Below are 48,287 nucleotides of genomic sequence, written 5' to 3' on the forward strand. Positions count from 1 at the left end.
ACTGTAGAGATAGCCAGTCTCAGTTCTTTAATGAACTACGCTACCTGGGTCATGACACCTTAAGGTGCTTTCCAGCTTTAAGCTACTGTCGCTCAAATTTAAACATCTGTATTCGACTAAAGAAGTGATTTGAGTGTAAAAAGCCCAGATAGCTTTGACGAGGAAAACGTTACCGGAATAATCCGAGATATCCAACTTATGTTTGTATTTGTCCTCGACAAAAACCGAAAGCCACTTGACCCCACTCACCCAGCACGAGCAAGACGCTTGCTGGTCAAAGGGAAAGCCTCAGTGTTTCGCCGTTATCCGTTTACAATCATTCTCCATGACAGGCTCAAAGAAAATTCCCAAACTCAGCTTTTTCGACTCAAAATCGATCCGGGAGCTAAAACAACGGGACTAGCTATTCTCCAAGGTTCCGTAGTTGTTTGGGCGGCGGAGCTTTCTCACAGAGGGTTTGCAATTCGGGATGCATTGACCACTCGTCGCCAATTACGCAGGTCGAGGCGTAACCGTAAAACCAGATACCGTGCGGCACGGTTCGATAACCGTCGCCGTCAATCAGGTTGGTTACCGCCCTCCCTTAACAGTCGAGTAGAAAACACCTTGACCTGGGTGCGGCGATTGATCAAGGTTTGCCCAATAACCGCCATCAGCCAAGAGCTAGTAAAGTTCGATTTGTCCAAGATGCAAAATCCTGAGATATCAGGAGTGATGTATCAACAAGGCTCTTTGGCTGGCTACGAAGTCCGTGAGTATCTGCTCACCAAGTTGGCTCGGCGCTGTGTTTACTGTGGTGCAAAGGATACTCGGTTAGAGGTCGAACACGTTGTACCTCGGTCACTTGGCGGTAGTAACCGTGTGAGCAACTTAACCCTGGCTTGCCACCCCTGCAACCAAAGCAAGAGTAATCAAGATATCAAAGATTTCTTGTCAGGCAAACCTGATGTCCTCAAGCGGGTTCTAGCTCAAATCAAAAAGCCGTTGGTAGATGCCGCCGCCGTTAATACAACCCGATGGGCTTTGTTTGAACGACTTAAGGGCCAAGGGCTACCCGTAGAAACAGGCACCGGAGGGCAAACTAAATTCAATCGCACTCGCTTGGGCTTAGATAAAACCCACTATGGAGATGCTGTAGCTGTGGGGAGTTCAACACCAGAGCAGGTCATAGTCAAAGTGAATAAACCTTTGATGATTAAAGCCACAGGTTACGGCCATAGGCGGATGTGTAACATCACCAAGTTTGGCTTTCCCCAAGTCAATAAAAAAGGTGAATTAGCTGTCCGAAAAAGGGTAAAGGTTGTTCACGGGTTTCAAACTGGGGACATGGTGAGAGCTGTTGTTAGGTCAGGCAAAAATGTAGGTACTCATGTTGGGCGTGTTACGGTTCGAGCGACTGGGCAGTTTGATATTTCTACAGCTAAAAGCAAGCTTCAGATTATCAACCACAAGTACTGCCAACCTATTCACCGACAGGATGGATACAGTTATGCCTAGTTTTCCACCTTTGTCCACAGAATCACCGATTAGAGGCAACGCGATCGCACCGTTCGTCGTCAGTGCTATTCTTGCCATTAGCACGGTGGTAAACCTGGATCACAGCGATGGATGGAGAGTCTGATATGCTTGCCCCAACTATCCACCTTAATTGTGCGATCGCGACTCTATGGATTACCCTCTCCCATCCGCCTTACCGAAGCCAGAAGCGAAAAAGCTGAGTTTTACCACCAAATTCACCTATGGCTTAGGTGAGTTATCAGCAGCAATTCCCGGCAACATTTTATCATTTTTCTTCTTATTTTTTCTTACCAATGTCGCTGGACTTAATGCCAGTACAGCAGGTAGTGTCCTGCTGATTAGCAAAGCCTGGGATGCGATTAATGATCCGATGATTGGCTGGCTTAGTGATCACACCCGTTCACCGTGGGGACGACGATATCCATGGATTGTTTGTGGGGCAGTTCCTTTGGGAGTATTTTTTGTGTTGCTGTGGATTGTGCCAACGTTTAGTAACGATGGAACGTTGAATCAGCAAGCCTTATTAGGTTACTACGGCATTGTGGGGGTGCTATTTTATGCTGCGTTTACATCAGTGCTACTGCCCCTATCTGCCCTAGTCCCAGAACTGACTCAAGATTATCACGAACGTACTAGCTTGATCAGTTTTAAATCGGCATTTTCTGTTGGCGGCGCGATTTTGGCATTAGTTTTAGCTCAAGTTATCTTTTCCATGGTTGAACACCCTAGCCAAAAATATTTAGTGTTAGGAATTGTTTGTGCCACTTGCGCTGTTGTGTCCGTCTACGTCAGTGTTTTAGGTACTCGTAAGATTGTTCTCAAGGCTCAAGAACCAGAGACATTGAATGCGCCTGTCCCTCCATCGTTACCCTGGCGATCACAGATTGGCTATATCTTCACCAATCGCCCCTTCTTGTGTGTCATGGGCATTTATCTTTGCTCCTGGTTAGGCGTACAGATAACTGCCGCGATTTTGCCTTACTTTGTGATTAACTGGATGGGATTACCTGATCACCATTTTACCCAAGTCGCGATCGCGGTGCAAGGAACGGCACTGACGATGATGTTTATGTGGAGTTTCGTGAGTAAACGAGTGGGTAAAAAAGCGGTTTATTTAATCGGGATGCCGTTGTTAATTTTGGCAGAATCTGGATTATTTTTCCTCCAACCCGGTCAAGTTGGTTTATTATATGGTCTGGCTGTACTGGCTGGGTTTGGCATTGCCACAGCTTATCTGATTCCCTGGTCAATGTTACCTGATGTGGTTGATCTTGATGAACTTAACAGCGGACAACGGCGGGAGGGAATTTTCTATGGCTTCATGGTATTGTTTCAGAAAATGGGTTTTGCGATCGCACTCTTTTTAGTGGGGAAAATACTCGACTGGGCAGGGTTTATTCCTAGTGTGGCGGGAGAACCCAATCCTGTGCAACCGGAGTCGGCTTTGTTCGCCATCCGGATGATTATTGGTCCTTTACCCACGCTGATATTAATTTGCGGTTTGGTTTTCACCTATTTTTATCCGATTACTCGTGAGGTTCATGTCCAAATTCTCCATCAACTCTGGGAGCGTAATCATCAGTCATGAGTCAATGTTAGGGGCGGGTTTAGCCACTTTCGTCTTGCTGGTTACCAATAACTGAGGAATAAAAGCCGCCCTTATTTATAAGTCATTAGTCATCATTTATAATGGAAAACACAGCAGAATATATTTGCGCCTACTGTGGCGAATCCAACGTCACGTTTATTGACATTAGCGCTGGCTCTCAGCAATCTTACGTTGAGGATTGCCAGGTTTGTTGTCAACCGAATATTTTATATGTCCAGATTGATGAAGACACCCTCGACCTAGAAATTGATACGGACGTGGAAAGTTAACGGCTCTGTCTGTCATTATTCACGCTCTTTGGGGGAATTTGGTTTTATGTAGGGGCGGGTTTCACGACTATCTTTTTGGTTGCATCCAGATGCGACTAAACCCGCCCGGACGTTCCTAGATTTCGAGACGTTCCGTGAAAAGTCAGACTTGTATAGCAACCGCCATAGCGGTTAGGACAAATCATTTAGTAGAGACGTTGCATGCAACGTCTCTACAACAGTTCGTTTGTCTTAATAGATGTGTCTACTGCTATATCAGTGGTGACTCTTGAACCCCTGTTCCAGGAAAGCCCTGAGTTAGCCGTTGACTCTAGAGAAGAAGACGCAGGATTTGTTAAGTTTTTTGGTCGTTTGGCAAAAAAACTCAGTTTATAGGGGAAACTTTTCCTGAGAGAGATTAAAAGGGTATTGAACCATGCCGTATCCCAAAGTTCGCCCGGTTTGGAGTTTTCTGCTTCTCTTGTTGGCAGGAATGTTCGCTCCTTCCTCTACCTATGCTCAATCCATTACTCCAGCAGCAGATGGCACGGGGACGATGGTAACACCGGATGGAAACCGCTTCGATATCCACGGTGGCACGTTTTCGGGAGATGGGGCAAATCTGTTCCACAGTTTTGAGCAGTTTGGCTTAGATTCGGGTCAGATTGCCAACTTTTTATCAGATCCTACGATTCAGCATATTATCGGGCGAGTTGTTGGCGGTGATCCCTCCCAGATTAATGGTTTAATTCAGGTGATGGGGGGTAACTCTAATTTAGTGTTAATGAATCCGGCGGGCTGGATGCTGGGTTCAGAGGCTCAAATTAATGTTCCGGCGGCGTTTACACTGACAACGGCGACTGGTGTGGGGTTTGAGAACGGGTATTGGTTCAATGGGTTTGGTGAGAATGACTACTCGAATTTAATCGGTACACCGAGTCAGTTTGCGTTTGATTCGATGCAACCGGGAAGTATTATTAATGCTGGCAATTTGGAGGTGTTGGAAGGTCAAACGTTAACGCTGCTGGGTGGTACTGTGGTCAATACGGGAGAAATCCGGGCGCCAGGAGGAACCATTACGATCGCGGCTGTACCGGGGAAAAACCGAGTCCGGATTCGTCAGTCGGGACATTTGTTGAGTTTGGAGATTGAAGCGCCTCGGACAGTGGATGGACAAGCGTTACAGTTTACCGCGCGGGATTTACCGGATTTGCTGACGGTTGGGGCGACGGGTATGGAGACGGGATTGACGGTAGATGCGGATGGTACGGTGCAGTTAGGGGATTCTGGGACAAGGATACCAACAACTGCAGGAAGTGCGATGCCTACGGCGGGCTTCGCCTACGCCTCGGGTACGTTGGATGTCTCTAATTCAGGTGTGGGCAAAGTTGGCGGTGAGGTGAATATTTTAGGTCAGCGGGTTGGTTTATTTGGGGCTACGGTGAATGCTTCGGGTACGAACGGTGGTGGATTGGTGAGAGTCGGAGGGGATTATCAAGGTCAGGGTACTATACCTAATGCTCTACGGACGGTTGTTAGTGCAGATTCGAGGATTAATGCGGATGCACTGGTTGAGGGGAATGGGGGACAGGTGATTGTTTGGGCGGATGAAGCTACTGGATTTAATGGCAGGATTAGCGCTGGTGGGGGGAGTGATTCTGGGAATGGTGGCTTTGTTGAGGTGTCGGGAAAAGACGCATTAGCCTTCAGTGGTCATGTTGATGTGTCGGCGGCAAATGGTCAAGATGGGACAATCTTACTCGACCCTAGAGATATCATTATTGAGCCAGATGATGGGGTGGCTGATGATAATAGTCAGATTTCTCCTGGCGTAGATGAACAAATTCTCTTTAATGATGGTGGGAATGCGGTTGATTTTCAAATTGATGACACGGCGTTGACAGCTTTGACGGGTAATATTCTCCTACAAGCACAGCAAGATATTATTGCCCAGGCTGGGACAAATTTGAATTTTACGAATCAGACATTTGGTGAGACGATTAGCTTTGAGGCAGGTCGAGATATTCAGATTAATTCACGCCTAACTACAGCAGGCGGTTCTGTCGAGTTAACCGCGACGACTGGCACGATTGTGTTTGATAGTATTGATACCAGTGTGAATACGGGGAATGCTGGTTCTGTAATATTGCAAGCATCGGGGAATATCACGACGATAGAGAATTTTATTGTGGATCTAGTCGATCCAAATAATATCCCAGTTGTTACTGACAAAGCGGACGCCAGTATAAATGCATCCGTAAGTGTTTATGGCAACGGCAATGGGGGTGAGATTTCCCTGATTAGTACGAATGGTTCTATTAATACGAGTTCTGGAGACATTTTATCGGTGACTCCTGACGGTACGGGAGGTGCAGTGGAGTTACAAGCTGGGGGGGACGTTACGGTTAAGTCTATCGGTAGTTACGTTAATCCAACAGGGAATGCTGGATCGATAACCCTGCAAGCGGGAGGTAATATCACCACCACAGGTCGTTTGGGTCGAAACGGTGAGGGGACACTGATTTCTAGTACAAAAACGGGTAATGGGGGTCAAATTTCTTTAACCAGTACCACAGGTTCTATTGATACCCGTTCAGGAGAAATACGAGCTTTTGCAATAACTGGCAACGGGGGTGCGATCGCACTTTCGGCTGCTGATGAGATTAACACGGCTGAAATTAATGCCAGTGCGACGTCTGGAGATGGAGGGACTATCTCTTTTTCGGGTGCGAGTATTAATACGACAGAGATTGATGCCAGTTCGGTTTCAGGAAATGGGGGAACTGTCTCTTTTTCTGCTGCTGGTGATATTAATACGACAGAGATTGATGCGAGTGCGACGTCTGGAGATGGAGGGACGATTACTTTTTCGGGTGCGAGTGATATTAATACGGAACAGATAGATGCCAGTTCGGTTTCGGGAAATGGGGGAACTGTCTCTTTTTCCGGTTTTGTTGATATTGCTGATGAGACTGATACGGGACAGATGACGCTCTCACTTTCTAGTCCTGATCAGATTAATACGGAACAGATAGATGCGAGTTCGGTTTCAGGAAATGGGGGAACTGTCTCTTTTTCTAGTGTTGGTGAGATTAACACGGCACAGATAGATGCCAGTTCGGTTTCAGGAAATGGGGGAACTGTCTCTTTTTCTAGTGCTGATGATATTACTGTTGATACTGATACGGGACAGATAACGCTCTCATTTTCACTTTCTGGTGTTAGTGAGATTGACACGGAAAAGATTGATGCGAGTTCGGTTTCGGGAAATGGGGGAACTGTCTCTTTTTCTGGTGCTGGTGAGATTAGCACGGCACAGATTGATACCAGTTCGGTAAGCAGTGGGAGTGCTGGTAACGGTGGAAACGTAACCCTTGATGCTCAAGGAAATGTTCAAGTTACCTCTATCAATGCTCAAGGTGGGGACAGCGGCACAGGGGGTGATGTTGACATTACCGCCAACGGATTTTTCCGCGCCACAGGCACGTTTACCGATCAGAATGATATAGATGCCAGCATTTCTACTGCTGGTGGGAGTACAGGAGGTCAGGTCATCATTCGACATGGAGGTGGTGTTGGTATTTCCTTTGATGTAGGAAATGCCTCTTTAAACGGAACTGCTGGAGCTATTACTACTGGCACTGATAATTCAATTGTGCCACTACAGTCTTTTTCAGGTTCTTATAGCCAGGGGACTCCGCCAAGCGATATTCAGATCATTGCTCAAAATAACTCTTTTGTTGTCTCGCCGCTACCTTCTTTGATTTTGCCACCACAGTCTTTACCGAATATTTTAAGCCAAGGTATTTCTCCTAGTGATATTGAGTTTGTTACTCAAGATAACTCTTTGATTTCACCTCAATATAACTCTTTTATATCTGGCAATTGTCCTCCTGACTGTAATCTTGAAATCAGCAATCTGAGGGCGAATAATCCTCTCCCAGAGTTGGTTTTTGAGCTAGAGGAATTGTTCACCAGTGAGTTTGAGCAGTATCTAGGACGGTCTGGAACTCCAATTAAAACACTAGAGGATGCTCAGGATGAACTTCGAGCGATTGAGGAGCAAACAGGAGTTCGGTCAGCACTTATCTATGCGTTCTTCCTCCCATCAAATGCTTCTCTTTTTGACCCAATCAATTCAGAAGAACCAGATGCAAACGTACTTTGGGAATTGCCTCAGTTAGGACAGGTGAGGAATAACATTGGTCGGCGTCAGTTTCTACGTGATCAAGGACAGCTTGATTCTGAACTGCATCTTGTGCTGGTGACTTCTAGCGGACAAGCGATTTGGCGACGGCTGCCAGATGCTACATATGAAAAAGTCAGTCGAGAAGCTAATCGATTCTACCGAAAAATTAAAAATCGAAAAAACTTTTCTTCTGAGGCTGATGACTATGCTAAACAGTTCTATCAATGGCTAGTTGCTCCTTTGGAAAAGTACTTACAAGCCAGAAGCATTGACAATCTCGTGTTCCTGATGGACGAGAAGTTGCGCTCAATTCCTGTCGCTGCCCTACAGGATGAGCAGGGGTTGCTCTTAGAGAGATATAGTGTTGGTCTAATGCCCAGCTTAAGTCTCACCAGTACTTCCTACGTGGATATCAAGAAAGCTCAAGTCCTTGCGATGGGAGCTGCTGAATTTCTTAACAAAGACCAAAACCCTTTACCAGCAGTACCAGTAGAGTTGGAGGTGGTTGCAGAGCGATTATGGCCTGGGACTGGCAAAGATTTCCTCAACGATAAATTTAACGAGGCAAACCTCCAAGAGCAAATTTCATCGGGAAAGTTTAGCATCATCCATTTAGCTACTCATGCTCACTTTGAGCCTGGTTCTCTTAGTAACTCCTTTATCCAGTTGTGGGGAAACGAGCAACTACGCCTTGACCAACTTGAGGCACTAAAACTGAAGGGCGTGCCTGTTGAGCTATTAGTTTTGAGTGCCTGTCGCACAAGTGTGGGCAATCGACAATCAGAATTAGGATTTGCCGGTTTAGCGACGGAATCTGGTTCAAAATCTGCTTTGGGAAGTCTCTGGTCTGTTGATGATGAGGGAACACTGGTTCTTATGGCAGCTTTTTACGAGCAATTGAAAAAAACACCTATTAAAGCAGAAGCTCTACGGCTGGCTCAACTAGCCATGAGCAGAGGGGACGTGAGAATAGAGGGACAGCAGTTAATAACACCCAGGGGCAACATCCCCTTACCCGCTGATTGGGAGACTTTAGAAGATGGGATGTTCGTTCATCCCTACTATTGGAGTGGTTTTACACTGATTGGAAATCCTTGGTAAGAGTGAAGATTAGACCTGAATGTCATGCTATTGATCTATAAAATGTCTATAGGTGTAAGTATCTGAGGTTGCCGTTCATTGCTATCATCCAACATTTCATTGCTATTATCTAACATTTGCTTAATTTCTTCTAATTTATCCTGCACTTCATTTAAACCGTATTGATCTTGGGAGGCATTTAGCAGTTCGATTGCCATTTCATAACTCGCTTCAGCGTGCAAATTCAACCCTGATAACCCATAAACATCACCCAACAGCATATAGCTCAGTGGAGCTTGACTTCCTTGAGCAACAGATTTTTCGAGCGTTTCAATAGCATTAAGTAGTAAGTTTTCTTTCTTGTAAAGATAAGCTATATTCATAGATCTTTCTTCTACTGCTGAGTTTTGATTAATCGTTGTTACCTGATCTTGCACTCTCTTGATACTTTCTGGATCGAGTACCTCGAATCCTAAATGACCGCCAGCATCGTTGCGAGAGGATGCACCGTTACTAGCTTCAACAGTTACTAAATACCTTCTTCCCCATTCCAAAGGTGGCTCATCTTCAGGATAATCAATCTCTGTTGAAGTAACCGTCCTCTGCCACAACAACTCTCCATTCTCGTCCTCTATTCCTACCGTGTAACTTGCGGCTCCTTCTACTTCATTCCATTGTAGAGTCGGCTTGTCTGTGAGCAAATAGGTCATGCGAGGACTAATTACGTAAGGGATCTGCGGATTATTTCCTCCAGGTCTATTACTATTAAAACCAGTCCGAATGATTCGGCGACTACCAGGGCAATGTTCTGTTACTGACTCTGTTTTACCAGAATAATATAGTGGCATGAGATTACCGGTATCGCCACAGATTAGCTCAACCTCTGCTCCTCTACCTACTCGTAGCTCATCTCCACGTCCAACTTCCTCCCCAAAACGTATTGGACGGAAATTAGTCTCGCCTCTCGGTTTAAGCTCTACTCGACCATTAGGATTCTTAATCACAACACGGCTGGCAACGGCAGCAGGCATTGTAATAATAGCAGTAGTAAAAGATATAACAAAAGCACCTATAAAAAGCTTGGTGTGTTTCATAATTTTCCTCGTGAGGGTAAACGCATTTCCTTGTCTTGATCAATCTACTTCTGTTAGAGTACTGGCGCTATTGCTGGGCATCAACTCGTTCCAGTGCAATATTTAACCAGATAAAGTCCTCTGGTAGTGCAGCCTCGTTGTGTTCTTTACAGCTTTCCCATTCAACGAGCGCCTCTTTACTCTTTGTTTGTTTTTCTAGTTCTTCTATTACCATGGCTAGTAAACAGTGAGCAGGAGCCTTATCATCGGCAATTTTAATGGCTCTCTGAAGGTCAACTTTCGCTCTCTCCAACTGACCAAGTTTTAATTTTAGCCAGCCGAGGTTTTTGTATAAGGCATATTTCAAATCAACATTATTTTCATCTATTTTGCGTGATCGAAGCTGCTGCAATACACCAGCAGCAGCAATATATTTTTGATCAAGAATGTAAAGACGTGCCAAGTTGTTATACGCCTCATTTTTTCCTCCCATCGCTGCTATCTGATACTGAGTACGAGCAAGCTCATAATTCTCTAAATCTTCGTATAGTAGACCTAAAAAGAAATAAGTTTCTTCATCATCTGGGTTGAAAGCTAGCGCTCGTTTAAAATCAGACTCAGCCTTGGCTACATTAATTGGCTTGTATCCTTTGTTCTGATAGTATTCTTCGCTCTGATTGCATTCTTTGTTCTGATAGTATTCCTTGCATCCCTGTTCACGAAAATAAACAGCAATCCGAGGAAGTGACGATAAATGAATTATCCAGATAGTAAGCGCTAATATCAATGCAATAAATGTCATCGTCTCTTGATGAAAATACTTATGAATCTTGAAATTTTTCAGTACTCCTTCTAAGATTTCTTGTCCGCGCAACACTTGATTTAGTGCCTCTCCACCAAGGACTAGGCTTAATATACTCGATCCAATAATCGCCGCAGCTCCGAATGTACTTGGACCCCCTGCCCAGAACCGTGGGACAATATCGGCTACAAAAGTAAGAAATGCTGCTAAGCAAACAATGGTACAAAACCCCCACAATCTATCATGTTGATCCCAAGGATGAACGAGAAACCACCACCACCCTTGAGTTTTTGGTTTTAGAATTTCGCGCCACTCTGCCAAATCTACTGTTGTAGTAATTTTGTTTTCTTGCTTCTTTAATTGCTGATCTAATTTACGAATTTCATCTAGTGTATCTGTAGCAATATCATATTTTTCAACTAATAGCAGAGCAAGCTGATCACGTACAGATAACACATTCATTATAGTATTTCTAAACTGAAAATATTCGGGAGTTTTTTGTTCTGGAATCTTTGGGTTCCCTCGGAAAATTTTACTGAAACACCTTAATCTAAAAAACTGAGCAATGAAAGCAAGCCAGAAATTATTTCTAGGATGCACATAGGAATTGTTTTTCAACTCCTGAAGTTTTTCTTTGTATTCTTTTACAATTTTTTCTATAGAGTTGTCGGGATTATCTGTCATTTTTCTCGTTACTTGCTTAAGCAAATTAATCACTTAAATTCCTGGTAGACAAAAAGGGTAAACTCCTTTATAAATAGCTAAAACCTATACCTCACACTAAAGTACAAACCTGAATCCTGGAAATTATCCCCCCGGTCATCAATACTCACTAAAGGTAAACCATAGTCAACACGCAGTTCGAGTCCAGGTATTGGTTCTGGAAACCAAATCAATCCTAAACCTAAACCTGCTAAAAATTGCTCTGATGGTAACTCATTTGGATTATCGGGATGATTCCAGATAACCCCGGTATCAAAAAAAGGAGCCAGCAGCAAAGACGGGTTATTCAACTCATCTCGATCCAGAGTAATTCTATCTTCAATTGATAAGCGAAACCCATTATCCCCAGAACGCACATTCTGCCGATAACCTCGCACCGATTGACCCCCACCCATTACAAACTGTTGAGCTGGTAATAAACTACCCGGTGTCAATTGTAATTCAGCTTGAACAACCAACAAGTGATTCCCACCGATTCGCTGCACCCGTTGCACTTGACCCAACCAACTCAAGAACTGTCCATCTGGAACCTCCCCCTCATTTGTCGTCGCATCAAATAAACCCGTCCCAAAACTAAACTGTGAACCCAAAAACCACGCCCCCCGCGATGAACGAAGCAGATACTCTTGTCCAAACTGAATCACACTCGTGCGACTGACCCCATCCTCATCCGGACCAATGCCAAAGGGAATTCCTAAAGAATCAAAAATAAACGTCTGACCTTCTTGGAAGGTAAAACCCAAGGATAAGGCAAACTCTTCACGAGGCTTGCGTATCAACGGTTGACGATAAACTATTTCATATAGATCCGTTTCTCCTCGAATATCAAAGTCATCAAACTCTGACTGAATAATATCATTTCTATTGGGTGCTATTCTCAGTCTAAGTGTACCGTTCATTGAATTGAGCGGCAGTTGATAGCCCAAATCCAGCACATCAGCGCCCAATGTCGCCGAACGGTAAAAGGAAATTTTATCTCCAACAACCGCTAAGTTACGATGGCTTAACTCAACGCCCAATCGTTCAGAACCAACACTCGGCGGTGAAAAGTTATCAGCACGTACACTACCCTCAAAGGCATTTGCTTTAGTGAAGCGAACATCGAGATTAGTTTGCCCTGTTTCCCCGGTTTCTACTAAGCTGGCTTCTATACCCCCGATAATGGGATCGTCACGTAGTAATCTCAGTTGGTCTTCCAGTTCAGCCGTATTCAGGGGAGTCCCTGCACCCAATTGAATGCGATCGCGAATATAAGATGCCCATCGTCCTGTTACTTCAACTTTTTGAACCTTTGTCTTTTCTTCTTGATTTTCACTCTCCGTAATCTGGCTGCTTCCACTCTCCTCCGCATCAATTATTTCAAAAATCTGAATCTGATCTAAACTTCCCTCAATCGCACAAATTTCCACAACCCCATTCTCAAAGCTGGAAACTTCTGCTTGAGAATTAATGTAACCCTTTGTGAGATAAAGGTCAGTAATAGCTCCGGCAATGTTATTCGGTAAATTTTCCAGAACGTTGTTCAGATCATCAAACTCGTCTCGTTGGGTGTATTTTTCCGGTGCTGTCAGCAAGAATCTTACCGTGACATATCGCTTCTCCAAAGGTTTAGTTACTTCCTTAACCGCATCCATTAGTTCCTCACGACTAAACACTGTATTGCCAATCACCTTAATCGTCAGCGCTGCTATATGTTCGACTGGAAACGCGATCGCAGAATGTTGCTGGTGAAACTCATGGGTATCCGGACAAGCTGAAGCCCCTGGCGAAGATGCTTCTGCTTCAATGTTTTGAGCCGATACCTGCCCAACTTGACCGATTAGGCTCTCCCCTAACCCAGTCGCTGATTTGAAAACATGATCAGGATTAGCAGTAACCCCTAACCAACTCCCTGTCATCATCCAAACTAGGGGGAGCATCAGCAGACAACCCTGTAAGCCTAAAGACACAGCCATCCTAGTTATAAGTAAAAATTACTCATTCTTTCACATCCATTCTCATACCTGAGATAGAGATCTCGGCATAGCTTTAGCTTTTTTTATCATTTCGTCGCCGATAAACACCTGTAACGGCTCCTATCCCGCCCTTGAAGGCGTCAAACTGCACCCCTCATCCTTTATATTTGTTGATTTTCCCTGGATGTACAAAAATCACTAACGCTAGCATAAGGAGTCAACTGCTCCTGAAACGCCAAAATTCAACAGTAGCATTGATTACAGATGCCCCTCATTGGTGAAGGATGTGCTTATGGTTATCAATACAACACTCCGCTCTCATAAACCCCTAGGTGGACTTTACACCAAAACTGGGGAACATGCTTTGGTTTTCCCATTGAAGCATACACAAGTGCTGGCGAAGGTGGCGGGTAATTTATCCCGCGTCGAGGTGACGCAAACCTTTGAAAATTCCTTCGCGGAACCCTTAGAAGCCATTTATATCTTCCCTTTGCCAGATGCGGCGGTTGTCGATGAGATGGAAATTAAACTGGGCGATCGCGTGATTAAAGGGGGGATTAAAAAACGGGAAGAGGCGCAACTGATTTATGAACAAGCACGCCAAGAAGGACGAACCGCAGGATTATTAGAACAAGAACGTGATAACATTTTTACCCAATCCTTGGCAAATATTAAACCCGGAGAACGGATTGACGTAACGATTCGCTATACCGATACCCTAAAATTTAGCGGCGGTGAGTGCGAATTTGTCTTTCCGATGGTGGTAGCACCCCGCTTTTGTCCAGGGATTCCTATTGATGAGAGTGGGGATAGCGATCGCGTGGCGGATGCGTCACGGATTATGCCAACGATTATCCCACCTAGCACCCGATCTGGACATGATATTCGGATCACGGTGGAAATTGACGCCGGGGTTCCCATTTCCCACATCAATTCTCCCTCGCACCAGATTAGAGTGGAACATGAGGGGACATTGGTGCGCGTACTCCTGGGGGAAGAGGACACTATTCCCAACAAAGATCTGATTTTACGCTATCAAGTATCCGGCGATCGCACTCAGGCGACGGTACTGACTCAATCGGATACACGCGGCGGTCATTTTGCCTTATATTTGATTCCGGCTTTGGATTATTCCCACAATGAAATTGTACCCAAAGATGTCGTTTTTCTCATTGATACTTCAGGGTCTCAAAAAGGTGACCCCTTCCGCAAATCCCAAGAACTCATGCGCCGCTTGATCCAGGGATTGAATCCTAATGATACGTTTACGATTATTGATTTTTCCGATATCACGACGCAATTGTCTGCCAAACCCTTAGCCAATACGCCGCAAAATCGGATCAAAGCCCTTACTTACATCAATCAATTACAGGCAAATGGCGGCACCTATTTACTCAATGGAATTCGCGCTGTCTTGAATTTCCCCGCCGCACCCGAAGGACGTTTACGCAGTATTGTATTACTTACCGATGGTTATATTGGCAATGAAGCAGAAATTCTGGCAGAAGTGCAACAGTATCTCAAACCGGGAAATCGTTTGTATAGTTTTGGCGTTGGCAGTTCACCCAATCGGTTTCTTTTAAATCGCATTGCTGAATTAGGGCGAGGAACATCGCGGATTGTGCGTCAGGATGAATCAACTCAGGAGGTAACCGAAGAATTCTTGTGCCACATCAATAATCCAGTTCTGACGAATATAAATGTTGAGTGGGAAGGAATGGGAGAAGCGATTATCTATCCGACAACTCCCCCAGATTTGTTTACCCAGCAACCGTTAGTTTTATTTGGGCGCATTTCTCCGATTAATCAGGAACAGGCGGGTATTCTCACAATTACCGGCACAGCTACAGGGGGTAAGCGTTATCACAAGGAATTTCACCTGAGATTTGATCCACAAGGGAATTGTGCGATCGCGCAGTTGTGGGGGCGGGCGCGAATCAAAGATCTGATGAATCAAATGTGGCACTGTGAAAAGAAGAAACAGGTTGAGGCAATTATACAGACAGCTTTGACTTATCAGATTTTAGCACCCTATACGGCGTTTGTTGCCGTCAGTGAACAAGTCCGAAGTGATCCGCAAGGTAAGGGAATCTGTGTCTGTGTACCCGTTGAAATGCCAGAAGGGGTATCTTATGAAGGGATTTTTGATCAATCTCCCCTGCGTTTTTTGGGACTCAAATTCAGGCGATCGCGAGGCGATTCTGGCATTTCTCCCTCAATCACAGCTAATGGCTCATCCTCTAGTCTTGCAGGTAATTCTACCTCGGATCAAATACTACTTACCTGTACGGATAACGTTGATATCACCTCCGCCGATTCTCCCCTGGTTCAGGATGAAACTATTGCCACAGTGCAACTCCTCAGCGTTACTGGATTAGAAAACTCTGTCGCTGCTCTACTCCTGCAACACCTGCAACAAATCATTTTACCACCGGGATACTCTGGTGAACTTGTCTTTGAGGTTCCGGTGCGTAAGGGGCGTGTGGTGCGGGTATTATGGGATGAGGAGGCTTCTACTCTCACCGAAGCCGTTGTTATTGATTTAATTAAGCGATCGCTCTTAAGTTGGCGAGTACCCCAATGGCTGATGGATACTGTGCGTTTAACTTTATGGATTCAAACCGACAATTAATAGGTGTAACTATGTAGAGATGTAGCGGGCTACGTCTCTACAGAAAGTAGAAATGGAATTTAAACATTAAATATTTACAGTTGCTCTTGTACCCAAACCCGAAACGCCTTCATGGTTTTGTTTCTGCCTAAACGCCGACATTGACCAATATATTTAGGAATTGCTTCAATGAGTGAAAATTTAGGAAAATTAGGGCTAAAATTAGACGGGCTATACTTGCCATCTCGCAGCAGGTTAATTTGTAATCCTCCCTTTTCAAACCGCCACAATTCAGGTACTCCCAATGCTTCATAGATACTCGGATGAGTGCGAGACGTGACATCAATCTCTAATGCTAAATCCGGAGGCGGATCTAGAGTTAAGTCAATTCGGTTTTTTCCTCGAACGGCTGCCTCATTTTGAATATAGAAACAATTATCAGGTTCTATTGCCTTAGTCATCACCTCATTTTTGAATGTCGTCGAACCCAAGGTGCAAAATTCAATATCTAATTCTTCAAGAAGTGCTTTGATTAAATCACTAACGAGTTCTTTTCTGCTTTCATTTTCAGGTAAAGGGGTCATAATTTCCAGGGTTCCATTGTCATACGCCACTCTAGCGGCACGATGCTCGCCTAAATCCTCTAAAATTGTCTCAAATTCCTGCCAGGTTATATTTGAGAGCAATATCCGTTGTCCTGGTGGTACAGTGATCCGATTCAGTTCTAATAACATGGTCTAACTCCGTTAATTCTTAATTTTTCCGGGTTTTCTTTTACCGTTTTTACATCAACCATAGGCTTACCAATGACCAATGACTAATGACCAATGACGATCCTCGCCCCTCCTGCTTAAATGGAAAAGAGTTATCCCCATCAACATAATGGCTGTTCATCAAGACTATATTCAACTTGCCACCGATAAAAATGGCGATATGCATGACTTGACTGATAAAGTCAATGCCATTGTCAAAAACTCTGGTATCGAGACGGGAATGGTTCATGTCTTTAATATTGGTAGTACCGCCGCCATTGGCACAATCGAGTTTGAACCTGGGTTGGAACGGGATTTACCGGAACTGTTAAATAAACTGATTCCACCCAGTCAGGACTACGGACATGAGCAAACCTGGCACGATGGTAACGGACATTCTCACCTGCAAGCCACTTGGCTGGGACCCTCTATCACCGTACCCCTCAGGAATGGCAGGTTAGAATTAGGCACCTGGCAGCAAATCTTTCATTTAGAATGCGATGTGAAACCCCGTCGCCGTAAAATTCTGGTGACGATTTATGGAGAATAATTGGCTCTTGTGTACTTATTCTCGTGATGAAGCGGCTTTTGATTCTGCCTCTTCTAGCTCGATAATCAAATCTATGAGATGTCTAGCATAACGAAGGGAATCTGTCAAGCCTCGATCCGTGACTGGATAGCTATAGCGAGCAAAATTTTCATGAGGGTGTTGCCAACGTAACCATAACCGTCTGTCAATCATCTTCGTGCTAATTAACCAATCTCGGTAGCGGATTGGTTTTATTGGCAAGCCGGTGTTGGGATTGTCTGAGTTCACTGGCTTTCTTAGGAGTGTTGAATTAAATTTACGGTTTAACAGAGCATAAAGAAAGTTGACTAGACGGGTTGAAGTCGCTGCATATCACTCAATAGAGCTAATAATCCTTGGAATAATTTGATGCCATCAGTACTGCCTAACAAGGGGTCAGATGCGCGTTCTGGATGAGGCATCATCCCCAATATTTTACCCGTGCGATCGCAAATTCCGGCAATGTTGTTCACGGAACCGTTAGGGTTGCTGGTTTCGTCGATTTCACCCAGGGAACTGGCGTAACGAAATACAATCTGATTCCCATCTTCGAGCGCTTTCAGGGTGTCTGTGTCGGCATAGTAACGTCCTTCGCCGTGAGCAACGGGCAGTGTGATAATTTCACCTGTGGAATAGGCGCAAGTCCAGGGCAGATCCGTGCGTTCTATTTTCAGGGGGACGCGATCGCAAATAAAATGGAGATCTCGATTCCGGACTAATGCTCCGGGCAATAACCCCGTTTCGGTTAAGACTTGAAAGCCGTTGCAGATACCCAGAACAAACTTCCCCTGGTTAGCGTGGGTAATAACATGGGGCATAATTGGCGAAAACTGAGCGATCGCGCCGCAACGTAGGTAGTCGCCATAACTAAAGCCACCGGGTAACACAACGACATCTAAGTCAGAAATATCCGTTTCTTCATGCCAAACCATCCGGGTAGGACAGTTTAGCAAATCCTGGGTTACATAAGCAACATCGCGATCGCAGTTTGAGCCAGGAAAAACTACAATTCCAAATTTCATGTTGATGCCCCTACCTGTACCTGTACTTCATCCAAATCAAATCGATAATTTTCAATCACCGGATTCGCCAAGAGTTGATCACAGATGCGATCAAGTTGCTCCCTGGCTTGATTTTCATTAGCCGCCGTCAGCATTAACTCAATATACTTGCCGATGCGTACCTGTTTAACCTTTGCGATGCCAAGTTGCCCAATCCCGGACTCAACTGCCACGCCAGCCGGATCTAATACAGAAGGTCGCAGTGTAACATAAATTCGAGCCTGATACTGATGATTCACGAGCATCCCCCAATTGTGCAGATTACCTTCTTTAAGTTTGAACGACTAATTCTGAATAGTCCACGTCATTTTCCCTCGATTAACCCGTAAATCTATGAAAGCCCAACGCACCCGTTCTCAAGAGCGAATTTTAAATTTGCTCAAAACCTTAAATCGTGCTGTCTCTGCCCAAGATATTTATATCGAGTTACGTAATCGGGAGCAAGGTATGGGTCTAGCGACAGTTTACCGCTCTCTCGATGCCTTGAAACTCGAAGGAGTGGTACAAATGCGGACTCTAGCCACTGGCGAATCCCTCTACAGTTTATTGCAGGATCAACACCATCTCACCTGTCTCAACTGCGGGCGATCAATTCCCATCGAGGAATGTCCTGTCCACAATTTAGAGACCCAGTTACAAGATAACCACCACTTTCAAATTTACTATCATACCCTAGAGTTTTTCGGACTCTGTGAGGATTGCCAAATGGTTGAAGCTGATCAAAACCGTCCTTAATCCGACTGCCAAGATAATCCAGACGCGGTAACAGCACATCTGGAACATGAGCAAAGAAACAGGGCTACTTGATTATTTGTCTTTTTGGCTGTGTGATCCGCAAGTTGAGTCTAAACTCGAGTATTCAACTGCCTCTGAGACGCTAATCTTGTGATCTGGAGGATTAGCTTCCGCAGATCCAAAGCCAATTCTTGGTTAACGACGTGAAGGAACTTGAAGCCAATCTCCTTACCGGCTTGAGAGAGAGTCTCAAAGTAAGACTGATTCACCTCCAGCAACGTTGTCTGTTCCCGTACCGCGCAAGTTGTTGGGTATGTACCACCGTCTATCAGCCCCAGAACTCCCACCAGCCGACTCGGACCATAAACGGCAAGGTGTTCGTATTTGCCAGATCGGTAAATCGTGGTGCGAACAGCACCGCGAACTGTGATCAAGCAACTATCTGCCGGAGAACCTTCTGTGTAGAGAATATGACCTCGTGGCAGATTCCACAACCGCATGGGTGCGAGAAACTCTTCCAATTCCGCAAGCGTGAAGATGCGAAATAGTGGAAGTGACTGTAGCCTTGAGTGATCTAACGTTAAGGGGGAGGTAGGGGCATCAATTTGCCCTTTGTTCTCTTGTACCCCAGAATCAGGCAATGTTCCTGCTTCCCCAGCCGTGAGCGTAGCGACGATTTGTGCCGTTTTTAACCGAATGCGATCGCAGATTTTTAGTCGCAGGCATTTCATGATGTTCAATGCTGAGGATCTGAGACTAGATCGCAGCATTTCCAACTGCAAATTACTCAAAAAATAGCCCGATGTCCGCTCAAGCGTTAGGGCATAAGTCAAGCTCAAACCGCGATCCATAACAGAGATTTCCCCAATGACATCGCCAGAGCCAACTGTTTCTATATCCACGCGATCGTTCCCTGGCACATCAGCGTATAACTTGACTCGCCCCTCGCTGAGCAAATACATCCCAGCGGCTACCTCGCCCTGGCGAAAAAGCATGGTGTTGGCTTCGACACAGAAGGGTTCCGCAAACAACAGAATGTCCTCCAAATCCCCTAATGTCAAGCTCTGGAACAGGGGCAAGGAGCTTAAAAACTCTTCTTTTTGTTTCAAGTTCACGTTCATGATTAAGACACAACGGTAAGGTTTAGATGTCGAGTTCGGCGATTTTCACCTGCCGATAGTCGCCCTCGGAGGTGACGTAGAGAACCGAGTACTCCGGCACTTCAGTCCAATTGGTGATATCCTTCGACAATGGTTCGGAAGCAACGATTACAGAATTAGCGTTCTTGGCGCTACCGACTAACTTCCACTCATTCTCATGCCAGCCGTAGTCTTGACCCAAGGTATACCAAAGGCTCATGTCTTTTAGCCCCAACTCCAACTCGTCTATTTTGTCGGCGTAGCAACCGAAGTCAAAGGTAAAGCGAGTGGCAACTAAGTCGTTACCGTCACAGATGAACAGGTTAACCCAAGAAGCTACCGCAATTCCTAGTTTTTTCCGAACCTGCTTGATAATCTTTAAGGTAGATTCCAAAGCTGGCAATATCTCGTCGAGTTCCAAATCCTTAGTTGGGTCTTCCATCTGTGACATCAATAGGGCATAGATCCATTCGCTGTCTGTTGTACCCTCGATCTTTTGGGCGATTTCCGGTTTGATGTACTCCAGCAAGTGAAATTTCATCTTATCCATGTCAGCCAAGTCGCCATTGTGAGCCATAGCCAGCTTGAACCCTTTATACTGAAATGGATGGACATTCTGTATATTTACCTTAGCGCTAGGATCGGAGATGACGCCGCGAACATGGGCAACCAGACAAGTTGGTCGCAGCTTTTGCGCTAGAACTTTCAGGTTACGGTCAAAGAAGGGAACCGAAACAGTTTTGTAAATGAAGGGAACCTCCGGATTGTGGGACGTTGGTTCCCATGCCGCCATACCAAACCCAGCCAGATTCAGTAATTTTAGCATTTGTGGGGCGTAGGTCTGTTTCATTAATGAACTGTCTGACTTGAATAACAAGTCATCAAGCAGTACAGACTCTCCTAAATACGCTACAACTCGACACATAGCAATTCAATATAGTGGTTTTCAAGTGTTATACTGACAATGGTTCCTCTACCAAAAGGAATCAGTGTTCTTAACGATGCCAAAGCGGTATCTTTAATGCAAGATAAGGATACGGCAATCATGAGCAACCGTGAGGCAAGTCTCTCTTTTATTCTTGAGAATCTCCCCACCCTACTTTTGACTATAGCGAGCCATAAGATACAACTAAATAGGGTGGTTTTCAAGTAATCTAGCTTTTGCGTAGAGACTAGACTGGATTCTCCATTATCTCCCCGCACGACGGAACCCTCCCGCTATCTTCTCCAACTCTTCCTCAGTCAGTTCTTCTTGACTTTTCTGTTGTCCTTCAATTGACGGCTGATTGTTTACGAGTTTTTCATGTTCTGGGTTCTGTTCGTTTGGATTTTGAGCTTTGTTTTCACTGGACATTATTTGTTCATCTTTTTTAGTAGTTGGTTTAACCGCAGTAGTCGGATATAGCCATTCTCAAGAGCGTGAGGTACACCCCAATGTAGGGGATCTAGGCTTGCACCCTCAGTCATGTACCTGCTCCTATGAGAAACGCTATAAAAGTAAAAATCACGATCATTAAGTTTTGTCAAATTCCGCGATCGCACTCAGGTGGAACGATTGTGTATTTTGATTAAACTTAACACAGTTACCTTTATTTATGTCCGACTCCTTAGCGCATCCCAATCAATTTTACAACGAACTGACCTTGTTTACCTAAGTAGGTGGACACAATTAAAGTTAACGGTTGAGATTAGGCAACAGGCAACACCTCGACTTCGCTCGGTGTGTCACAGGCAACAGGCAACAGTAAGGGTTCGAGGGCGATTGACAAAACTTAATTATCGTGCCGTTTTCTTTTGTCCGACTACTTACCCTGGTTTTGATCGGCTTGTCACCCCTGCAAGTTTAGCACCACAAATCAGAAATCGCCGTAATTTACATGATTGAGTGTATAATAAATCGATATAGCAATAAACTCGGACAATATAAATGTGTGGATTTGCCGGATTTATAGATGGAAACAATCACCAGCAATACAAACAATCAGAGCGTTTACAGATTCTAAACCAGATGGGAGAACGATTATATCGGCGCGGCATAGATGACAAGCAATTATTTGACTCAACGCCATTGTCATTTATTTTCAGACGGTTATCTATTGTCGATTTAGCTGGAGGGCAACAACCGATTTGGAATGAAGACAAAACTATGTTTGTTGCCGTCAATGGAGAAATCTACAACCATATAGAGTTGCGTTCAAACTTACGGAACACCCATCAATTTCGCACCTATTCTGATGCCGAAATTGTTTTGCACTTGTATGAAGAAATTGGAGTCAACGCACTCCATTTACTGAATGGTATGTTTGCTATTGCTTTATGGGATGCTCGACGACAACAGTTATTTTTAGCACGAGACCGCCTAGGAATAAAACCATTATATTACGCACAAATTGGCTCCCTACTCATTTTTAGCTCGACTTTAATGTCCCTCTTCGCCCATCCCGATGTACCAAGGCATCCTCAGTTCCAGGATTTAACTAATTTAAGCGTTACCACATCCTATGTGAGAGGAATTAACAGGTTAGCTGGTGGTCATTATTTGCTTTATGATGCTAACACAACCAACCTAATTATTCAGTCCTATTGGAATTTAGAAAATTATTGGGTCACCGAGCCTAACTCAGACTCACGCCAGCCTCAAGACTATATCAGAGAATATCGCGAGCTTTTTGTCGATAGTGTACAGAAACGTCTGATGAGTGATGTACCTGTAGGAGCCTTTTTGAGTGGAGGGTTGGACTCTGGAGCAGTTGTCGCTGTTGCCAATCAATTCCATAACCGATTACATTGCTTCAGCATCTTAGCCGATTACACGAGAGAAAATGGAGATATCCAAGCAGCGCGTCAGTTTTGCCAAAAGCTCAATCTACCGTTTCATCCGGTATATTTTGATTCGGAAAAGCTATTAGAACAAGTTCATTTTTCATTAGAAACTTTTGAATATTTTATTTGGATAATGGATGCGCCAAAATTTAATATGGATTGGTTTTTGAAGCACGAACTCCATCGTTATTGCCAAACCCTATTTCCTGACCTCAAAGTAATGCTTTTGGGACAGGGTGCTGATGAATTTGCTGGCGGATACTCTGCCCCTGAAGATAGCTCGACAAAGGACTGGCAAGACTATATCCAACAATTGAACGAAGAGGAGCAACAGACAAGTCAACTCAAACAACTAACTAGCCTTAATGATGGGTCATACCTGTTTGATAGAGGCATTAAATCTTATCCGCCTGATTGTACTTCGTTTCAGAAACAAATGTTACGAGAAGTTTATTATTTACAAGATTATAACCTTTGGCATGAAGATCGCAGCGCTATGAGTCAAAGTATTGAAGCTCGTGTTCCCTTTTTAGATCATCGTTTAGTCGAATATTTAGCTGCTGTTCCACCTCAACATCATGCCGCATTATTTTGGAATAAAATGATTATTCGAGAAATGGCTGGGCAATGGCTACCCCATGATTTTGTTTACCGCAAAAAATCATTCGGTGCCTCACATCAGACGGAGTGGGTTCTCATACAGTATAAAATTGTGCAAAGGATTTTTACGCAGTTTTGCGAGAAGTATTTAGCCAATTCTAGGAGTCTGTTCTCAGATGAGCAAATACTATCCTGGTTTGATCAAGCGAATGTAAATAGTGTCAAGGGTATTCAAGCTTTGGATAAGCTCTTAAATGCGATGGCAATGACAGTGTTCAAAACTATTTGCCTAACTGGGAAATCTCCTACTTCTATGGATTACTTGTATGGGTGTTCACCCCTAAAAACTCTGGATGATTTTTAACCGTCAAGGTGGTTATAAAAGTAGAGACGTTGCATGCAACGTCTCTACATCATTTCGGCTTCTGCTATCGCCAAGCCACCCCAAGGGCGTAATATTTTAGTACCACATTATGTCGTGCTCCCATGGTGTTTCAAGCCAAGGAGAGGTCAAAGCGGACGATAAACCCGATAGTTGATTTTGGGGAAAATGTTGTCGATTTCTTCGACTTTTTCCAACCAGCCGCTGTCGATTTTACCAATCTTGATATCCTCGTAGAGCTTATTAAACCGCATCAAGTGCGATCGCGTCCGCCGCACAGCGTATGGTACCATTGTTCCCGTCCGCATAATAAACGCCCAGTCCGACGACTGCGCCAGGAGTAACTCCCGCGCCGCCTGGTTAAGTGCTTTCCATTCCAGTTCATCAGCGGGTTCGCGACTTCCTAACTCAATCATCCGTTCCGCTGCTTTGTGCAGGTGAGGATAAATCCAAGCATTGGTTTCATTGAGCCAATATTCATGGAATCCCTTATACCCCCAGCTTGACTGAGAGGGCTTACAAACTTGCTGAGAGGGATTATCCCGCAAATAATCAGCCAAGTGGGTCATGTCGTAAGTACCCTGGTCATACCAAGACTTGCGGAACAGATAATCGATAAACCAAGGTCCCTCGTACCACCAATGACCAAAGAGTTCCGCATCATAGGGGGAAACAATAATCGGCGGACGCTGCATTATTCCCGCCAGATGACCCACCTGCTGTTCCCGGTTAAACATAAAGTTAGACGCATGTTCAGCCGCTTTTTCTCGCGCCCAATAGGGGTCATACAACGCTTTATCCCCTAATCCTAATCCGCGACCTGTAATCCGGTGATATTTAATTCCCGTATTTTTGCGCTGCCCATTGGGCATAATATAGGGCTTAATGTACTCGTATTCAGCTTCCCAGCCTAAATCCTTGTAAAATTCCCGATATTCGGGTGAACCCGGATACCCCACTTCCGAAGACCACACCTGCTGGGAGGACTCGTGATCCCGACCAAATGCGGCGACTCCTGTCTCCGTATAAATCGGAGCATAAGTGCCAAACCGGGGACGGGGACGGGCATACAAGATCCCGTGACCATCGGTGAGAAAATAGCGCAAGCCAGCATCGGCGAGTAATCGTTCCACCCCTTCGTAATACGCGCATTCAGGTAACCATATTCCTTTCGGGGGGCGCCCAAAGGTTTGCTCATAATGCTCACAAGCCACCTGAATTTGCGCCCAAACCGCTTGGGGATACATTTTCATCAGCGGAAAATAGCCGTGGGTGGCGCCGCAAGTGATGATTTCTAGGTTATTGCTGTCGAGAAATTGTTTAAATGCCGTTACTAGGTTACCGCCATAGTGATTCCAGGTTTGGCGAATCAGGCTGAACTCGTTAACGTAATGTTCAGCGAGGTAGCGGATATGACCATTTTGTTCGTTATGCTCGACTTCCTTTTGAACTAATTCTTCGAGTAGGGCTAGATGTTTGTCGTAGCGCTCTTGCAACAAAGGGTCTTGGAGCATTGACACCAAAGGAGGCGTCATGCTCATCGTGATTTTAAAGTCCACCCCATCCCGCTTTAATCCTTCAAAGACGTGCAGGAGGGGGACGTAAGTTTCGGTGATGGCTTCAAATAGCCATTCTTCTTCCAGAACGTAGTCACTTTCTGGATGCCGCACAAAAGGTAGATGGGCATGAAGGACGAGCGCAACGTAGCCGATAGCCATAGTGAATAGAAGTCGTGAATTGCTAGATAATGAAAAGTTTAGGATATCCTGGGAGGTTGAGAGTCTTTTAAGATTTTAGGACGAAAGGGACAGCAAATGGATAGATAAATATCACAAACCCTTTAGTTTTGCGGAAAATCTAAAATAGAGATTAAATTATAAGGAAGCAAAGACCCCCCAGCCCCTAGGCAGTCAATGCCAACGTTCTCCTAAAGCAAGCCCCGTTAAGAGTGCTAACACCAAATTGCAAGGTCGCTCATGAAAACTCTCCGGATGCGGAAGCCACACTACAGCTTCTGCTGTTTGTCGATGAGCGTCCCAGTTCCCGGAAACCTATCCATCGCATCCAGAACTATTTGGAGTCCCTGAAACGGGAGTATCCCTTTGAGCTGATGATTGTGGATGTGGGAGAACAGCCCTATTTAGCCGAACATTTCAAAATAGTCGCCACTCCAGCTCTGCTGAAGATTCATCCCCAACCGCGCCAAACCCTGGCGGGGACGAATTTGGTGGGACAATTAAAGAACTGTTGGTCACGCTGGCAACGCTGTATCGAAGACTACCAAACTGAGTTAAAAGAGGAGGTTGCTTCATCCACTAACGCGAGTATCTCCAGTGAGAATGGCTCATCCGCAAAACCTTCCATAGAATCATCCATCGAAGTGATTCAACTCACTGACGAAATTTTTCGCCTCAACCAAGAAAATGCCGCTCTGCGGGAGAATCTCTATTTCAAAGACCAAATTCTATCCATGTTAGCCCATGACCTCCGCAATCCTTTAACCGCCGCATCCATTGCCTTGGAGACTCTGGAATTAGGTCAAAACAACCCCATTCAATCTCTTGGTGCTGAATTAACCCCTACCCTGAAAGCCCGCTTATTTGAACAAGCACGCATCCAACTCCGTATCATCGATCGCATGATTACGGACATCCTACAAGCCGCTAAAGGCAGCAACGCCGATTTTTACGTTAAACCACGCCAACTGGCTTTAGGACCCCTGTGTCAAGAGATTCTCAACCAAATGCAGGAGTCATTCCAACTCAAATGGCAAATTGTGGAAACGGACATTCCCCAGGATTTACCCCCTGTCCATGCTGATAGTGAGTTGGTGCGTCAAGTCCTTGTTAATCTGCTAGACAATGCCAACAAATACACCCCAAAAGGGGGTAAAATTCAGGTTTCTATGCTGCACCGCACCACCCAGAAGGTTCAAGTCTCAGTCTGTGATACCGGTCCAGGTATCCCAGCCGAAAATTGCGATCGCATCTTTGAAAATCATTTCCGACTCAAACGCGATCAAGCCAAAGACGGGTACGGGATTGGTTTATCCTTGTGTCAACGCATAATCCGCGCCCATTACGGTCGCATCTGGGTTGATTCCCCCCCTAAAGGTGGTGGTTGTTTTCACTTTACCCTGCCAATTTATCGATAAACGTTAAAGCGATGTAGAGACCTAGCATGCTACGTCTCTTCGCTGGGGAAGCTTTTGTAGGGGCGGGTTTTACCATTAACCTTTGGTGTTACCCTGATATAACTAAACCCGCCCCGACCTAACCGTCCAATTATCACAAATAACGAATGACAAAGGACATAGAGCGAATGACAAAGGACAAATGACAAAGGACGAATGACATAAACAAATGACAAATGACCAAAATGCGAACGACCAAAATTGAAAGAGTACGCGGCGTCAACGATGTATTGCCCGATGATTACGCCATCACCAAACAGCTTGAAGATACCCTGCGCCAATGCTTCCAATCCTTTGGCTATCGTCCAATTGACGTGCCACTGATTGAATATACAGAACTGTATTTAAGGAAATCCGGAGAAGAAATCGCCCCCCGTCTCTATGACTTCATCTACCGCAACCGCCGCCTTTGCTTGCGCCCGGAATTTACCGCCTCGGTTGTCCGCGCTTATGTAGACAACCTGCAAGGCGTCCCCCACCCCATCCGCCTCTACTATGCGGGTTCAGCCTTCCGCTACGAACGCCCCCAGAAAGAACGCTACCGCCAGTTTAACCAGATGGGGATTGAATTGATTGGCGCGACTGGAGCGATGGCGGATGCCGAAATTATCGCGATCGCATCTCAAGGGTTAAATCACCTAGGATTAAGCGGGTATAGAGTTGTCCTGGGTCATATTGGTGTAATATCTAGGTTTCTGGATAACCTTCAGATCGAAAGTCGCCTGCGTAGCTTCCTGCTTGCCAATATGGAAATTTTACGCAAGGAAGGCAAATCAGCCGTCGAACAGCGTTTGTGTGATATCTATCCAGCATTTGCCCTCTATACCTCCAACCCCCAACTCAGCCTAGAACAAACGAACCCTGACACGGCTCACCCCCAACGCTTGAGTCAACTCTTTCAGGGAATGGAAGAATCCGACGCCCAAACCGCGATTCTGGATCTCCTAGACAGCATGAACATTGAACTGGCTGGTAATCGCGACGCCCAAGAAATCGTTGATCGCCTACTGACCAAAATAAAACGCCAAGATCAAACGGAGAGGGTAAGTAAGGCGCTAGAGTTTATGAGTCAACTGGGACAACTGGTAGGAGAACCGACTGAAGTCTTAAAAGAAGCCCAAACTCTCCTCTGTTCCCATGGTATTGATGATGCTGGACTTGAACAACTCCGTGAGATTATTAAAACATTGGAATTCTATAACCTAGACTCCAGTCAAATTAGTTTAGACTTAGGACTCAGCCGAGGATTGCAATACTATACAGGCATGATTTTTGAAATCTATCATGGCGTCGGTAAGCAGGAGCGACAACTCTGCGGCGGCGGTCGATATGATGATTTGGTGGCAACGCTTGGCGGACGCCAAGATACCCCAGCCACCGGCTTTTCCTACGGGATGGAACGGCTGAGATTAGCCCTAGAAGCCGAGGGCAAAGTTTGGCAAGTGCAGCGACAGGTGGATGTTTTGGTTGTTCCTGTCAGTCAAGATGATGCGGGTTATGCCATTAACGTTGCCCAAACATTGCGACATACTGGATTGGCAGTAGCCATGGAGCTTAGAGGTAAAAGTCTTTCCAGTAACTTTCAGTATGCCGACAAAAAAGGCATTCCTTACACCATTCTCGTAGGTTCAGAAGAACGTATAGCATCAAAAGTTGTACTTAAACAGATGGACTCTGGAGAACAGCAGCAGCTAACGGTAAGCGACGCCGCCAAGCATATTCATGATGAATTAAAACATAAGACATAAGACAATAGAATTCACTGTTTCCTGTTCACTGTTCACTGTTCACTGTTCACTGTTCCCTGTTCCCTGACCAATGACCAATCCCCAATCCCCAGTTCGCCTCGCTCTCCCCAGTAAAGGAGCCTTGGAACGCTCTACAACCAGCCTGCTTGCAGCATGTGGGATGAGTGTATTTAGACCGAGCGATCGCCAATATTTCGGCTCGATTCCTTCACTCCCTCAAATTAATGTACTTTTCCAACGGGCTGCTGATATTTTCACCAAAGTTGAAGAAGGTAGCGTTGACCTAGGAATTACTGGCTATGATGTCGTCTGTGAAGAAGGCGTGGGTCATGATAATGTCGTGGTTATTCATGACCGTTTGGGTTACGGTAAATGCGAACTGGTATTAGCTGTTCCTGAAAGTTGGGTGGATGTATCTTCGATTGAAGATTTAGCCGAACTCACGCTTCTATTTAAAGAAAAAGGTAAAACCCTGAGAATTGCCACAAAATATCCCAATATGACCAGAGATTGGTTGTATGAAAAGCTAATTGTCAACTTTTCCCTCGTCTCCGTCCAAGGAGCAATGGAAGCGGCACCCAGCATGGGTTATGCGGACATGATTGCCGATGTCACCAGTACCGGAACTACACTGCGAGAAAACCGATTGAAGCGTCTTACTGGTGGCACGCTTTTAAAGTCCCAAGCTTGTCTCATTGGCAATAAACGTCTCCTCCAAGAGAACCCCACGAAACTTGATACGACTAAAACGATCTTGGAATTAATTGAGGCAAATCTAAATGCCAAAAAATACGTCTCAATCACGGCTAATGTTCGGGGCAAATCAGCTGATGAGATTGGAGATTATTTGGTCAATCACAGCGAGTTGAGCGGTTTAACCGGGTTACGTGGACCGACGATTGCCAAGGTTTATTCCAAGGAAGAAAAGGATTGGTATGCTGTAACCATTGTCGTTGAGCAAAACATGTTACTTGCGGCTGTGAATCATCTAAGAAAGACGGGTGGGAGTGATATGACGATTACTTCACCCGACTATGTATTTGGTTCAAAATCTCAGAACTATCAGGTATTCTTGGAACGGTTAAAGGAAAATTAATAAATAGGGATATCCGATGAATATGATTGAAAAGCAAGATAGAACGGATCACTTGCGGCGATAAGGGTGCTGTTTTGGTCGGTGAACGGCAAAATGCATTGGCAAACTCAAGTTAATTTATGCCAGCTAAAGATTTATTTCATAATACAGTTAAAACAGCCCTCCAAAAAGATGGATGGACAATTACTGACGAGCATCTATTTATTCAAGTAGAGGATGTTGATTTTTACATAGACTTAACAGCAGAGAGAATTTTCGCGGCTGAGAAAACTGGTAAAAAAATAGCAGTAGAGATAAAATCATTTTTAGGAGCCTCAGACGTAACTGAATTTCACCTAGCTCTTGGTCAATGTCTCAATTACCGTTCAGCATTGAGGTTGATCGAACCTGATCGGACTTTGTATTTAGCCGTTCCGGTAGATGTTTACGATGAGTTTTTTAGTCGGAGGTTTATTCAAAGAATAATTGGCGAATATAAACTAAAATTACTAATTTTCAACCCGGCTCAAGAGGAGATTGTTATATGGAGAGACTGAATTACAAAGAAATCGTCCAAAGAATCCTTGAAAACCACGCAAAAAATTGCTCAAATAGTCAGACAGAAGTAAAGCTTATATTTGATACGGAGCGCGATCGCTATCAAGTTCTTAATCTTGGTTGGCAAGAACTAACGCGGATATTTGGTTGTATCATTTACGTAGAAATTAAAGATGGCAAAATTTGGATCGAACGCGATGGAACCGAAATCGGAGTGGCTAATGAATTAGTAGAAGCTGGAGTTCCTAAACAAGATATAGTTTTGGGTTTTAAAGCCCCATATAAACGAAAATTTACTGAGTTTGCTGCTAGTTGAAGCAAATAGGAGTCAGGAACTTCACGACAATTACGTCACCGGATTATGTATTTAGTTCCCAGTATCAGAACTATCAGCTATTCTTGGAACGGTTAAAGGAAAATTAATAAATAGGGTCTGCTGAATATACCTTTATACCCCTTTACCGCCAATTACCCACTAGAATATAGGGAGACCAATAATAAGGACTCTGATAGCTTTCTTTTTGCAATAAACTGATCTGAGCGCGGCGCAGGGCTTCGGCTTTGGTAATATTGGGTTGTGCTAGTTCTTGGTAAAATTGACTCATCAGCAAAGCGGTAGAATTATCATTAACATTGAATAAAGACGCGATCGCACTCCGCGCCCCCGCCCTGACTGAGATCCCAGCAATGCCTAACGTCGCCCGTTGATCCCCTGTGGCGGTTTGACAAGCACTCAGCACCAGTAATTCAATCCCATCGGGGCGATTTTCAGTGTGGGTTTGCAGGAATTGATTGAGTTGATTAACATTAATTGGTTGATCATAAGCGAGAATAAAGGTTTCATCTGGACTCGAACTAAATTGTCCATGAGTGGCTAAATGAACCACGCCAAAGGGTTGAGAATTAATTTGGTTTTGAAACGTTTGCCTGGTAAATGCTGAATTGAGTAAGATTTGGCTATGAGGAAGATTCGATTGAATTTGTGCTAATTCATCCTCAACATAAGGAAGGGCTTTAAACCCATGACGGGCTTCACTAAGTCCAGCCGTTAGTAGTTGGAATTGTTCGGATTGCCAGGATTCGCTTTTGGCAAATTGAAGACCCAGATTCAGGGCAATACTATAGGTTTCGATCAGGTATTGTTCTCCATCATACAGGGTTGCCATGGGAATTGTTCTGAACGCGCCATCTAAGACAAAGACTAAGGTTTCTAGTTGTTGGGTTTGGGTTAAGTCGTTTTCAATAGGGGCAATCAGCCAATCATAAACTAAACGAAATCGGGAATTAGCATCTAATCCAGTTTTGTATTCTTGGATATCGTCTTGGAGTTGTTCGATAGTGCGTTCAACTTCCGCTTTCGGAATAAATGTGGTGGTGTGGATGAGTTCCGATTGTTGGGGCAATTTGAGAATAATTTCAATCCGGTTTTCCAGGAGAATTGGATAGATAATTGCGGCATTCAAATTTTGTTCATCAATCGCCCGATCAATGGGTAAGGTGGTGGCGTCAGATAAGCGACAACGGAGGAAGTTTTCTAGTTCTGCCACTTGCAAGTCTTCGATGAGTTGACGGGCTTTTTTTAGGTTAGCTTGGCTGGGTTTTCGGCTAGTTTCATCCGGCTGGGAGAGGAGTAAATCTACGAGTTCACGATAGACGGGTTCGATATGATCACGAAAGGAGAATTGTAAGTCGGGATTATTGAGACTGATTAAATCACCACGCAAGGAATCCAGGCTAGTCACCGCTTCCGAATAAGCCGCGATCGCACCTTGTTTTTCCCCCTGTTTTTTTAACACTCGTCCCAGTTGCCATTGCCATTGATAGGCTAAGTCTTTGGCTTTGATGGCTTCACTCAAAATCAGCGCATTTTCGGTTAAGGTTTGGGCGGGTTTCCATTGTTGATTTTGTTCATAAAGACTGCCGAGATTTCCCATAGCGTGGGCTTGCGCTCGTTTATCGTTGAGATGTTTAGCTTGTTCAATGGCGGTGAATAAGAGTTTTTCAATGACGGAACTGTTGATCTGGGAATTTAATTTCAGATTGGTTTGCTTGGTGAGCGAAAGTAATTGGATCAGGCTTTGGGCGAAATTAATCTGAGCATAAATAGCCGTGCGATTTAGGGGTAATGCGTCAATTTGATCCTGGAGTTGGGGTAAGGTTTCGAGTTGAGCGTTTAGGGGAGGAGATGGAGCATTTTTGGCTAAATGGGGTGCAGTTTTTGCCAACCATTCCTGATAGTCAATTGCCAAGCTCAATTGATTCAGTTGTGCCTGGATACGGGTAGAGGGGGAAGGGGTAGTCGTTGCCGCTTGTTGATAGGCGGCGAGAGCGGCTGTAACCTTTTCGTTGGCGCGATTTCGGTCAATCGGGATTTGCAGGCGATCGTAGGCGTCTTTGGCACGTGTATAGGCGGCGCGGGCGGTGTTACCTAAACCGAGGAAAGCTTCGCCAGTTTCTTGGCGAGATTGTAATTGTTGAGCGAGAGTTAAACTGAGGTCTAAGAGGTGTTTGGATTGGTCTAAATAGTCATAGTTTTCTGTATCTTTGGGTTGGGTGAATAATTCATCTAGAGATTCAACCTGTCCGGCAATACGCAGCAGATTTCCCAGACTGCGTAATCCGATAGCTTTGAGTAGAGAATCGGGTTGGTTGGGTAAGGATGGATTAAGTTCAAGTAGAGTTCTCATGGCTTGACGATAACGTCCTATTTCTTGTAACGCAAGGCTTTGATAAATTTGACTTTGCGTGATCCCTGTTTGATGATTGAGTTGAGTATAAATAGCGGCTGATTCTTGCCAACTTTTCAGGGCGGCTTCTGGGTTGCCAATGGTAAGATGTAGACGACCTTGAATTGTCAGGGTTTGGGCGAGCAGGTTTAAGTGTTGTGAGGCGTTATCGGGATGGGATTGTAATAAATTCAGACTTTTAGTGATAGCGGCTTCGGCGTCTTGCCATTGTTGTAATTGTTGATAAGCTAAGGAAAGATTGGTCAATGCCATAGCTTGTTGCTGTACATCACCGATGGATTGGAAAGCAGTAGCGGCTTGTTGGAGGGACGTTATCGCCTGAGAAAATTGTCCATTTTCGTAGAGAGTTCGGCTTTGTTGTAAAAGTTGTGCGGGATTCGTTTCAGTTTGGGGAAATTGGGCAAAAGCTGGGATAGAGATAACAGTGGGGAAGAGGGCGGCGCTTAATAGTAATGTTAATAGGTTAGAGAACCCCTTAAAATAAAATTCTGAGAGTAACTTAAACCCCGTTGAAATAGGTTTAACATTGGGTTTCCGTAGGGGCGCACCGACGTGCGCCCTGTTCCCGACCTGCACCCTGTTCCCAACCTGCGCCCTGTTCCCAACCTGCGCCCTGTTCTCGACGTGCACCCTAGCCATGGTAATCTTGGTATCAAAAATAGTCATAACCTGTCACTCATTTAACTGGTTCGTAGCAATACGAGCGATCGCACAGCAAGGGGCGGTTGAAACCGCAGCTACACAAACCAAACCCGCCTGCGCGGGTTTCCACAGGGGTTTCCACAGGTTAGTCCTTGTCAAGCGGACGAAAGTTTCGTTTGGTTCCGCGATTTCCTTTTCAACAGGGCTTAAATTGACTATCTCCACTCCCTTGAGCTCCTAGAAGTTTCCGCTTCAGATGATTGGCTACGAATCGTACAAGTGGGTAAAAGCGTCATCGTAGTCGGTTCAGCCGTCAGCACCACTGTTCCATCGGCACGTTTGACCCAACCTTGGGCTTCGATAATCCGGTTTTGGCTGACATGAGTCGCTGGGGTAGAACTCACACTATCGCCTTGATCAAGAGTCACCCAATCGGGTACAGCCACAGCATTACTGACAAGGGCTTCATTAGGATTGGGAGGTAATCCCCCAGATCCAGTGTTATAAAACCGATTGGCATTAACTTCACCAGGTTGACAGTTTTGGGCGACTTCCGGTGGCGCAGGTTGTGTGGGTAAAGCCACTAATCCACTATTGGGGTCAACGGCTAATTCAGTGGTTTCGATAGTCCCCTGTAATCCCAATTCTGAGCTCGCGGTAATATCGCTTTTGGGAGTCAGTTTGGGGCGTTCTCTTAAACCAATAATGCGTTGAGCGGTGATATCAATATTACCGCCATTCCCTTCATAGGCATTGGCAGTAATATCATTGTCTTCATAAGCCGGACCAATAATGAAGCCGTCGGTCGCATTAATGGTAATGTTACCACCATTGCCACCGGCATTAGCTCGACCTGCAGTTGCAGATACTCGACTCTCGTGGCGCATCAGTAACAAATCCAGGTTCTGAAGCCGAATATTGCCACCCTCACCGGAAAAGGCTTCAGTTACAATATCTCCATCGTTCAGAAAGATAGTCGGGGTTGTTATTTCAATGTCACCCGCATCCCCTTGCAAACTTGATGTAGCGATCAAAGCATTCTGGATGATTGAAACTGAGTCATCAACATTAACCACAATCCTGCCGCCATTTCCTTGTCCTATGGTGGCGCTCAAAATACCAGCGTTATCGGCGATATACAGGGAGTCAGAGGCTAGGTTAATTTCGCCACCTTGACCGACAGCATTATCATTTACACTGCTATTGATCGAAGCGTTATTTATGAGCTGGATTTGATCATCAACTTGGACAATGATATCACCGGCGTTTCCTTGTCCATTAGTGCTAGTGTCTATGGAGGCGCTATCCGTTAGGAATAATGAACCAGTTTTGATCCGAATTTCACCCCCATTGCCGACAGCTTCAGGTAAAACATTACTGGAAATTCCGGCAAAGTTTTCCACATAAACGGCGTCATTCGTGTCTACAAAAATGTTGCCAGCATCTCCTTGTCCCCACGTATTAACAAATATGGAAGCGGTATTCATGAGGGAAAGCGAGTCAGCCGCTATGGTAATCTCACCCCCCTTACCGACAGCTTCAAGGAAAAGACTACTTGATATTGTGCTGGTATTTGCCAAAGAGACAGTGCCATCGGTAAATATTGATATATTCCCTGCCTCTCCTCGGACAATAGTGTCAGTACCAATACTAGAATTATCTAAGGAGAGTGAATCAGCGGTGATGGTAATGTTTCCACCTTTGCCCGATTCAACACTTGCTCCAATAGTGCTAAAATCGGAGAGCGAAATTTCACCCTGAGCCGTAATTTCTATATTTCCAGCATCTCCTTGCCCAACGGCTCTAGCGCTCACAAAAGCCACATTGGTTAAAGAAAGTGAGTCAGTTTCAATCGTAATGTTACCCCCCTTACCTGTCGCTGTAGAGTGGGATCTAGCGGAAATGACACCATCATTCAAATCTATCCGATCATCAGTCATCACAAACACACTGCCAGCATCTCCTGTTCCCAAAGTGCTACTACTTATAGTAGCACCATCAGTTAAAGAGAGTGATCGTGCTTGAACATAGATATTACCTCCCTTTCCTGAACCCGTCGTTGTACTGCCGATCAAACTATTTGCTGTAGAAATAGAGGCGCGAGTTTTCAGGATAATATCACCAGCAGAAAAAGAACCAAAGGTTTCGATATTTCCTGTCGTGATTTCGTTTTGAGCCTCAAGGTGAATAGAATTTGCCGAACCATAAAGAGAGAAGGTACTCAGAAAACCTCCAGTCGTGTCAATTCCTCCTTGGGTACTAATCATACTGATCCTGCCGCTATTACGGGACACACTAGACGTCTCGACTTCTCCTGTTGTAATCTGCTCAAGAGCCATCAATGTAATATCTCCACCATTTCCCTCACTTGAAGCAGAATTTAGTAATCCGGCTGTGGTGTCAATTTCCCCGTTGTTACTGGTAAAATTAATCTGACCACCCTGAAAAAAGCCAGAAATAGAAGAGATATCGGCGGTATAAATATTGCCATTAGCACTGAGGAAAATATTCCCCCCATTTCCCTCAGTTGAAGAAGAATTTAGTAATCCGGCGGTGGTGTCAATTTCCCCGTTTTTACTGGTAAAATCAATCTGACCACCATTAGAAAATAAAGAAACAGAGGAAATATCGGCGGTATAAATATTGCCGTTAGCACTGAGGAAAATATCTCCCCCATTTCCCCCAGTTGAAGCAGAATCTAGCAATCCGGCGGTGGTGTCAATTTCCCCGTTTTTACTGGTAAAATTAATCTGACCACTATTAGAAAATAAAGAAACAGAGGAGATATCGGCGGTATAAATATTGCCGTTAGCACTGAGGAAAATATTCCCTCCATTTCCCCTAGTTGAAGCAGAATCTAGCAAGCCGGCTGTGGTATCAATCCCACCGTTGTTACTGGTGAAATTAATCTGACCACTATTGGAGAAGCGAGAAAAAGACCGGATGGTTCCTGTCGTGATATTCTCTTGAGCAATGAACGTAACATCTCCGCCTTTGCCATCAGTGGAAGCCGAAGCAATAAACCCAGCACTCGTGTCAATGGCACCACTGTTACTGGTGAGACGAATTTGACCACTATCGGAGGAGAAGGAAGAAGCCAAAATATCGGCGGTATTAATCGTCCCATTAGCACTGAGAAAAATATTCCCCCCATTTCCCTCAATTGAAGAGGAGTCGAGCCATCCGGTTGTGGAATCAATTCTCCCATTATTGCTAGTAAGACTAATCTCACCACTATTGGAGAAGCGAGAAGAAGAGTTGATGTTTCCTGTTTGAATGTGATCGTGAGCAACGAATGTAATATCGCCACCTATTCCATCATTAGAAAAGGAAGCTATAGTTCCGGCGGTTGTATCAATCGCGCCATTATGGCTAATGAACCGAATCTGACCACTATTGGCAGAAAAAGAAAAAGACAAAATGTTTCCTGTCGTAATAGTATCTTGAGCGATAAGTTTTATCTCCCCTCCATCTCCACCAGAAATAGCCTGTAATTCTCCAGCAGAAACAATACCGCCTCTTGAGTCAATAATGATATCGCCAGCTTTTTCTGGACTATTAGTCCCATCACTATTCGTATTAATACCCAACCCAAAAAAGCCTTTCCCTGTAATTTCTATCTGTCCACCGGGTAAAGCCGGATTCGGCTGATACTGATTCGTCAGCAAAACCACGCCATCGACAACACCTGACTCAAACACGATATCGCCAATAGTGATATCCGCACTTGTCGCCACATCACTTAAACTGGGTTGGTTAGGGTCAAAAAATAAATTAGGGTCTAAAAAAACACTAAAACCGGTTATCCCAGGCATACCGATTTTATCTGGATCAACCCCCGCCCGCACATCAAGCGTTGGTTTTTCACGTCCATCAATTTGGATATCAGTTCCATCGGACAGAGTTATCGTATCTTGCAAATAATTCGTTTGATCTGTACCTGTAATTAAGACTGTACCAATATCAACTTTACCCCCCGCTAAAATATGCAGTGATGCACCGACATAAACATCAAAACTAACATCACCTCTAGCGCGAATAATCGGGTCATCGGGACTTGACCAACCTCCTAAACTACCATCAAGCTGTTCAATCCGAAAACTGCCGCCTGTGCTATAGTGAGCATCACCACCCACAGTATTCTCCGATCGCAAGACCAAATCTCCCTGAGCAAACAAGCCACTGTCGGGGTGATTCAGGGCAAAAATGTCCACATTTTGGTTTCCCTGCACCAGTAACTGACGCCTAGCCGCCGCGATAAACGGACTCGTTACCGTATCGCGCACCTTCACCGTATCCGTGGCGAATAAGCTTAAATCACCCCCCGCCAATAACTGACCCTGTAAATCCAGTGTCCCGGCTTGCACAGTGAAATCTTGTCCCACCGCCAAATTTCCTCGATTGATAATCGTTGATTGGGGAGAGGTTGACCCATACTGTAATCCCGGTGTCACATTAATCGTTAACAGTGGTGGTGCTTGGGGATTTGTCGCACTAAACTGAGTCCCATTTTCCCAGACTAAACTCTCTGCAGTGGACGCCACAAACGCCCCCCGGATATCGAGGGATGCATGAGGACCAAAAACAATCCCATTGGGATTAAGTAAAAACAAATTGGCATTTCCATTAACGCCCAGTGTTCCCAAAATATCTGAGATATCCGTTCCCGTTACCCGACTGAAAATCGTTTCAATTCCCGTAGGATTGGTGAAATAAACCTGCTGTCCTTCGCTGACATTAAAGTCTTGAAAACTGTGGAAGAGATTCGCGCCGCGAACCGCGCCGCCTTCAATTAAATCCACAATCTGTTGATTAATCCTAGCGTTAGGAGTAACGATGGAAGATTCATCCCCCAGAGTGCCATCGGATGTAATCTGGGCATGGGTGCTATTTCCCGCCAAGAGGACAAAACCCGCTAGTGCGAAAGAACTGCCTAGCTGTAACGTCCAACACCTCAGGCTTGTGCATAAACTTTTTCTAAACATGGCATTTCCCACCCGGCTGCTGCGCGATCGCCTGTTAATTGACAAACGTCTTATTTTTTTGTAAATTTACCTGAGAATCATATTACACCTTAATGTCGTGTTGAAGATCGAGCCATTCAATACATTAAGTCAAAAAATGTTATTTAATGTTATTTAATGTAAACAAAATTAACGGGATAAGAGGGCGATTCGACCCAAAGATCACAGTTCGTAGTGAGCGCTTTAGCGCTTCCCCGTTCGTAGTGAGCGCTTTAGCGCTTCCCGGCATTTAGTGATTTCCTACTGACTGGTTTAACCTCGATCTTCAGTCGGTGTAATCGAAATCAATACCCCTATGGCAAACGGGTAGCCTTCGAGACTAAACTCTTGCATAAAATTCCTAATCTCACCAGATAAGTTAATAAAGAAAACTCTTTCCTTTACCTGAGATGGTCAATCACCAAACCCATGAACTTCACCAGCAACTGCGCCAGTTAATCGCCCAGGCTTGCTCTCACCCACCCGATACGCCTGAACGCCAGCGAGACTTGACTAAGCTGATTCGAGCGATTATAAAATCGGGCAAACTTTGGAAAGACAATGACCCCAACTATGGAGATGCCTTACAAAAAACTTGGATCTACTTATGCAAAAATATTGACAAGTATGATCCGGAACGTGCTAGTGTTATTACCTGGCTCAATGAATATCTCAAGAAACGATTGCTCGATTTCAAACTCCAACGATCCCAGACTCAGAAACGGAAAATTACCGGCCATTCTAACTTGGGGCAAGACCCCGAACTATCCAGTAGCAATCCGATAGAAAACATCCCCGCTTCACCCGATATTCCACCAATTCTTGAAGAAACTAGAGAGTGGGCGCAAGCCGATTCTGATGGAGAGTTGCGTCGCATTCACATCAAGGGTCATCCGGAAATCACTTGCCAAGTGTTAATTTTACGACGTTTACCCCCAGAAACGCCTTGGAATACTTTGGCACAAGAATTTGGTGTTTCTGTGTCAACATTAAATGCTTTTTATCGCCGCAAATGTATGCCGCGCTTGCGTAAATTTGGCGAGTCGCAGGGATATTTGTAGAAGCGGCAGGGAAGCAGCCAGAATGATAATTGCTCAGATGATTTGACCATTGATATCCGTTTGCCGATAGTCATAGCACTTAATTTATGGGTGAACTCCGATTGACTGATCTGAGCCAAGCCTGACTTGAGTATAAATTGTTACATCATTTTACATTATCGCCGCCAGTTCAACAGTTTGACAAGTTAACCCGTTTACATTCTTACCATTCTACATTATAGCCATGACTTATACCCAGCCAAACATCGAAGAATTTTCCCTACCTTTGCCGATTACTCAGGTAGCCAAAAAGACAGCGCAACAGTTTGCCAGACAACAACAAACCCCCCCAAAGCAGGAACAAGTTTATCTCAATACCCTAGCCGTTTGTGCAGTCAATGATTACTTGCAAATGATGGGAATAGCTACAGACTTGACAGCGGGAGATAGCTGGAATCCCGTGATGCGCTTCTGTGTAGATGTCGCCGATTTAGACGTAACTGGAAAAGGACGCTTAGAATGTCGTCCCCTGAAAAAAGACCAGCAAATCTGTTCGATTCCCCCTGAAGTATCAGCCGAACGCATTGGCTATATCTTGGTGCAAATTGATGAATCCGTCGGAGAAGCTACATTGTTAGGCTTTACTCAAACTGTAGCCAATGAAGTCCATATCCACCAATTACAACCCATCGAAGATGTACTCACTCATCTGAGTCAAATTCAACAGCCTGAACCCATCAAACTCTCAGTCACATTAAGCCAATGGTTTGAAAATCTCTTTGAGGCGGGTTGGCAATCTCTGGATAGCCTGTTCGGTACAGAATCAGGCAATTTAGCCTGGGGATTCAGAAAGAATTCCGAGTTGACACAAGCATCGGTTAAGGGTGTCAAGCTAATCGATTTAGGAATGGAATTGGAATCTCAACCCTTGACGATGCTAGTGGGCTTAATCCAGGAAGCTGATGACAAGGTGGGTATCCGTATCCAGCTACACCCAGCGGCTGGGGAAACCTACTTACCCGCCAATCTCCAGTTGATTTTACACGCCCAATCCGGGAACATTATACAGGAGGTGCGATCGCGTACTCAAGATAACTACATTCAACTGAAACGCTTTAAAGTTCCTTATGGGAAAGGTTTCAGTATCCAAGTGGTGTTGGATGGTGTGAGCGTGACAGAAGAATTTAGCGTTTGAGTAAACAGATAAAGCTGAGATAGAGAGGTTAATTGCAGAGTCAGCCTCTAAACCTACAATTTCTCCGTTGTTACCTAGAGGGGCGGGTTTAGTTCAGTTATCGGTTTTGTCAAAAACGTTATCGGTAAAACCCGCCCCTACAACCCTTCTGCCTTAATTATTTCTGAGGGAAATGAGTAAGCTAGTTGTCTTAAATCTAGGACATGGTAACTTAAACGATGGTTTTCCTGTTGTTATCGCTCAACTGCGGGAAACTGATAATCCTCACCCGATACAATTGACGGGAAGCTTACCGCCAGCACCCGCAATTCTCGAACTTTACCGCCGTTGGCAATTACTATACGAGTTACTCTATGAATCCTTAGCGCAAGAAAATCCGGAACTCTATCAGAATCGAATGTGGCGTCACTCCTCAGTCATTGATGAAGACTTTGAAATTGATGATGGTGATGTTACCCAAGTTTCCGATGCCGATTTCAATAATGTCTGTCAGGAATTACAAAACCACATTAACACCTGGTTTAACGCGGATGAATTTAGAACCATCGACCAGAAATTACGACTTTATTTAGCTCACACCGATGAAATTCGTGTAATTATTGAAACGGAAGATAACCAACTGAGAAAAATTCCCTGGCATCTCTGGAGTTTTTTTCAGGATTATCCTCACGCCGAAATTGCTGTTAGTGCCATAAACTATGAAAAAAGCCAAACACCTGATAATTTGTCTGCTAAACGAGTTAGGATTTTAGCAATTCTCGGCAATAGCACGGGGATTGATGTTGAAGCGGATCGAAAGTTGCTCAAAGAATTGCCAGATGCAGAAATTTCATTTTTAGTTGAACCTAGCCGCCGAGAATTAAATGCCCAACTGTGGCATGAACGCGGCTGGGATATCTTGTTTTTTGCTGGACATAGTTCTAGCCAAGCTGATGGTGAAATTGGTCAATTATTTATCAACCAAAACGATAGTTTAACGATATCTCAGCTTAAACATGGTTTGAGTAAATCTATTGTTCGGGGTTTAAAGATCGCGATTTTTAACTCTTGTGATGGCTTGGGATTAGCACGGGAACTCGCTTCTTTACACATCCCGCAAATGATTGTCATGCGGGAACCTGTACCAGATCAAGTGGCACAGGACTTTTTAAAAGAGTTTCTGACGGCTTTTTCGAGAGGAGAATCCTTTTATTTAGCAGTACGTGAAGCCAGGGAAAAATTGCAGGGATTAGAGAATGATTTCCCCGGTGCGAGTTGGTTACCTTTGATTTGCCAAAATCCGGCGGCGATTCCTCCCAGTTGGCAGGATTGGCTGGACAACGGAAGTAGACAAAAGGACAAGAAAACCCGGAAACGAAGAAATCAGGGAAGCATTAAACCTGCGTTTATGACAAGTGTCGTGGTAACAGGTTTGGTTATCGTCACCCGGTATCTCGGACTACTACAACCTTGGGAGTTAAAAGCCTATGATTGTGTTATGCGATCGCGCCCTGATGAAGCACCCGATTCCCGTCTCTTGGTGGTAACAATTACAGACAAGGATTTGCAGTTACCGGAACAGGAAAATAGACGCGGTTCACTTTCTGATGAAGTGTTCTATAAACTGGTGCAGAAACTGGAAGCTTATCAACCCAGAGTTATTGGCTTGGATATTTTTCGTGATCCCCCCGATTATGAACCTAAACTGGCTCAATTAAAGGCTTATTTGCGTCAAGATGACCGTTTTTTTGCCATCTGTCATATCGGCATACCAGGAGATGACTATTCGAGTATTTCACCCCCAGCAGATATTCCCAGAGAACGACTAGGGTTTAGCAATGTTCTGCCGGATTCAGATCGTATTGTGCGTCGCCATCTTTTATCAATGGGGGTTCCGGCGACGTCTCCCTGTACAACACCCTACGCCCTTAGCTTTCAATTAGCGACTCATTATCTGAAAGCTGAAGGCATTACCCTTAAGTTGACTCAACCTGAAAGCTGGGTTCGTAGAAGCGCTAAAGCGCTTACTACAAGCTATCGCTTAAAAGCACCAGTGGGAGGGTATAAAAAAGCCGATACCTGGGGAAATCAAATCTTACTGAATTACCGTTCCTATCGTGCTGTTGACAAAATTGCCCCTATCGTTAGCCTAACCGATGTTCTCCAGGATAAGGTTCAACCCGAACTGGTGAAAAATCGGATTATTTTGATTGGGGCGCACCACTCCCAATCCCATGACTATTTTCTCACTCCTTATAGTCAAGATAATTCCCCGGCTCAACAAATTCCAGGGGTGATTCTCCACGCCCAAATGGTGAGTCAAATCCTCAGTGCGGTTTTAGATGGACGACCATTGTTAACCATCCTACCGCCTTGGGGAGATATCTTATGGATTTGGGGTTGGTCCGGTGTGGCAGGTATACTGGCTTGGCGGTTAAACTCACCCATCCATTTCGCGATCGCCAGCGCCATGGCTTTGGTTATTCTATATGGAGGATGTTATTACCTGTTTACCCAAGGCATTTGGATACCCCTGGTTCCCTCAGCCTTGGCGATAGTGGGTACAAGTGGCGGCGCGATCGTTTATTCTAGGAGAAAAGGGTAGAACAGTAGAATAATAGTCAATTTTTAAGACAATGCTGACCCAACAAAAATTATTTAATATACTACTACTACAGCGCGGGTTCAAATACCTACCAGTTAACATAAACCAAAAAGCCTCCTGCCTTCTGCCTCCTGCCTTCTGCCTTCTTGCACTAGGTTGGGCAATGAGTTTTGCTATGATTAGCTTAACGCCAATACAAGCACAGCCAATCCCAGGAGAAGGTTATGCACAACAACCCCCGCCAAATCCTGGGGATGATGCACCAGAGGGAACTGTTCCAGCCGGAAGTCGTGGTCCTTGTCCGGATATCCAGCAACCTCTTACGCCTTTGGTTTTAGTTACTCAAGAGTCGGCTGATTCAGACCAACAATTGCGCTGGGGATTTACGACTCAAGACTATCCTACGTTTTGGTTTTATGTGCCTTATGCGCCAGAGTCTATTCGTTCGGCTAAGTTTTCTCTGCAAACTCGACGGGGTGAGACAGTCTATGAAATGCCGTTATCCCTGACTGGAATACCGGGAGTTATTTCTATTGTGCTTCCGACGACAGCGGCGGCGTTGGACAAGGGTGAGTGGTATCGTTCGTTTTTGCATGTTGATGTGTATTGTACGCCGACAACTCCGGCACAAAAGGATTCGACGTTTGCTTGGGTGAAACGGAAAGATATTGATTCAAAGTTAGGGGAACTGTTGGGGGCGGCGACACGAGAGGAACAAGCGATACTTTATGTCCAAAATGGCTTTTCCTACGAGGCGCTGAATATGTTAGCTGGACGGGAGAACCAACAGGAGTGGGATAACCTGTTGCGCTTACTGGGGCTAGACGCGATTAGTTTTTAACATATAAGTAGGTGGACACAATTAAAGTGAAATAGGAATACTATAGTAACGTATCAGGGAAATAGAGAAGATAACAATTACGTTGTTAATCTTCTCTATCGTTAAAATTTCCTGATTGGTTAAATGAGTGAATCCGTATTTTAGCCTTTAGTTGGCTCGCGGATGTTTGGGGGATTCGTAGTAAACTGGAGAGCCTTGATCCTTAACGAAATGACAAGCCCAGTAAGAACGAATAAAGCTTTTCCAAATCGGCTCATTTGAGCAGCGATAATAATCGCCTAACATCGGCTTAATTGCCTCGGTTGCCGTTTTCAAGTGATAGTGGGGCATATTCAAGAAAATATGATGCGCCACATGAGTCCCGATATTATGATGAATGGGATTGATAAAGCCGTAATCCCGATCAATCGTTGATAATGCTCCTTTAAGGAAATACCAATCCTTTCCTCGATACCAGGGAATATCTGGTTCGGTATGATGCAGGAACGTGACCAAATCTAGCCACATTACAAACACCACATAAGGAACCAGGTAATACTTCACCAGAAATAGCCAACCGAACTGAAAAGTCAGTCCACCTAAAAAGGCAACCATTAATATCCAGAGGGTAGAACTGGTGACAATATCCCATTTTTCTGAGGGACGGAATAACGGACTGCTGGGCAAAAAGTGGGAACCTTTGCGATCAGACGATCGCTTAAATAGATAGAGGGGATAAGCTAGCAATGGTAAATTAAAGCGGAATAGCTTTTCATACCATGGCATCTGTTCATACTTACTCTGAGATACCGGATACCAACTTTCATCTGTTTCCAGACTACCAGTATTAGCATGATGGGTTCTGTGACTGATGCGCCACCCGTGGAAGGGTACCAGGATGGGAGTGTGAGACAGATGTCCAATCAGGTTATTCAGCCATTTAATCTTAGAGAAAGAGCCATGACCGCAGTCATGACCCACCACAAACAACGCCCAAAACATGGTTCCTTGGAGTAACCAGAAGATGGGGAAAAAGAACCAGGAATCCAGTTTATAGGCGATGGCATAAAATCCAGCGATTATGCCAATGTCTAGAAAGAAGTAACTTAGAGACTTCCAGACAGAGGGTTCAAAACAGTAGGCGGGAATTGCCGCTTTTAAGTCTTGGAGAGTAAAGGGTAACTCTTCTTTAGGAGTGGATGAGGCTGTAATCGTTGCCTGCTTGAGAACTGTGTTTGATTGCACGAAACTTCCAATTTAATTTTAAAACCTACATTAAGTCAACTACCTGCCACACACAATATGCCAGGTAAACCGGGTAAATATAGGCTTGAATTACACAAGCTTGATTGTAACCTTTTATGACCTTAGTTGTTCAAATAAATCTAAAATTAGTGGATCAGTTGTTTGTCAGTCAATAACTACGCGATCGCGCAAGCGGCTCATCCCATTAGCACCAAAATAGCATTTATGCCAGATGTTGCCTTTGCTCCCCATAGCAATATCTTATAGTATCAGTCAGTGCAAAACATAGTTGACACAATACTATAAATATGTATTCAGTAGTCAATCAGACGTAGCTCTAACACTATAACTAGATGTGTTGGTTTAAGCAACCTCAACCCAACTAAGCCAGCTTAGAAGCTAGGTTTTCCTCAAATCCAACCAATTGCCACACACATAAGGAAAATCTATCATCTTATGTACGAGAGAGTCAGCCTAGCGGATATCGTTGAGAATTGCAGGTTAAACGACATTGGAATCAAGGGATTGAAAAGCTTTAGGCAAAATGTGCGATCGCTCATCGCTGTAGGTTGGGTTGAGGAACGAAACCCAACATATCATGATTCATAACCAACCCAATTCTATAGCTATAACCCAGCGCATTCAGGAACCCTTGCTATTCCTTCATGTTCGTGCGATCGCGCCAAATCCTATCCGACGGAAAAGCGAGTGAGGTTATTAGAATTAGAGCCATACTTCTAGGTTATGATTGTTGAAAATCCCAACAATTACTTATAATCTAATGCTAAAGTTCTACTACAATCCAATCTCTGTTAATGCTCGCCGAGTTTGGGTGACATTACTGGAAAAACAAATTCCCTTTGAGCCAATTTTGGTGAATCTAGATGGAGATCACCTGAGTGAGAATTTTACCGCCATTAACCCGCTTCAGCGAATTCCTGTCGTCATCGATAATGGATTTCGGATTGTTGAATCGTTAGCCATTTTGGACTATTTAGAGGCAAAGTATCCAACGCCATCATTAATACCTAGTGAAATTGACGCGATCGCAACGGTTCGGATGGTAGAAATGATAGCCGTTAATGAACTTCAGCCGCTGATGATTCCTTTAACTAAACTCTTGGTTGGACTCAAAGTCAATCCTGATAAAATTGACAATGCTCTGCAACGCATAACGACTATTATTCAATTTTATGAAAATCTTTTGGCGGGACATATTTACTTTGTGAATAATCAAATCACCCTAGCGGATATCGTAGCTGGAACACTTGTCCCCTCCTTACCCCAATTAGGTTTATCTCTAGACACTTACCCATCCATAAAGCCATGGTTCCAGCAACTTGAGCAGCGAGAAAGTTGGCAACAGACATCTGTGAAACCTGAAATGATTGCAGCCGCTCTCCCGAATATGCGAGCCATTTTAGAGAAGCGATAATCCAGAGATCTAGACATCCGCCCGGAGCCCGGAGTTTGAACTCCGGGCTAAAAGCTAAAGTCCATTTTAATGGACTAAAACTCTTATCCAGTCAGCTTTAGCTGAATGCAAGCTTTGAGCCAGGGATTTGAATCCCTGGCTAATTGTTGCTACTGGTGCAAGATGTGAAAAGGTGGATTGGATATGAGACAATCATAGAGATGAGGCTTCCAGTTCTACAAGCTAGAATAAACAATAAAACTGCCTTTCCCGAAAAATGCTATGACTTACACCCCATCTAAACTTCTAACGTTCGACCAATTTATAGCAGAATATGGGGATAATCCCAGGTACGAACTTATTGATGGAGAACTACGAGACATGGAACCAACAGGTCCTCATGAAGAAGTTGCTGGGACTATTGCGGGTAGAATCTATGCCGAAATTATTGGTAATCAGTTAAACTGGTTAATTCCCAAAAGTTGTTTAATTAAACCACTCGCTGCTGAAGCGACAGCACTACGCCCTGATGTCATTGTTTTAGATAAAGCCGAACTCAGCAACGAACCGCTTTGGCAAAAAGAGCCAATTATTTGTAATGGCAAAACAATCAAACTCGTTGCCGAAGTTGTTAGCACAAACTGGCAAGATGACTATGCTAGAAAAGTCGAAGAGTATGCGGTTCTAGGCATTCCCGAATTCTGGATTGTAGACTTTCGCGGCTTAGGCGGTTGGCAATTCATTGGCAAGCCAAAACAACCCACTTTTACAGTATGCCAACTTATTAGGGGGACGTATCAGCAGCAAAAATATCGCTTGGGAGATACAATTACATCTTACCTTTTGCCCAACTTACAACTCAAACTCGACGATGTTATGCCCAATTAATTTTGTCAATGGATAATTAATAATTGATAATTGACAATTGATTAATTGGGTCTAAGACCTCTTCGTTTACGAAGAAATTAAAAAAAATTTTCCTTAATTTCAATCCTCTTCTTTTAAGGAGAGGTCATTATCCATTGATAATCCCACGCTGAAAGCGCGAGTGATTGCTGCTCTCAAATCAGGAGGTACTGAAGCATTTAAAGAGGCGGTCGATAACCCGGTGGTTAACGTTTTGGTAGGAATTATTGAGGGATGGATGCAAGCAGA

The 48,287-nt window shown here is 44.5% G+C and carries 35 protein-coding genes; 21 read left to right on the forward strand and 14 right to left on the reverse strand.

The window, feature by feature from the left end:
- Window positions 1-198 precede the first annotated feature (198 nt).
- The 6 genes from iscB (at window position 199) to RIM23_RS06075 (ending at window position 8,665) form a co-directional block, all read left to right on the forward strand.
- A complete protein-coding gene (iscB, locus tag RIM23_RS06050; RefSeq protein ID WP_446365407.1) occupies window positions 199-1,497 on the forward strand; it encodes an RNA-guided endonuclease IscB in 1,299 nt (432 codons plus the stop codon).
- Complete coding sequence (locus tag RIM23_RS06055) at window positions 1,490-1,621, forward strand: hypothetical protein (RefSeq protein ID WP_446365345.1); 132 nt, start codon at window positions 1,490-1,492, stop codon at window positions 1,619-1,621. Before iscB ends, RIM23_RS06055 begins: the two co-directional genes overlap by 8 nt.
- A 45-nt stretch (window positions 1,622-1,666) precedes the next feature.
- Window positions 1,667-3,106 carry an MFS transporter gene (locus RIM23_RS06060; RefSeq protein ID WP_446365347.1) on the forward strand — a complete coding sequence of 480 codons (1,440 nt, stop codon included), beginning with the start codon at window positions 1,667-1,669 and terminating at the stop codon, window positions 3,104-3,106.
- 101 nt (window positions 3,107-3,207) lie between these two features.
- A complete protein-coding gene (locus RIM23_RS06065) occupies window positions 3,208-3,396 on the forward strand; it encodes a CPXCG motif-containing cysteine-rich protein (protein ID WP_446365349.1) in 189 nt (62 codons plus the stop codon).
- A 201-nt stretch (window positions 3,397-3,597) separates the two neighbouring features.
- Complete coding sequence (locus RIM23_RS06070; RefSeq protein ID WP_446365351.1) at window positions 3,598-3,771, forward strand: hypothetical protein; 174 nt, start codon at window positions 3,598-3,600, stop codon at window positions 3,769-3,771.
- 40 nt (window positions 3,772-3,811) lie between these two features.
- Window positions 3,812-8,665 carry a CHAT domain-containing protein gene (locus RIM23_RS06075; protein WP_446365353.1) on the forward strand — a complete coding sequence of 1,618 codons (4,854 nt, stop codon included), beginning with the start codon at window positions 3,812-3,814 and terminating at the stop codon, window positions 8,663-8,665.
- Window positions 8,666-8,700: 35 nt separating this feature from the next.
- Here the strand turns inward: RIM23_RS06075 and RIM23_RS06080 are convergent, their stop codons facing one another.
- The 3 genes from RIM23_RS06080 to RIM23_RS06090 all read right to left on the reverse strand — a co-directional run bounded on the left by RIM23_RS06080 (window position 8,701) and on the right by RIM23_RS06090 (window position 13,197).
- Window positions 8,701-9,738 carry a tetratricopeptide repeat protein gene (locus RIM23_RS06080; protein WP_446365354.1) on the reverse strand — a complete coding sequence of 346 codons (1,038 nt, stop codon included), beginning with the start codon at window positions 9,736-9,738 and terminating at the stop codon, window positions 8,701-8,703.
- 67 nt (window positions 9,739-9,805) lie between these two features.
- Window positions 9,806-11,203, reverse strand: a complete 1,398-nt coding sequence (locus tag RIM23_RS06085; RefSeq protein WP_446365356.1) for a tetratricopeptide repeat protein — start codon at window positions 11,201-11,203, stop codon at window positions 9,806-9,808.
- A 77-nt stretch (window positions 11,204-11,280) separates the two neighbouring features.
- A complete protein-coding gene (locus tag RIM23_RS06090; protein WP_446365358.1) occupies window positions 11,281-13,197 on the reverse strand; it encodes a ShlB/FhaC/HecB family hemolysin secretion/activation protein in 1,917 nt (638 codons plus the stop codon).
- A 292-nt stretch (window positions 13,198-13,489) separates the two neighbouring features.
- Between RIM23_RS06090 and RIM23_RS06095 the strand changes: the two genes are divergently transcribed.
- Window positions 13,490-15,829, forward strand: a complete 2,340-nt coding sequence (locus tag RIM23_RS06095; RefSeq protein WP_446365360.1) for a VIT domain-containing protein — start codon at window positions 13,490-13,492, stop codon at window positions 15,827-15,829.
- Between the two features lie 74 nt (window positions 15,830-15,903).
- Here the strand turns inward: RIM23_RS06095 and RIM23_RS06100 are convergent, their stop codons facing one another.
- Window positions 15,904-16,542 carry a Uma2 family endonuclease gene (locus RIM23_RS06100; RefSeq protein ID WP_446365362.1) on the reverse strand — a complete coding sequence of 213 codons (639 nt, stop codon included), beginning with the start codon at window positions 16,540-16,542 and terminating at the stop codon, window positions 15,904-15,906.
- 148 nt (window positions 16,543-16,690) lie between these two features.
- Between RIM23_RS06100 and RIM23_RS06105 the strand changes: the two genes are divergently transcribed.
- On the forward strand, window positions 16,691-17,110 hold the full coding sequence (locus RIM23_RS06105; RefSeq protein ID WP_446365364.1) for a secondary thiamine-phosphate synthase enzyme YjbQ: 420 nt from the start codon (window positions 16,691-16,693) through the stop codon (window positions 17,108-17,110).
- Window positions 17,111-17,125: 15 nt separating this feature from the next.
- Here RIM23_RS06105 and RIM23_RS06110 read toward each other — a convergent pair whose 3' ends face one another.
- Genes RIM23_RS06110 through purS form a run of 3 tightly spaced genes read right to left on the reverse strand, consistent with a single transcriptional unit; the run spans window position 17,126 to window position 18,428 of the window.
- A complete protein-coding gene (locus RIM23_RS06110) occupies window positions 17,126-17,377 on the reverse strand; it encodes a hypothetical protein (RefSeq protein ID WP_446365366.1) in 252 nt (83 codons plus the stop codon).
- A 59-nt stretch (window positions 17,378-17,436) separates the two neighbouring features.
- Window positions 17,437-18,150, reverse strand: a complete 714-nt coding sequence (gene purQ, locus RIM23_RS06115; protein ID WP_446365368.1) for a phosphoribosylformylglycinamidine synthase subunit PurQ — start codon at window positions 18,148-18,150, stop codon at window positions 17,437-17,439.
- The gene (gene purS, locus RIM23_RS06120; RefSeq protein ID WP_446365370.1) at window positions 18,147-18,428 is read right to left on the reverse strand and encodes a phosphoribosylformylglycinamidine synthase subunit PurS; all 282 of its coding nucleotides are present in this window, start codon (window positions 18,426-18,428) and stop codon (window positions 18,147-18,149) included. The genes purQ and purS overlap by 4 nt, the downstream gene beginning before the upstream one ends.
- A gap of 94 nt (window positions 18,429-18,522) precedes the next feature.
- Here purS and RIM23_RS06125 point away from each other — a divergent pair, with 94 nt between their 5' ends.
- A complete protein-coding gene (locus RIM23_RS06125) occupies window positions 18,523-18,924 on the forward strand; it encodes a Fur family transcriptional regulator (protein ID WP_446357944.1) in 402 nt (133 codons plus the stop codon).
- A 110-nt stretch (window positions 18,925-19,034) separates the two neighbouring features.
- On the opposite strand, the gene RIM23_RS06130 is transcribed toward RIM23_RS06125, so the two are convergent.
- The 3 genes from RIM23_RS06130 to RIM23_RS06140 form a co-directional block, all read right to left on the reverse strand.
- Window positions 19,035-20,045, reverse strand: coding sequence for a cyclic nucleotide-binding domain-containing protein (locus tag RIM23_RS06130; protein ID WP_446365372.1), 1,011 nt, complete (start codon window positions 20,043-20,045; stop codon window positions 19,035-19,037).
- A 22-nt stretch (window positions 20,046-20,067) separates the two neighbouring features.
- Complete coding sequence (locus RIM23_RS06135) at window positions 20,068-20,913, reverse strand: class II glutamine amidotransferase (RefSeq protein WP_446365374.1); 846 nt, start codon at window positions 20,911-20,913, stop codon at window positions 20,068-20,070.
- 339 nt (window positions 20,914-21,252) lie between these two features.
- Window positions 21,253-21,417, reverse strand: a complete 165-nt coding sequence (locus RIM23_RS06140) for a bacteriocin (RefSeq protein WP_446349712.1) — start codon at window positions 21,415-21,417, stop codon at window positions 21,253-21,255.
- A 573-nt stretch (window positions 21,418-21,990) separates the two neighbouring features.
- Here RIM23_RS06140 and asnB point away from each other — a divergent pair.
- A complete protein-coding gene (gene asnB / locus RIM23_RS06145; RefSeq protein ID WP_446365376.1) occupies window positions 21,991-23,850 on the forward strand; it encodes an asparagine synthase (glutamine-hydrolyzing) in 1,860 nt (619 codons plus the stop codon).
- A 146-nt stretch (window positions 23,851-23,996) separates the two neighbouring features.
- Here asnB and RIM23_RS06150 read toward each other — a convergent pair whose 3' ends face one another.
- On the reverse strand, window positions 23,997-25,586 hold the full coding sequence (locus RIM23_RS06150; protein WP_446365378.1) for a glycoside hydrolase family 57 protein: 1,590 nt from the start codon (window positions 25,584-25,586) through the stop codon (window positions 23,997-23,999).
- Window positions 25,587-25,816: 230 nt separating this feature from the next.
- Here RIM23_RS06150 and RIM23_RS06155 point away from each other — a divergent pair, with 230 nt between their 5' ends.
- From RIM23_RS06155 to RIM23_RS06175, 5 genes are all read left to right on the forward strand, one after another.
- Entirely contained in the window at window positions 25,817-27,022 is a 1,206-nt protein-coding gene (locus RIM23_RS06155; RefSeq protein ID WP_446365380.1) for a histidine kinase, read from the forward strand.
- 215 nt (window positions 27,023-27,237) lie between these two features.
- A complete protein-coding gene (gene hisZ, locus RIM23_RS06160; RefSeq protein ID WP_446365382.1) occupies window positions 27,238-28,809 on the forward strand; it encodes an ATP phosphoribosyltransferase regulatory subunit in 1,572 nt (523 codons plus the stop codon).
- A gap of 70 nt (window positions 28,810-28,879) precedes the next feature.
- A complete protein-coding gene (gene hisG / locus RIM23_RS06165; RefSeq protein ID WP_446365384.1) occupies window positions 28,880-29,905 on the forward strand; it encodes an ATP phosphoribosyltransferase in 1,026 nt (341 codons plus the stop codon).
- Between the two features lie 119 nt (window positions 29,906-30,024).
- The gene (locus RIM23_RS06170; RefSeq protein WP_446365386.1) at window positions 30,025-30,441 is read left to right on the forward strand and encodes a XisH family protein; all 417 of its coding nucleotides are present in this window, start codon (window positions 30,025-30,027) and stop codon (window positions 30,439-30,441) included.
- The gene (locus RIM23_RS06175; protein ID WP_446365388.1) at window positions 30,429-30,758 is read left to right on the forward strand and encodes an element excision factor XisI family protein; all 330 of its coding nucleotides are present in this window, start codon (window positions 30,429-30,431) and stop codon (window positions 30,756-30,758) included. The genes RIM23_RS06170 and RIM23_RS06175 overlap by 13 nt, the downstream gene beginning before the upstream one ends.
- 142 nt (window positions 30,759-30,900) lie before the next feature.
- On the opposite strand, the gene RIM23_RS06180 is transcribed toward RIM23_RS06175, so the two are convergent.
- Together RIM23_RS06180 and RIM23_RS06185 are read right to left on the reverse strand one after the other, a co-directional pair.
- Window positions 30,901-33,855, reverse strand: a complete 2,955-nt coding sequence (locus tag RIM23_RS06180) for a CHAT domain-containing protein (RefSeq protein WP_446365390.1) — start codon at window positions 33,853-33,855, stop codon at window positions 30,901-30,903.
- Between the two features lie 191 nt (window positions 33,856-34,046).
- The gene (locus RIM23_RS06185; protein ID WP_446365392.1) at window positions 34,047-38,861 is read right to left on the reverse strand and encodes a two-partner secretion domain-containing protein; all 4,815 of its coding nucleotides are present in this window, start codon (window positions 38,859-38,861) and stop codon (window positions 34,047-34,049) included.
- 383 nt (window positions 38,862-39,244) lie between these two features.
- Between RIM23_RS06185 and RIM23_RS06190 the strand changes: the two genes are divergently transcribed.
- The 4 genes from RIM23_RS06190 (at window position 39,245) to RIM23_RS06205 (ending at window position 44,494) form a co-directional block, all read left to right on the forward strand.
- The gene (locus tag RIM23_RS06190) at window positions 39,245-39,895 is read left to right on the forward strand and encodes a sigma-70 family RNA polymerase sigma factor (RefSeq protein ID WP_446365393.1); all 651 of its coding nucleotides are present in this window, start codon (window positions 39,245-39,247) and stop codon (window positions 39,893-39,895) included.
- Window positions 39,896-40,118: 223 nt separating this feature from the next.
- Complete coding sequence (locus RIM23_RS06195) at window positions 40,119-41,069, forward strand: DUF1822 family protein (RefSeq protein WP_446365395.1); 951 nt, start codon at window positions 40,119-40,121, stop codon at window positions 41,067-41,069.
- A gap of 172 nt (window positions 41,070-41,241) precedes the next feature.
- Window positions 41,242-43,653, forward strand: a complete 2,412-nt coding sequence (locus tag RIM23_RS06200) for a CHASE2 domain-containing protein (protein WP_446365397.1) — start codon at window positions 41,242-41,244, stop codon at window positions 43,651-43,653.
- A 163-nt stretch (window positions 43,654-43,816) separates the two neighbouring features.
- On the forward strand, window positions 43,817-44,494 hold the full coding sequence (locus tag RIM23_RS06205; protein ID WP_446365399.1) for a DUF928 domain-containing protein: 678 nt from the start codon (window positions 43,817-43,819) through the stop codon (window positions 44,492-44,494).
- A gap of 147 nt (window positions 44,495-44,641) precedes the next feature.
- On the opposite strand, the gene RIM23_RS06210 is transcribed toward RIM23_RS06205, so the two are convergent.
- Window positions 44,642-45,718 (reverse strand): DUF3474 domain-containing protein, encoded by a 1,077-nt coding sequence (locus tag RIM23_RS06210; RefSeq protein WP_446365401.1) that lies wholly within the window; start codon window positions 45,716-45,718, stop codon window positions 44,642-44,644.
- A 781-nt stretch (window positions 45,719-46,499) separates the two neighbouring features.
- On the opposite strand from RIM23_RS06210, the gene RIM23_RS06215 reads away from it, so the two are divergent.
- On the forward strand, window positions 46,500-47,153 hold the full coding sequence (locus tag RIM23_RS06215) for a glutathione S-transferase family protein (protein ID WP_446365403.1): 654 nt from the start codon (window positions 46,500-46,502) through the stop codon (window positions 47,151-47,153).
- Window positions 47,154-47,414: 261 nt separating this feature from the next.
- On the forward strand, window positions 47,415-48,020 hold the full coding sequence (locus tag RIM23_RS06220; RefSeq protein WP_446365405.1) for a Uma2 family endonuclease: 606 nt from the start codon (window positions 47,415-47,417) through the stop codon (window positions 48,018-48,020).
- Window positions 48,021-48,287: the final 267 nt, after the last annotated feature.

This window comes from Coleofasciculus sp. G3-WIS-01 (assembly GCF_040223135.1).
Lineage (GTDB): Bacteria > Cyanobacteriota > Cyanobacteriia > Cyanobacteriales > Coleofasciculaceae > Coleofasciculus.

Bases quoted from the DNA above. Each gene is read 5' to 3' on its own strand.
- iscB (WP_446365407.1), top strand. From the start codon at position 199: ATGTTTGTATTTGTCCTCGACAAAAACCGAAAGCCACTTGACCCCACT.
- RIM23_RS06055 (WP_446365345.1), top strand. From the start codon at position 1,490: ATGCCTAGTTTTCCACCTTTGTCCACAGAATCACCGATTAGAGGCAAC.
- RIM23_RS06060 (WP_446365347.1), top strand. From the start codon at position 1,667: ATGGATTACCCTCTCCCATCCGCCTTACCGAAGCCAGAAGCGAAAAAG.
- RIM23_RS06065 (WP_446365349.1), top strand. From the start codon at position 3,208: ATGGAAAACACAGCAGAATATATTTGCGCCTACTGTGGCGAATCCAAC.
- RIM23_RS06070 (WP_446365351.1), top strand. From the start codon at position 3,598: ATGCAACGTCTCTACAACAGTTCGTTTGTCTTAATAGATGTGTCTACT.
- RIM23_RS06075 (WP_446365353.1), top strand. From the start codon at position 3,812: ATGCCGTATCCCAAAGTTCGCCCGGTTTGGAGTTTTCTGCTTCTCTTG.
- RIM23_RS06080 (WP_446365354.1), bottom strand. From the start codon at position 9,738: ATGAAACACACCAAGCTTTTTATAGGTGCTTTTGTTATATCTTTTACT.
- RIM23_RS06085 (WP_446365356.1), bottom strand. From the start codon at position 11,203: ATGACAGATAATCCCGACAACTCTATAGAAAAAATTGTAAAAGAATAC.
- RIM23_RS06090 (WP_446365358.1), bottom strand. From the start codon at position 13,197: ATGGCTGTGTCTTTAGGCTTACAGGGTTGTCTGCTGATGCTCCCCCTA.
- RIM23_RS06095 (WP_446365360.1), top strand. From the start codon at position 13,490: ATGGTTATCAATACAACACTCCGCTCTCATAAACCCCTAGGTGGACTT.
- RIM23_RS06100 (WP_446365362.1), bottom strand. From the start codon at position 16,542: ATGTTATTAGAACTGAATCGGATCACTGTACCACCAGGACAACGGATA.
- RIM23_RS06105 (WP_446365364.1), top strand. From the start codon at position 16,691: ATGGCTGTTCATCAAGACTATATTCAACTTGCCACCGATAAAAATGGC.
- purQ (WP_446365368.1), bottom strand. From the start codon at position 18,150: ATGAAATTTGGAATTGTAGTTTTTCCTGGCTCAAACTGCGATCGCGAT.
- RIM23_RS06125 (WP_446357944.1), top strand. From the start codon at position 18,523: ATGAAAGCCCAACGCACCCGTTCTCAAGAGCGAATTTTAAATTTGCTC.
- RIM23_RS06130 (WP_446365372.1), bottom strand. From the start codon at position 20,045: ATGAACGTGAACTTGAAACAAAAAGAAGAGTTTTTAAGCTCCTTGCCC.
- RIM23_RS06135 (WP_446365374.1), bottom strand. From the start codon at position 20,913: ATGAAACAGACCTACGCCCCACAAATGCTAAAATTACTGAATCTGGCT.
- RIM23_RS06140 (WP_446349712.1), bottom strand. From the start codon at position 21,417: ATGTCCAGTGAAAACAAAGCTCAAAATCCAAACGAACAGAACCCAGAA.
- asnB (WP_446365376.1), top strand. From the start codon at position 21,991: ATGTGTGGATTTGCCGGATTTATAGATGGAAACAATCACCAGCAATAC.
- RIM23_RS06150 (WP_446365378.1), bottom strand. From the start codon at position 25,586: ATGGCTATCGGCTACGTTGCGCTCGTCCTTCATGCCCATCTACCTTTT.
- hisZ (WP_446365382.1), top strand. From the start codon at position 27,238: ATGACCAAAATGCGAACGACCAAAATTGAAAGAGTACGCGGCGTCAAC.
- hisG (WP_446365384.1), top strand. From the start codon at position 28,880: ATGACCAATCCCCAATCCCCAGTTCGCCTCGCTCTCCCCAGTAAAGGA.
- RIM23_RS06170 (WP_446365386.1), top strand. From the start codon at position 30,025: ATGCCAGCTAAAGATTTATTTCATAATACAGTTAAAACAGCCCTCCAA.
- RIM23_RS06175 (WP_446365388.1), top strand. From the start codon at position 30,429: ATGGAGAGACTGAATTACAAAGAAATCGTCCAAAGAATCCTTGAAAAC.
- RIM23_RS06180 (WP_446365390.1), bottom strand. From the start codon at position 33,855: ATGACTATTTTTGATACCAAGATTACCATGGCTAGGGTGCACGTCGAG.
- RIM23_RS06190 (WP_446365393.1), top strand. From the start codon at position 39,245: ATGGTCAATCACCAAACCCATGAACTTCACCAGCAACTGCGCCAGTTA.
- RIM23_RS06195 (WP_446365395.1), top strand. From the start codon at position 40,119: ATGACTTATACCCAGCCAAACATCGAAGAATTTTCCCTACCTTTGCCG.
- RIM23_RS06200 (WP_446365397.1), top strand. From the start codon at position 41,242: ATGAGTAAGCTAGTTGTCTTAAATCTAGGACATGGTAACTTAAACGAT.
- RIM23_RS06205 (WP_446365399.1), top strand. From the start codon at position 43,817: ATGAGTTTTGCTATGATTAGCTTAACGCCAATACAAGCACAGCCAATC.
- RIM23_RS06215 (WP_446365403.1), top strand. From the start codon at position 46,500: ATGCTAAAGTTCTACTACAATCCAATCTCTGTTAATGCTCGCCGAGTT.
- RIM23_RS06220 (WP_446365405.1), top strand. From the start codon at position 47,415: ATGACTTACACCCCATCTAAACTTCTAACGTTCGACCAATTTATAGCA.